Below are 56,827 nucleotides of genomic sequence, written 5' to 3' on the forward strand. Positions count from 1 at the left end.
GCAGGCCACCATCAGCGCGGCGCCCAGCCCGATCCCGGCGCCCAGTTCCCCGCCGGCGCCGGGCCATGTCAGCTCCGCCACGTCGCGTTTCTCGACTTTGCGCACGTAGAAGCGGTAGCAGGCAACGATCGCCGCGGCGGCCAGCAGGAACGGCCACCCGGTGCGCCATGGCTTCGGCACGATCTCGGACAGCGCCAGTACCACGCTCATCGGCACCAGCACCGTCAGGATGCCCAGCACGGTCCGCACGAATCCGTTGGCGAGCAGGCGCTTGCCCAGCGATGGGCGGGGTGGGGCGGAAAACGAGGCGGTACTCATGATTTCTCCTTCTGTTCGTCCAGGGCGCCGGTGGACGTAAGCCGGTTGCGCGCCGCACGGATGCGCGCGCCGAATGGTTGCTGCTCCAGCGCAGCGATCGCCTGCGCCAGCGTGTCGGATAACGGGTAAGGCAAGTCGGCATCCAGGCTGGCCGCGGCGGCGCTCGTGGCGGCCCAGCATTGCTGGAGTCGTGGCAGCAGCGCGCTACCGCGGTGCGACAGCCGCACCAGCTTCTGCCGCGCATCGGCCGGCGAGGGCATGGTGGCCACCAGGTCTTCCTTCAGCATCAGCGCCACGGTCTGCGTGGCGGCAGGCTGCGTGATGCCGGCCGCCGCAGCGATCTGGCCGACGGTGCACGGTGTGCCGGCTGCCAGTGCCCGCATCACCGGCGTGTAGCGCGGACGGTAATCGATGCCCGCTTCCTCGTAGGAAGCGGCCACCGCGCCATCGAGCAGCTCGATCAGGTGTCGCAATTGGGTACCGAGTCCTTGTTTCATGTCCCCATATTTACATAAGTGCTTATATATTTCAATAAAAGAAATGGAACCGTTCGCGGGTGTGGTTAGTCGCCCAGCAATCTATCGAGCGTCTGGCGCGGATTGCGCAGGAAATCGAGCGTGACCTGGTAATGCTCGGTGTCCTCGTAATCGGTGCGGCGCAGGCCCTCGGGCAGGCATGCGTAGATGCGCGCGTCCGGGTAGGCCATCAGGATGGGCGAGTGGGTGGCGATGATGAATTGCGACCCGGCCTTCACGAGGCGATGGATCTGCTGCAGGGCTGCCAGCTGGCGCTGCGGCGACAGCGCCGCTTCCGGCTCGTCCAGCACGTACAGCCCCTGGCCGCCGAAGCGGTGCGTCAGCAGGGCCATGAACGCCTCGCCGTGGGACTGCTCGTGCAGGGAGCGCCCGCCATAGGAGATGAAAGCGTCCGGGCCCAAGCGCTCGAGTTCCGATGCCACGTTGAAGAAACTTTCGGCGCGCAGGAAGTAGCCGTCGCGCGGGCGCCGGTAACCCCGGGTGACGAGAAGGTATTCGTGCAAGGCTGAATGCGAGGCGCGCGTGCCGAAGTTGAAATTGCGACCGCCGCCTTCGGCGTTGTAGCCCAGCGCCACGGCGATGGCCTCCAGCAAGGTCGACTTGCCGCTGCCGTTCTCGCCGACAATGAACGTCACGTTCGGATGGAAGGTCAGCACGTCCAGGTGCTTGACGGCCGGGAGCGAAAACGGATAGTGGTCGAAGTCCGGCACCAGCTCGCGCCGCAGCGCCATGCTGATCGCGAAGGTGGCGGACAATGCCATCGTACTTTGCTGTCTTATTTCAGCAGGCCGGCCAGTTCGACGGCGGTCTTGACCTGCATCTTGTCGAAGATGTGCGCGCGGTGCACCTCGACCGTGCGCATGCTGATGCCCAGTTCGTCCGCCACGACCTTGTTCATCTTGCCGGCCAGGATCAGGTCAAGCACCTCGCGTTCGCGCGACGACAGGGTGGCCAGGCGCGCATGCACCGCCGCATGGGCGCTGGCCTGCTGCGAGCGTTGCAGGCCTTCCTGCACCCTGTCCATCAGCTCGTTGTCGTTGAACGGTTTTTCAAAGAAATCAAACGCGCCGCGCTTCAACGTATCGACCGCCATCGGCACGTCGCCGTGGCCAGTCAGGAAAATCACCGGAAGGCGCTGCGCCAGGCCGCGCGCATGCAACTGGTCGAACACGGCCACGCCATTCATGTCGGGCATCCGCACGTCGAGCAGCACGCAGTCGCCGGCCGGGTCGAACTGGCCCGCTTCCACGTAGGCCAGGAACTTGGCGCCGCAATCATAGGTGCTGGCGGGAATGGCACGCGACGAGGCCAGCCACGACAGCGAGTCACGGACCACTTCTTCATCATCGACGATATGCAACATCTTGTTATTTCTCCGTGGTTACTTGCGACGCCGGCAGCGTGAACGTGAATATGGTACCGCCTTGCGGGTTGTCCCGGTGCGTCAGCGTGCCGCCGTGGAATTCGATCGCCGTGCGGCAGATGTTCAGGCCCATGCCCATGCCCTGCGCCTTCGTGGAAAAGAACGGCGAGAACAGGCGTTCGGCCACGTCCTGCGGGATGCCGTGCCCGTTGTCGATCACATTCACGGCCACCTGGCCCGCCGCGGCATCGTGCGTTGCCTCGATGCGCAGCACGCGGCGCGCCAGGGGCACGGCAGCCATGGCCTCGATGCCGTTGCGCGCCAGGTTCAGCAGCACCTGCTCGATCATGATCCGGTCGGCCCGCACCCGCGGCAGGTCGGCCGGCAGGGCAATCTGCAGGGATGCCTGGTGCGGGCGGGCCTGCATCTCGATCAGCGCGCGGATGCTGTCGATCATCGTCGCAACGTCCTCGTCGTGTCGCGCGGGTTCGCGCTTGCGCACGAACTCATGCACGCTGCGGATGATCTGCCCGGCGCGGCGCGCCTGGGTGCCGGCCTGTTCCAGCGCTGGCTTCAGCGTGGCGGGGTCCACGCCTGGCCGCGCCAGCAGGTTCAGTGCGCCGGTGGTGTAGCTGGAAATCGCGGCCAGTGGCTGGTTCAGCTCATGCGCCAGCATCGAGGCGATTTCGCCCATCGTGGCCAGGCGGCTCGACGCCTGCAGCTTTTCCTGGTGTTCGCGGTTCAGCTCCTCGATGCGCTTGCGGTCGCTGATATCGAGGATGGACCCCATCCAGCCTGTATGGCGGCCGTCGTTGTCCACCAGCGGCGCCTCGAAGATCAGCACGGGAATCCGGGTGCCGTCCGGTCGCTGGAAAATTGTTTCGAATTCCGGTGTCACGGTTCCCTGCAGCACGTTTTGCAGCCGATGCTGGTATTCGGCCATGACTTCCGGCGCCCAGTAGGGCATCGGCGGCGAGCGGCCCACCAGGTCTTCCTCGCTGTAGCCCACCATCTGGCAGAACGCCGGGTTCACGTAGGTGATGCGGCCTTCCAGGTCGCGCGCGCGCAGGCCCGTGACCAGCGAGTTTTCCATGGCGGTACGAAACGCCATCTGCTGGCGGAGCGCCTCTTCCGCTTCCAGCCGCCGCGAGATATGGCCCCACAGTGCCAGCAGGCTCCACAGCAGCGCCAGCGCCAGCACGATCACCGAGCCCACGAGCAGGTTCGGCAGCAGTTTCGGCGCCGTCTTCACGCTGTCCGTCATCAGCGTGACGACGGCGCCGGGCAGGTCGAGCGCGCGCTTGTGCGTGTACACGCCATGGCCCGGCCCGGCGGCCGCGCGGCGGGCGAGAATGCGGTCGTCCCGGTCCAGCAGCGTGACCTGGTTATCCTGCGCGAACCACCATGGCACCATTTCTTCCAGGATCGCGGACAACTGGTACGTGGCCACCAGCGTGCCCAGGTAAGTGGCGCCGCGGTACAGGGGGTAGTGGTAATCCATCATCATCGCGCCCGGGGTGCCGGACGGATAGGCCGGCTGGGGAGCCGGATCGGCGTAGACGCCATTGCGGCTGAGTCGGGCGCGCTCGGCCGCTTCCCGCGATGGCGCCGACAGCATGGCCACCGCTGGCGGCGCCTCGTCGCTCGACGCGGCCACGTCATGTTCGGGCGTTACCCACATCACGCGTTTCAGTTCGAGGCCCGTCTTCAGCTCGCTGGCCATGCGCTCGTGCAGGCGCTTGACCGAGGCGCCGGCCAGGATTTCGTTGGCCACGCTTTTCAAGTCTTCTTCATGGCGGCCGAGCTGGAAGCGGATGGTCTGCTCGACCCACAGCGTGTCGGCGATCAACTGCTCCTGGCGCTCGTTGCTTTCCATCTGGCGCGCCTGCCACGGCAACCAGATTAGAATGGCCAGGAACAGCAGAACTAACACAACAGGGAGCAGCCAGCGCGCGGAGCTGGGAAACGGCAGGCGCGCCGCCATGGAACGAAGGGAGGTCATTGTCCGAGGGTAACCAATCTGCTCCGGCGGGATATTGTGGTTTTCCACAGTTGCCCCTTGCCGGGGCGCTCTACAGAATGGAACAGCAGGAATAATAAATGCAATTTCTAAATATGGGGACACGCATGAAACTCAAGACTATCCTGGTTGCGCTTGCCGCGACTGCCTGCATCACCGCCAACGCCTTCGCCCAGGCGCCGATCGTCATCAAATTCAGTCATGTCGTCGCCACCGACACGCCGAAAGGCCAGGCCGCCGCCCGCTTCAAGCAGCTGGCCGAGCGCGCCACCAACGGCCGGGTGAAGGTGGAGGTCTATCCGAACAGCCAGCTGTACAAGGACAAGGAAGAGCTCGAAGCCCTGCAACTGGGCGCCGTGCAGATGCTGGCGCCGTCGCTGGCCAAGTTCGGCCCGCTGGGCGTGAAGGAATTCGAGGTTTTCGATCTGCCGTACGCGTTTCCCAACAAGCAGGCACTGTACAACGTGACCGAGGGACCGATCGGCAAGAGCCTGCTGAAAAAGCTGGAAACGAAGGGCATCACCGGCCTGGCCTACTGGGATAACGGCTTCAAGATCATGTCGGCCAACAAGCCGCTGTACACGCCCACCGATTTCCGCGGCCTGAAGATGCGTATCCAGTCATCCAAGGTACTCGATGCGCAGATGCGCGCGCTGGGCGCCAATCCGCAGGTGCTGGCGTTCTCCGAGGTTTACCAGGCGCTGCAGACAGGCGTGGTGGACGGCACCGAGAATCCGCCGTCGAACATGTACACGCAGAAAATGCACGAGGTGCAGAAGTACGCCACGCTGTCGAACCATGGCTACCTGGGCTATGCCGTCATCGTCAACAAGAAGTTCTGGGATGGTTTGCCGGCCGATATCCGCACCGCGCTCGAAGGGGCGATGCGCGAGGCCACCACATATGAAAAGGCGATTGCCCAGCGCGACAACGACATGGCACTGGATGCGATGAAGAAATCCGGCCGCACCCAGTTCGTCACCCTCACCGCGCAACAGCAGACCGCGTGGAAGAACGCGTTGCTGCCCGTGCACAAGCAGATGCAAAGCCGCATCGGCGCTGACCTCGTCAACGCGATCGCGAAGGAAAGCGCGAAGTAATGCGCCGTGGGGCGGCGTCCTGCCGCCCCGTTGTTCCTGACGTACCGGCCGCCCGGCCGGCTCCCGAAAGTCACCCATGAAATTCCTGGACCACCTGGAAGAGTGGCTCATTGCGTCCCTGATGGGCGCGGCCACCTTCATCATCTTCGTGGCGGTGGTGCACCGCTACCTCTCCGGCTTGCCGATTCCCTGGCTGCAGGACGAACTCATCCAGATCAACACGAGCTGGGCGCAGGAGCTGTGCATCTACATGTTCGTGTGGATGGCCAAGTTCGGCGCGGCGTACGGCGTGCGCACCGGCATCCACGTCGGTATCGACGTCGTCATCAACCGCCTGTCCGCGCCGTGGCGCAACAAGTTCATCGTGTTCGGCCTGCTGGCCGGTGCGCTGTTTACCGGCATCGTCGGCGCACTGGGCGCGTCGTTCGTGTGGGACATCGGCCACACCGACCAGACGTCGCCCGATCTCGAGGTGCCGATGTGGCTCGTCTACCTGGCGGTGCCGGCCGGTTCCTGGCTGATGTGCTTCCGCTTCCTGCAGGTGATGGTGCATTTCGTGCGCACGGGCGACTTGCCGAAACACGACCATGCCCATGTCGAAGGCCTCGATGACGAACTGGGAGCCAAGGCATGAACGCGCTGATCATCTTCACGCTGTTGCTGGTATTGATGCTGACAGGCATGCCCATCTCGATCTCGCTGGGCCTGACAGTGCTGACGTTCCTCTTCACGATGACGGAAGTACCGATCGAGGCGGTGGCGCTGAAACTGTTCACCGGTATCGAAAAGTTCGAGATCATGGCGATCCCGTTCTTCATCCTGGCCGGCAATTTCCTCACGCATGGCGGTGTGGCGCGGCGCATGATCAACTTCGCCACGTCGATGGTCGGGCACTGGCACGGCGGGCTGGCGCTGGCCGGCGTGCTGGCATGCGCGCTGTTCGCGGCCGTGTCCGGCTCCAGCCCGGCCACCGTGGTGGCGATCGGTTCGATCATCCTGCCGGCGATGGTGAAGCAGGGCTTCCCGAAGCGCTTCGGTGCCGGCGTGATCACCACCTCGGGCGCGCTGGGCATCCTCATCCCGCCATCGATCGTGATGGTGATGTATTCGGTCACGACGAACACATCGGTGGGTGCGCTGTTCATGGCCGGCGTGGTGCCGGGCATCATGCTGGCCTTCCTGCTGGGGCTGACGACGTGGGTGCTGGCCAGGAAGCGCGGCTATCCGCGCATGCGCAAGGCGACGTGGGGCGAGCGGCTGGCGGCGTTTCGCAAGAGTGCATGGGGGCTGCTGCTGATCCTGATCGTCATGGGCGGCATCTACACGGGCCTCTTTACCCCAACCGAAGCGGCGGCGATGGCGGCCGTGTACGCATTCATCATCGCCGTGTTCGTCTACAAGGATCTGAAACTGCGCCAGGTCGGCAAGGTGCTGCTCGACTCGGCGTCGATGTCGGCGATGCTGCTGTACATCATCACGAATGCCGTGCTGTTCTCGTTCCTGATGACGAGCGAAAACATTCCACAGGAAATGGCGGCCTGGCTGACGGCACAGGGATTGGGGCCGGTGGCGTTCCTGCTAGTGGTCAACCTGATCCTGCTGGCGGCGGGCAACTTCATGGAACCGTCGTCGATCGTGCTGATCATGGCGCCAATCCTGTTCCCGGTCGCGGTGGCGCTGGGTATCAATCCGATCCATTTCGGCATCCTGATCGTGGTCAACATGGAAGTGGGAATGTGCCATCCGCCGGTGGGGTTGAACCTGTACGTGGCCTCCGGCATCACGAAGATGGGCATTTCGGAGCTGACCGTGGCCGTCATGCCATGGCTGCTCACCATGCTGGCTTTCCTGATGCTGGTGACATTCGTGCCAGAAATTTCGCTATGGCTGCCACGGCTGGTCTATGGGCAAGTGTGACCTGCCTACCAAACTTCCGGAAACATTGCCATAGTTAATTTATGTTCAAACCAAATATTTTCTTGCCACAAAAAAACAGGAGAAATGCGCGTTTGGATCAGTTATGATCGCTCCTGTTTGGTGCAGCACATAACGATATGCACCAAGGTAGCAAGGAATACGTGAGTTAGTGGGGAGTGGTAATAAAAACAGCATGCCGGAGACGGCGATAAATCGAGGAGACACGCGGTTCACAGTATGTTGTTGGCATCACTGCTGAAGGCGGCCAAAAGCCAGCCGCGGCGGGACCAAACAACCGGAATCGCGCCAAAGCAATACTTAAAACGCACCGGCTGGTGCGTTTTTTTTCGCCCGTGCAATCCAGGTCGCCGGAACGCGGCAGCGTGCCGCAACACAGTGCATGGGCGCTGCCACCAGCACCGCATCTGGTCCTGGTGGCCTGGTTCGTGTAGCATGTTTGCCACAGTAGTCAGGAGTTAATTGTGACGCAAATACAACAAGCTGGCGAGCTGTTCGCTGCGATCGTTTCCACGCCCTTCGGGGCGCTCGGCATCCGCACCGGCGGCGCCATCGTCAGCGAACTGGTTTACCTGCCGGCCAGCTTTGCCGCGAAGGCGCCGACCGATGGCCTGGCCGAGCGCGTCGCACGGCAGGTGGAGCGTTATTGCCTGGACCCCGATTTCACGTTCGACCTGCCGCTGGCGCAGGTGGGCAGTCCGTTCCAGCGCAAGGTGTGGGAAGCGATCCAGGCGATTCCGCGCGGCGAGGTGCGCACGTATGGCGAGATCGCCCGGTTCGTCGGCTCGATGCCGCGCGCGGTGGGCCAGGCATGCGGTGCCAATTATTTTCCCCTGGTGATTCCCTGCCACCGCGTGACGGGCGCGCAGGGCCTGGGCGGCTTTGCCGGCAGCGACGATCGCAACGGCTTTACACTGGACGTCAAGCGCTGGCTGCTGGCACACGAAGGGCATCGCGAGTACGCATGGCAGCAAACGACCCTGCTCTGATCGACGAGTTCTGCGACACGCTGTGGCTGGAAGACGGCCTGTCGAAAAACACGCTGGCGGCCTATCGGCGCGACTTGAAGCTGTTTTCGGCCTGGCTGGCGCAGACGCGCCCGGGCACCGGCTTGCTGGCCGCGCATGCCGGCGACATCGCCGGGTATTTCGCGGCCCGGCACGACGACACCAAGGCCAGCTCGTCCAACCGGCGCCTGTCCGTGTTCAAGCGGTTCTACCAGCAGGCGCTGCGGCGACAGCGCATTGCCGAGGATCCCTGTTTGAAACTGGCATCGGCAAAGCAGCCGGCGCGGTTCGTCCATACCCTGTCGGAAAGTCACGTGGAAGCGCTGCTCGCGGCGCCCGACGTGCGCGAGCCGCTGGGCATCCGCGACCGCACGATGCTGGAACTGATGTACGCGAGCGGGCTGCGCGTCTCGGAACTGGTGGCGCTGAAGGTCACTGAACTTGGTTTGAATGAAGGCGTGGTGCGGGTGACCGGCAAGGGGGCGAAGATGCGCCTGGTGCCGTTCGGCGAGGCGGCGCGGCACTGGATCGAACGTTACCTGCGTGAAGCGCGCGGCGTCATCCTGAACGGCCAGCAGGATGATGCCCTGTTCGTGACCGCCCGTGGCGGGCCGATGACGCGGCAAATGTTCTGGGTGGTCGTCAAGAAATGCGCACGCAAGGCGGACATCACCGCACCGCTGTCGCCTCACACGCTGCGCCATGCGTTTGCCACGCATCTGCTGAACCATGGCGCCGACTTGCGGGTCGTGCAACTGCTGCTGGGCCATGCCGATATCTCGACCACACAGATCTATACCCATGTGGCGCGTGAACGGTTGAAACAGCTGCATGCGTTACATCATCCGCGGGGATGAGAAATCTGCGATGCTGATGTTGTCGCATAATGTGGGTAATGGAGGTAGTCATGGCAAAAACGAATTTTCAGTACGAGAAGCGCCAACGCGAGTTGGAAAAGAAGCGCAAGGCCGACGAAAAAGCCCGGCGCAAGGAAGAAGCAAAGAGCCGCCCGGCCGGCGAGCAGGATCCTGACACAGGTGACGAGGCCGCCGAGGATGACACGACGGCGGCCAGGCAGGAATGACCACGGCGGCCTGGCGCCGCGCTGAACCGGACCCTGCCGCCGCTGCGGCACGCATTTGCCGGCAGCGGATCAGTATTCTTCGTTTCATTTGAGAAACAATCGTGCTGCTCACGCAGCCATTCTTGAGCCAGCGCAAGCGACTGCTGAGCAGGGCGGCAAGAATGGTACGATGACTCCGCACGATCATCTCCCCCATTCCACACCCGAATTCACACAGGTTCCGGTGGCGTATTCCCACCCGAACCCGGCGCCGAATCCCGCATTGGCCGCGCTCGACCTGATCGCGCGCATCGTTGCCGCGCTCGAGCTGACGCCACTGGTGGCGGTGTGCAGCATCGACCGGGCAGGCCGCATCCGCTTCTGCAACCAGGCATGTGCCGACTTGTCCGGCCTTGCGCTGGATGCCGTACTCGGCCAGCCGTTGAAGGCGCTGTTTTCACGCGGTGACCGCGAGGCGGAACACGATGCGCTGGTGGACGAAGCATGGCGCACCGGCCGGCCTTCGCCGATCGGCGACTGGCACGTGCGCACACCCGGCGGCCGTGAGCTGTGGCTGTATTCCACGCTGGTGCCCGTGTACCATGAAGGCGAACTGACGCAGGTGTTCTGCATGGATGTCGACGTCACCTCGCGCAAGGTGGATGCCGATGCGCTGGTCACGGCCGGTGTCAACTTCCGCCAGCTGTTCCAGAAGTCGGACGATGCGATCCTATTGGTGCGCAACGGCCTGATCGAGGAAGCGAATCCTGCCGCCATGCAACTGTTCAAGTGCCCCGGACCGGCCGTGTTCGTGGGCCGCCGGCTGGCTGATTTTTCGCCGGTGCAGCAGCCGGGGGGCGCGCTGTCGGAGGCTGCCGCGCTCCGGCACGAGGAGCGGGCGCACCAGCAAGGCAATTGCCGCTATGACTGGCGCTACCTCGATTGCAGTGGCACCCCGTTCTGGGCCGAAGTGCTGATGACGTCCGTCACGCTGAACCATGAACACCTGTTTTACGTGCTGGTGCGCGACATTTCAGTGCGCAAGAGCGCCGAGCGCACGCTGTACCTGGCGGCCCAGGTGTTCGAGAACAGCCGCGATGCGATCGTGCTGACGGACCACGAGCGCCATATCATCTCGATCAACCGCGCCTACTCGGAAATCACCGGGTACAGCAGCGACGACATGCTGGGCAAGCCGCTGTCGGTCTACCGGTCCGGCATCGAGGATGAAGCGTTTTTCCGGAAGGTATGGCACCAGATCGACACCACCGATCACTGGCAAGGGGAAATCTGGTCGCGCCGCAAGAGTGGCGAGCTGTTTCCCGCCTTGCTGGCGCTGACGGCGATCCGCGATGGCCACGACCAGATCAGCAACTACATGGCGATCGTTTCCGACATCACCGAGCGCAAGCGTTCGGAAGAGCAGACGCGCCACCTGGCCGAGCACGATTTCCTGACCGACTTGCCGAACCGCGTGCTGCTGCTGGACCGCCTGTCGCTGGCCCTGTCCACCGCGCGCCGCAAGGGCAGCATGCTGGCGATCCTGTTCCTGGACCTCGACCGTTTCAAGCAGATCAACGACACGCTGGGCCACCAGGTCGGCGACCAGCTGCTGAAGGAAGTGGCCGCGCGGCTCCTCAAGTGCGTGCGCAAGGTCGATACCGTCAGCCGCCAGGGGGGCGACGAGTTCGTCATCATCCTGGCCGACATTGGCGGCATCGACCATGCGGCGCACGTGGCGGGCACGATCCGGCAGGCGATCTGCCAGCCCTATGCGATCGGCGAGCACGCACTGCACGTGTCCACGTCGATCGGCGTCTCCATCTATCCCAGCGATGGCGACGATATCGACACGCTGGTCAAGAACGCCGATATCGCCATGTACCACGCCAAGCAGGGCGGCCGTAACAACTTCCAGTTCTTCAGCACCGAGATGAACGAGCGCATCGTGGAACGCGCGTCGGTCGAGCAGGGCCTGCGCCGTGCCTTGGCCGAAGGGCAATTCGCGCTGGTATTCGAGCCGGAACTGGACATCGCCACCGGCGCCCTGGTGGCGGCGGAGGCCTTGATCCGGTGGCGCCACCCCGAGCTGGGCCTGTTGCTGCCCGAACGCTTCATCGGCGTGGCGGAAGAGGCGGGCCTGATGGTCCCGATCGGCAACTGGGTGCTGCGCGAAGCATGCCGCCAGGCGCGCCGATGGCATGACGGCGGGCACACGATGGCGGTGGCCGTCAACCTGTCACTGGCGCAGTTCGTGCAGCGCGACCTGGTCGACAACGTGCGCGCCGCGCTCGATGACGCGGGGCTCGAACCGCACTGGCTCGAGCTGGAACTGACCGAAGCGATCATCATGAAAGGCGGTGGCACCACCGCGACCACGCTGGAAAGCTTGCGCGCCCTCGGCGTGCGGCTGTCGCTGGACGACTTCGGCACCGGCTGGTCGCAGCTGGGGCAACTGAAGGATTACCCGATCGACAAGCTGAAGATCGCCCAGGCCTTCATGCTTGGCGGCGCGGATGAAACCGCGATCCGCACCATCATCGCGATGGCGCGCAGCATGCGGATGACGGTGATCGCGGAAGGCGTGGAAACGCCGGGGCAGCTGGCGTTGCTGCGCCGCGAAGGCTGCGACCTGTACCAGGGGCTGCAGGCGGAAGCGGCGATGCGGGATGGCGGGCTGGATGGGGTGCTGCAGTAAGTCTGCAAAACCGGCTCAGAACAGGCGCATGCGCACCAGCACCTGGCCGTGGTCCGATGCCTCGGGCCGTTCCAGCCGCAGGTGGTCATTGAAATAGCTGACGTCGACCACCTCGCCGATCGCGCGCGGCGAGTTCCGGTTGAACTCTTCCGACACGAGCACGTGATCGATCGTCGAATAGTGCCCTTCGTGGATGCTGGTATAGCCCACGTGGCGCAGGTGATCCTGGCGCAGCTGGATCTGGTTGCTGTCGTACAGCCGGCCGCGGCGCTCTTCGGCCTGCACGCCGTGGCCGCCCTGGCCATCCGTGCCGCGACTGCCGCCATCGCCTGCCATGGCGCGCGTGCTGTCATTACCCGCCAGTCCGCGGGTATCTGCCTTTCCCGCCAGGTCGCGGGAATCTACCTTTCCCGCCAGGTCGCGGGAATCTACCTTTCCCGCCAGGTTGCGGGTGCCGCCCGTTCCCAGCACGATCGTCGTGGTGACGGCGTCGGCGGTATCGTTGAAGTCGCCGAGCACCACGCAGGGCCGGCGCCCTTCGCGCATCATCTTCGACAGCAGCACGCGCAGCGCCACCGCCTCGGTGCCGCGCCACACCAGCGAGCGCAGGCTGGCCATGGCGTAATGCAGCGGGTCTTCGCCACTGTCGCCGTTGCGGTAGTCGGGGCGGCGCGATTTCAGGTGCACCACCACCACATCCACGATGCGCTCGCCGGGCAGCACCACCTGCACATGCAACGGCGCGCGGGCGAAACGGTCCGATTCGGGGCTGCCGGAATCGCAGGGCACGTCGGCAGGAAAGCTGGCGTGCACGCTGGGCGGGGCGGCAAACGGCAGGCGCGACACGATGGCCACGTTCGGCGTCAGCCGCTGCGCATTCGGGTCGGGGTCGAAGCCGGCGTGCAGCGCGTCGCGGTACCTGCGCGTGCGCGAGAGCACGTCGCGCAACGCGGCCTGGGAAAAGATTTCCTGGAAACCGATCACATCGGCATCGAGCTGATCGAGCTGTTGTGCGATCCAGTTCGCCTTGGCCTCGTACGCATCGAGAGTGAGGGGCTCGAGGTTGTCGTACAATTTCACGCCGGGCGGGGCGAGGTTGCAGACGTTGAAGGTGGCAAAGCGAATTTCTTCCTGCATAATGAGAAACTCCTTTTCACAACGATCGTAACACGGCATGGCCAAGAAAGAGCATATATCAGAGACCCCGGCGACCGCGCTGCTCAAGCAGCACAAGGTGCCGTTCAGCGAGCATCCGTACGGGTACGAGGAACATGGCGGCACATCCGTCTCGTCGCGCGAACTCGGTGTCGACGAGCACCATGTGGTCAAGACACTGGTGATGCAGGACGAAGCCGCCAAACCATTGATTGTGCTGATGCACGGAGATCGCAAGGTCTCCACGAAAAATTTGGCGCGCAATATCGGCTGCAAATCGGTCGAGCCGTGCAAGCCCGAGGTGGCGCAGCGCCATTCCGGCTACATGGTGGGCGGCACATCGCCATTCGGCACGAAAAAGGCGATGCCGGTGTACGTGGAAGAATCGATCCTTGCGCTGGAAACCATTTATATCAATGGCGGCCGGCGCGGCTTCCTCGTGGGTATCGCACCACGCGTGCTGACCGAGGTGCTGGGGGCCAGGCCGGTCACCTGCGCACTGGCCGACTGATATTCACCATGCGGCATCGGCTTGCGGTATAGTCGCCGCCCGCTGGCACGCCGGCTCCACCAACCACACACAGACAAACCATAGGATTTCTCGGGGAAATGACTACCATCCTGCTGGCAATTGCCGCCTACCTGATCGGCTCGATCTCATTTGCTGTCGTCGTGAGCAAGGTCTACGGCCTGTCCGACCCGCGCACCTATGGTTCCGGTAACCCCGGCGCCACCAACGTGCTGCGCAGTGGAAACAAGGGCGCCGCGATCTGGACGCTGGTCGGCGATGCCTTCAAGGGCTGGCTCGCGGTCTGGCTGACGATCCGTTTTGCCGCCCAGCTCGGCGTCGGTGACGGGGCCATCGCCGTGGTGGCGCTGGCCGTGTTCATCGGCCACCTGTGGCCCGTGTTCTTCCGCTTCGAGGGCGGCAAGGGCGTTGCAACGGCCGCCGGCGTGCTGCTGGCGCTGGATATCTGGCTCGGCCTGGCCACGCTGGCCACGTGGCTGATCGTGGCCTACGCGTTCCGCTATTCGTCGCTGGCGGCGCTCATCGCCTCGGTCTTCGCCCCGTTCTACTATGGCCTGCTGTTTGGCGTGGAGCCGCAGCTGTTCGCCGTGCTGGTGATGTGCGGCCTGCTGGTGTGGCGCCATGCGAAGAACATCGGCAACCTCATGGCCGGCAAGGAAAGCAGGATCGGCAGCAAGAGCAAAGGCGCCGCCGCCGCGGCCAAGAAGAAGTAATCCAGAAGTAACTTGCAAATCCGGCAGCGGCCCTCATCATGCGACGATCGGCCGCCGCCGGCGGCCCCCGCACCAGAAAGGCCGCCATGTCCACCTCCTCCGCCACGCCCCCTGCCGCGACGCCCGCATCGGCTCACGCATCGACCCCACTGCGCATCGATTTCGTCTCCGACGTATCCTGCCCCTGGTGCGCCATCGGGCTGAAATCGCTGGAAACGGCGCTTGCCCGCATTCCCGAAGCCGCCGTCGAGTTCCACGTCCAGCCCTTCGAACTGAACCCGAATATGGCGAAGGAAGGGCAGGACATCACCGAACACATCGCCGAAAAATACGGCAGCACGCCGGAGCAGCAGGAACAGTCGCGCGAGATGATCCGCCAGCGCGGCGCGGCGGTCGGCTTCACGTTCGCGATGGACAAGCGCAGCCGCATCTACAACACGTTCGACGCCCACCGCCTGCTGCACTGGGCCGAGGAAGCGGGCCGCCAGAAGGAACTGAAGCACGCGCTGTTCGACGCCTATTTCACGAACGGCGAAGACCCGAGCTCGCACGACGTGCTGCTGCGCGCCGCCGAGCGGGTGGGACTGGACCGCGAGGCGGCCCGGCAGGTGCTGGAGTCGGACCAGTTCGCCGACGAAGTACGCATGCTGGAGCAGTACTGGCAGCAGGCCGGCGTGCGCTCGGTGCCGGCCATCGTCATCAACCAGCGTCATCTGATTTCCGGCGGCCAGCCGCCCGAGGTGTTCGAGGGCGCGCTGCGGCAGATCCTGGAAGGCAAATAAGCCATCCACCAATGGCCGTTGCAGTGACCACGCACCGGCTTTTGCGCTACACTGCGCGGCACCAAACGGTGGCGGCTTCCCGTGCGCAATGGGGGAAGCGGCTGCACGACAACCGCCGTATCATCGCTAGTCAGCTACCAGGAGAACAGCCATGCCCAAAGCCATCTGGAACGGCGCCGTCATCGCCGAGGCAAGCGCCGACGAGGTGGAAATCGTCGAGCAGAACGTGTATTTCCCGGCCGAGCGCGTGAAGCGCGAATACCTGAAGGACAGCAGCCACACCACGCTGTGCCCATGGAAAGGCGTTGCCAGCTATTACGACGTGGAAGTAAACGGGCAACTGAACCGCAACGCGGCGTGGTTCTACCCGGCCGCCAAGGATGCGGCCAAGGCCATCGAGGGCCGCATCGCATTCTGGCATGGAGTCGAGGTCAGCCGCTGAGTGGACAACGTCACCCACACCTTCGTCGGCCTCGGCATCGGCGAGCTGGTGCAGCGCTCGCTGCCGGCCGAGCCCGATGAGGCGCACCAGCGCACGCGCCACCGGCTGCTGCTGACAGCCTGCGCGGCGGCCAGCAATTTCCCCGACCTGGACCTGGTGCTGACCGACCTGCTGCCGGCGCCGCTGGGCTACCTGCTCCATCATCGCGGTCACACGCATACGCTGCTGTATGCATTGCCGCAGGCGCTGCTGCTGCTTGCCGCGCTGTGGCTGCTGTGGCCGAATGCCCGCAGCCTGCTGAAAGGCAGCGGCCATGCGCGGCGGGGCCTGGGGCTGGCCATCGTGCTCGGCTTCCTGCTGCACATGTCGATGGACTTCCTGAATTCCTACGGCATCCACCCGCTCGCGCCATTCGATCCGCGCTGGTTCTATGGCGACCTGGTGTTCATTGTCGAACCCGTGTTCTGGGTGGCGTTCGGCGTGCCGCTGGCGCTGGCGATTCCACGGCGCCCCCTGCGCTGGCTGGCGCTGGGCGCACTGGCGGCGTTCCTGGCCTTCGTCACGTGGCGCGGCTACCTGGATATCGTCTCGCTGGCCGGCCTGCTGGCGGTCGGCGGTGTCATCGCGGCGCTGCGCATCACGCGCATGCAGAGCCGGCGCGCACTGGCGCTGTCTGCGCTGGTGAGCGTGGCGTTCATCGCCGTGCAGGGCGGTGCCTCGTCGGCGGGGCGCGCCCGGATCGAAGCGGCGCTCCAGGGGATCGACCCGGCGTCGCGCGTGCTGGACGTGGCGATGACGGCGTTCCCGGCGCAGCCGCTGTGCTGGTCGTTCGTCGCCATCGAGGAAAATGCGGGGCAGGGCACTTACCGGCTGCGGCGCGGCTTGCTGAACCTGGCCCCCGGCGTGCTGGCACAATGTCCGGCCGCCTTTGCCGATCCGGCCGCTCCCGCCACCGCGGTGGCCGGCGTGCACCTCGCTTCCGAATGGCAGGGCAGCCTGGCCACGCTGCGCGCGCTGGCAAAGAACGATTGCCATGTAAACGCCTGGCTGCGCTTTGCCCGCATGCCGGCGGTGGATGCCGAGGTCGCCAGCGACCTGCGCTTTTCGGCCACGCCGCGCGGCAATTTCACCACGCTGGACGTGGCCGAGGCTGGCCGTGCGCCATGCGGCAACGTGCCGCGCTGGGGCTACCCGCGCGCCGATCTGCTGGGCCCTGCACTACACTAAGCGACCCATGAACGTTCGCCCAACCAAGGCACCTGCGCCGCCCGAGCAGTCGACCGATCCAAACCAGCATTTCGGCAAGCCCGAAGGCGGCTGGCGCGAAGAGCTGTATGAGATCATCTTCGAGTCGCACACCCGCAAGGGCCAGATCTTCGACCTGGTGCTGATCGGTGCGATCGTGCTGTCGGTGGTCACCGTGGTGCTGACGTCGATCGCGCCGGTAGCGAAGGAATATGGCCACTGGCTCTTCGTTTCCGAATGGGTGTTCACGTTGCTGTTCACGGTCGAATACATCGGCCGCCTGTTGTGCGTGAAGCGGCCGGACCGCTACGCCCGCAGCTTTTTCGGCGTGATCGACCTGATGTCGGTGGTGCCCAGCTATGTCTCGCTGTTCTTCCCCGGCTCGCACGTCTTGCTGGATGTGCGGATCCTGCGGTTGCTGCGCATTTTCCGCATCCTCAAGCTCACGCTGTATATCCAGGAATACAGCATGCTGGGCGACGCGCTGCTGGCCAGCCGGCGCAAGATCCTCATCTTCCTTTCCGTGGTGTTCCTGATCGTCTTCCTTCTTGGCACGGTGATGTACGTGGTGGAAGGGCCGCGGCACGGCTTTACCAGCATTCCCACGGCCGTCTACTGGGCTATCTCGACCGTGACGACGGTCGGCTTCGGCGACCTGGTACCCAAGACCGACATTGGCCGTGCCATCGCCTCGTTCATGATGTTGCTTGGCTGGGGCATCCTGGCCGTGCCGACCGGGATCATCAGTTCGGAGCTTTCGCACCAGCGCGGGGTGCGCGCCACCACGGGACGGGTTTGTACGCGCTGTTTTGCATCCGGCCACGAGGATGCGGCCCACTTCTGCAAGAACTGTGGCGAGGGGCTGCCGCAAGAAACCTGAGGGAAGCACCAGGCGGGACGGTGAAATTGCCCAGCTCGCCCGGCAATTGTCATACAAGCCACGGTCGTTGCAAATTCGTGGCCATGGCACGCCAATTGCTGCTACATTGTCTCGTATAGACAAATCCAATCAGGAGCGCACCATGAACGAATCGGTTTCCACCTCCAAGCCGGCGCCACGCGAACGCGACAACACCAAGGCAATGTTGCGCGCCGACCGCATGCAAGACTTGCACAAGAAACATGTCAAGACCGGTGCCGTGGCGGCCGGCGGCTTGCTGGCGCTGGTTGGCCTGGCCGCCGTGCTTCTGGGCGCCTGAGCGCAGCGCCCGCTTACCGTCAGATGACTTTCAGTTCGTCCAGCGGCCAGCGTGGGCGCACATTGAACGCATAGTCACGGCGGGCCGCATCGGGATTGATCGACAGGCGCATGGCACCGGCAAACGCAATCATCGCGCCGTTATCGGTGCAGAACTCCAGCTCGGGGTAGTACACACGGAAGCGCTTGTGGTTTGGGCCTTTCGCTGCCGCCGCGTTCAACGCGGCGCGCAGCTGGCTGTTCGCGCCCACGCCGCCAGCAATGACGAGTCGCTTCAGGCCCGTCTGCTTTAGTGCCGCGACACATTTCGCCACCAGCACGTCGACGATCGCATCGACGAAGCCGCGCGCGATGTTGGCTTTGTCCTGTTCGCACACATTGGCCACGCCGCTTTTCTTGACGACCGTGAGCACGGCCGTTTTCAAGCCGGAAAAGCTGAAGTTCAAATCCTTCGAGTGCAGCATGGGCCGCGGCAGCTTGTAGGCGGTGGGGTCGCCGAACTCGGCCAGGCGCGAGATCGCCGGCCCGCCCGGGTAGCCCAGGCCCAGCAGCTTGGCCGACTTGTCGAAGGCTTCGCCTGCCGCATCGTCCAGCGTTTCGCCCAGCAATGCATACTGGCCCACGCCATCCACGCGCATCAGCTGCGTGTGACCGCCCGAAACGAGCAGTGCCACGAACGGAAACTCCGGCGGGTCCGATGCCAGCAGGGGCGACAGCAGGTGCCCCTCCAGGTGATGCACGCCCAGCACCGGTTTATCCAGCGCGAGGCCCAGGCTGCACGCGATCGACGAACCGACCAGCAGCGCACCCGCGAGCCCGGGGCCCTGGGTATAGGCGATGGCATCGATATCGGCCGCCGCGATGCCAGCCCCGTCCAGCGTTTGCTGCAACAGGGGGATCGCCCGGCGGATATGGTCGCGCGACGCCAGCTCCGGCACCACACCGCCATATTCCTCGTGCATCGCCACCTGCGAGTGCAAGGCATGCGAGAGCAGGCCACGGCCGGTGTCATACAGGGCCAGGCCGGTTTCGTCACAGGAGGATTCAACGCCGAGAACGATCATGGTAAGAGCTAAAAGTGAGGGCTGAAAATGCGGGGCAATCCGCCATTGTAATGGAAAGCACCGGCCGTTTCAGCCGGGGCGACATGAAGGATGGGCCTGTCCCAGCGCCAGGCACGGGCACATCGAGGATGCGCCGCACTGCCACCGCACGAGGCACGGCCGCACCGAGGCAGTGCGGTCGCGTGCCGGGGTGGGGCGCTTTACCGCCGTGGCGATGGCATCGCTCTTGCTACTACTCTGGCATTGCGGCCAGGAGCCGTGGAAGGAGAAGCAATGCCCGAACACTGGAAAATGGTTTGCAAGGTCAAGGATATTGCGCCGGGCGGCGCGCACCACGTGCCGCGCGGCCTGGCGTGGCAGGAGTTGCCCGGCGTGGCCGTGTTCCGCACGGTCGACGACCGCATCTATGCGCTGCTGGACAGCTGCCCGCACAAGGGCGCCCTGCTGTCGCAAGGCATGGTGATGGGGGAGCATGTGGCGTGCCCGCAGCACCAGTGGAATATCGCGCTGGAAACGGGCTGCGCCGTGTCGCCCGAGCAAGGCTGCACGCGGCGCTACAGTGTGAAGGTGGAGGATGGCAAGATTTACCTGGACCTGCTGGAACTGAACGCGCCGGCCAGCCGTGCCGAGGCGGCGCTGGCCGGTACCTACGGCGTGGCGCCCCTCGCCGGCACGTTCATCTAGCGACGGTCAGGCTTGCGGGCGGCGGCGCAGTTCCGCATCCGCCTGCTTGAGCATCTGCACCGTGGTATCCCAGTCGATGCAGGCATCGGTCACCGAACAGCCATAGACCAGTTCCGACAGGTCGGTTGGAATCTTCTGGTTGCCGGCGCAGATGTTCGACTCGATCATCACGCCCACCAGCGACCGGTTGCCGTGCACGATCTGGTTGGTCACGTCCGTCATCACCAGCGGCTGCAGTTCCGGCTTCTTGTAGCTGTTCGCATGCGAGCAGTCGACCACGATATTGGTGGGCAGCTTGGCCTTGGCCAGTGCCTGCTCGGCAATGGTGACCGATACGGAATCGTAGTTCGGCCGGCCATCGCCGCCGCGCAGCACCACGTGGCCATAGGCGTTGCCGCGCGTGCGCACGACGGAGACGTTGCCCTCGCCATTAATGCCCAGGAACGCGTGCGGGTTGGCGGCGGACAGGATCGCGTTGATCGCGATGCCGATGTCGCCGTCGGTACCGTTCTTGAAGCCGACCGGCGTCGACAGGCCGGACGACATTTCGCGGTGCGTCTGCGATTCGGTGGTGCGAGCGCCGATTGCGGTCCATGCGATCAGGTCGCCCAGGTATTGCGGCGAGATGGGGTCGAGCGCCTCGGTGGCGGTCGGCAAGCCCAGCTCGCACACATCCAGCAGGAACTGGCGTGCCTTTTCCATGCCGATATCCACGCGGAACGAATCGTCCATGAACGGATCGTTGATGTAGCCCTTCCAGCCGGTGGTCGTGCGCGGCTTCTCGAAGTACACGCGCATCACCAGCAGCATCGTCTCCTTCACCTCTTCCTGCAGCGCCTTCAGGCGGCGTGCATAGTCCAGCCCGGCCACCGGATCGTGGATCGAGCACGGCCCCACCACCACGAACAGGCGCTTGTCCTTGCGGTCGAGGATATTGCGCAAGTCTTCGCGGCCTTTGGTGACGGTAGCGAAGGCCTTTTCCGTCAGGGGCAGTTTCGCGTGCAGTTCGGCCGGCGTGGGCATGGACGCGAACGAGGTAACATTGATGTTTTCGAGGTCGAGGGCAATCATGGCTTCATCTCTTCAAGGCTCTGTCTGCTTCAGGTTTTCTTATGGGTAGTCGATTAGTGTAGCCGAAATGCGGTAAGCTGTTTCCATGAGTATCGAAAACACATCTTCTTCCACCTTGCCATCCGCTTTGGCCCCCGCATCGGCACCTTTCATCGCCGCGCCGTTCATCAAGGAAATCGGCCGCGGTGTCAAAGGCGCGCGCAGCATGAGCCGCACCGACGCCTTCATGCTGTATACCGCCATGCTGGACGGCCGTGTGTCCGATCTGGAGCTGGGCGGCATCCTGCTGGCGATGCGCATCAAGGGCGAATCCGTCGATGAGCTGGCCGGCTTCCTCGATGCGGCCGAAGCGTCGTTCACGCCGCTGCGGGCACCCGCCGGCCCGTATGCTCCCGTCCTGATCCCCACCTACAACGGCGCCCGCAAGATGGCGAACCTGACAGCGCTGCTGGCGCTGCTGCTGGCGCGCGAAGGCGTGCCGGTGCTGGTGCACGGCGTGCCGCACGACGTGGGCCGCATTGCCACCGCCGAGGTGCTGGCCGAGCTGGGCATCGCCGCCGCCGCCACGGTGGCGGAGGCGGAGCGTGCACTGGCCGATGGCCACGTCAGCTTCATCACGATCGATGCGCTGGCGCCAAGGCTGGCCCGTCAGCTGGAACTGCGGCGCATCCTCGGCGTGCGCAATTCCACCCACACGATCGTCAAGATCCTGCAACCGTTCGCCGGCCCGGCCCTGCGGCTGGTGTCGTACACCCATCCGGAATACCTGGAAACGCTGGGCGAATACTTCACCACGGCCGCCCCCCATGCCCGCGGCGACGCCTTCCTGATGCGCGGCACCGAAGGCGAGACCGTTGCGAATGCCACCAAGGCCCAGAAGATCGACTGGTTCCACGATGGCGAACGCACCGTGCTGGTCGAGCGGCAGATGATCGCCGAAGTCGAGCCCGTGCTACCGGAAGACAAGAGCGCGGCCGCCACCGCGGCCTGGATCCAGTCCGTGCTGCGCGGCGACACGCCCGTGCCGGACCCGATCGCCCAGCAGGTCGCCCACATCGTCACCGTCGCCCGCGAGTTGCGCACCCGCCACGGCTGAGTTCGTGTCCACCTTGGGGTCAACCCTGAAACCGGACACGAGCTCTACCATCAACTGAAGCTGAGGCCGTGTCCGAAAATGGGGTTGACCCCACGGTGGACACGAGCCGGACAGTAATGATTCGCGTAGAATGCCCGGTTTGATTGCGGGTGGATGTGATGGCGGAACAGTTTGACGTGGTAGTGATCGGCGCGGGCGCGGCCGGAATGATGTGCGCAGCGGCGGCGGGGCAGCGCGGCAAGCGCGTCGTGCTGGTCGACCATGCGGAAAAGCTGGCCGAGAAGATCCGTATTTCCGGTGGCGGTCGTTGCAATTTCACCAATATCAACGCCGGGCCGGCCAATTTTCTTTCCGAAAACCCGCATTTCGCCAAGAGCGCGCTGTCGCGCTACACGCCGCAGGATTTCCTCGCGCTGGTGAAGAAATACCGCATCGCGCACCACGAAAAGCACAGAGGCCAGCTGTTCTGCGATGATTCCGCCGAGCAGATCATCGACATGCTGAAAGCCGAGTGCAATAGCGGCAATGTGCGCTGGCGCATGCCGGCCACCGTGCAAGGCGTGGCGCGGGAAGGCGAGCGCTTCCTCGTCCAGACCAGTGCCGGCCTTATCAACGCGGCATCCGTCGTGATCGCCACCGGCGGCCTGTCGATCCCGAAGATCGGCGCCACCGATTTCGGCTACCGGATCGCCCGGCAGTTCGACCTGGCGATCGTCGAGCCCCGCCCGGCACTCGTGCCGCTGACGTTCGATGCCCAGCAATGGCAACCGTTCGTGCCGCTGGCCGGCGTGTCGCTGGAAGTCGATGTCGAAACCGGCACGCTGAAGGGCCGCAAGGCCACGGGCGCGCGGTTCCGCGAAGACCTGCTGTTCACGCACCGCGGCCTGTCCGGCCCGGCCATCCTGCAGATTTCCAGCTTCTGGCAACCGGGCACGCCGATCACGATCAACCTGCTGCCGGAACTCGATGTGGCCGCCACGCTGATCGAAGGGAAGGGCACCATCAAGAAACACCTGGGTAACGTGCTGGCGCAATGGCTGCCGGCGCGCCTGGCCGATGGCTTGCTGCAGGCGCACGGCTTCAATGCCGATGCGCGCCTGGCCGACTTGCCGGATGCCCAGTTGCGCCGCCTCGGCCAGGCCATCAACGCCTGGACCATCACGCCCAACGGTTCCGAAGGCTACCGCAAGGCCGAGGTCACGCGCGGCGGCGTCGATACGAAAGAGCTGTCGCAGCAAACGATGATGGCCAACAAGGTGCCCGGCCTGTATTTCATCGGCGAATCCGTCGACGTGACGGGGTGGCTGGGAGGCTACAACTTCCAGTGGGCCTGGGCCTCGGGGATGGCCGCCGGTTTATCGGTCTGATATGATGCTGGACCCGGTAACGCTGTAGCGGCGCGGGTTCTGATGAGTTCGGATATTAGCGGGTAGGCACGAAGCCTCTTGTTCATCTGGACAAATGGTGCTAACATCGCTGTCTTCCTAAAAACCCTCTAACGGTTTGAATTTTACATGACCACTATCCGCCTTAAAGAAAACGAGCCGTTCGAAGTTGCCATGCGCCGCTTCAAGCGCACCATTGAAAAAACCGGTCTGCTGACCGAACTGCGCGCACGCGAGTTCTACGAAAAGCCGACCGCTGAGCGCAAGCGCAAGCTGGCCGCTGCCGTGAAGCGTCACTACAAGCGCATCCGCAGCCAGCAACTGCCGAAGAAGCTGTACTAATTCTCGGATTCGCAGACCGGGCCGTCGACGGCGCTTTTCGCCTCCGGTCCGCTCGCGTGTCGCGATCGCCCGCTCCGGCATTGTCCGCAGCGGGTTTTCGTTTTTACCGAACCGATTTTTACCGAATACTAGCCTGAGGACCCCATGAGCCTGAAAGCCCAGATCACCGATGACATGAAAGCCGCAATGCGCGCCAAGGAAGCCGGCAAGCTGGCCACGATCCGCCTGATCCTGGCCGACATCAAGCGCAAGGAAGTCGATGAACAGATCGAGCTGAACGATACCCAGGTGCTGGCCGTCGTTGAAAAGATGATCAAGCAGCGCAAGGATTCGATCACGCAATTCGAGGCGGGCGGCCGTGCCGACCTGGCCGATATTGAAAAAGCCGAATTGGTCGTGCTGGCCGCCTACATGCCCGCCGGCCTGTCGGACGCCGAGATCGCCGCCGAAGTGAAAGCGGCCGTGGCCGAATCCGGCGCCGCGGGCCCGCAGGACATGGGCAAGGTCATGGCCATCCTGAAGCCGAAGCTGGCCGGCCGTGCCGACATGACCGCCGTCTCCGGCCTCGTCAAGAAAGCGTTGACGGGCGCCTGATCCCGTTGGGGGTATTCACGTTTGCGCCCGGGCTGGCTCAATGTCCAGCCCGGCGCGCGACGGTATAGCCTGATCTGCAACAATATGGAAGAACCGCGGTTGCCACAGTGATTCCACAATCCTTCATTTCCGACCTGCTAAACCGCGTCGACATCGTTGACGTGGTCGGGCGCTACGTCCAGCTGAAAAAAGGCGGCGCCAATTTCCAGGGCCTGTGCCCGTTCCACAACGAGAAGTCCCCCAGCTTTACCGTCAGCCCCACCAAGCAGTTCTATCACTGCTTCGGTTGCCAGGCGCATGGCACGGCGATCGGCTTCCTGATCGAGTATTCCGGCATGGGCTTCGTCGATGCCGTGAAGGACCTGGCGCAAAGCGTGGGCATGATTGTGCCCGAGGCGGATGACAAGATCCCGCCCGCCCAGCGTGCCCAGATGCAGGCGCAAAGCCTGGCGCTGTCCGAGGCGATGACGCTGGCCGCCGATTTCTACAAGGCCCAGTTGCGCACGGCGCCGGCCGCCATCGCCTACTTGAAGGGGCGCGGCCTGACGGGCGAAATCGCGGCCCGCTTTGCGCTCGGTTACGCGCCCGAAGGCTGGGACAACCTTCGCGCCGTGTTTCCCCAATACGATGCACCCGTGCTGGCCGAAGCCGGCCTCGTCATCGACAAGGTCGACGACGAAGGCCGCCACATCAAGCGCTACGACCGGTTCCGCGAGCGCGTGATGTTCCCGATCCGCAATACCAAAGGGCAGGTGATCGCCTTTGGTGGGCGCATCATGGAACAGGGTGAGCCAAAGTACTTGAATTCTCCGGAAACGCCTTTATTTTCAAAGGGTTCGGAATTGTATGGCTTGTTCGAGGCGCGCCAGGCGATCCGCGATGCGGGCTATGTGCTGGTAACCGAGGGCTATATGGACGTCGTGGCGCTGGCCCAGATGGGTTTCCCGCAGGCGGTGGCCACGCTGGGTACCGCGTGCACGACGGTTCATGTGCAAAAGCTGTTGCGTCAAACCGACAACGTGGTCTTCAGTTTCGATGGCGACCGTGCTGGCCGCAAGGCGGCGCGGCGCGCGCTGGAAGCCTGCCTGCCGTACGCGGCCGACGAAAAGACGATCAAGTTCCTGTTCCTGCCGTCGGAACACGATCCGGACAGTTATATCCGCGAGTTCGGCGCCGAAGGGTTCGAGCAGCAGGTGCAGGAAGCCATGCCGCTGTCGCAATTCCTGTTGCGCGAGGCGGCAGGCGAGCATGACCTGGGTGAACCGGAAGGCCGTGCCCGCGTGCAGTTCGACGCAAAGCCGATGTTGCAGGCCATGGCGCCCTCGGCATTGCGCCTGCAGATCGTGCGCGGCCTGGCGTCGATGACGCAGAGCACGCCGGGCGAGATCGAAGCGCTGTTCGAGCTGTCGAAGCCGGTGGCCGCAAGCCGCCGCGCACCGCCGAAGAGCAAGCGGCAGGAGCCAGTGGGGCTGGAGCTGAAGATCATTCGCGCCATCGTCACGCACCCGTCCCTCGCGCTGCAACTGGACGAGTCGGCACTGGAAGCATTCCGCCAGTTCGGGCCGGAACAGTGCGAACACCTGGCGCACCTGGTGGTGACAGCGCAGTCGCTGGGCGAAAACGCCACGTTTGCCGGGCTGGCCCAGCAGTTGAAGGAAGAGGGTGAGGAATACGACGCGATCATCGGGGAAATTGCCGCCGCGCCGGAACCTGAAATCGACGCGGAGCGCCTGTGGCTGCGCGCCACGGTACGCCAGTTGAAGCAGGATGTCTTGAAGGCGGAGTTGAACCAGCTGTTTTCCGCCGGTTTGCCCGCAGAGGAATTGAGCGTGCGATATCGGGAACTGACGGCACGGCAGGAAATGTTATCCCGCGAAGAGCAGTCCGAGTTCGCCGCCCGGTAATCGGAAAAACAGCGCGATATAATTTTCAGATCGTTTTCAGATCGCTTTCAGATCGCGTTTGCAAGCCGCGCAAGCGGGCCGGACACGCGGCGCCAAGGTCGCGCGTCTGGCAATCAAAATATGGCGTGCTATAATAAAACGCTAAGTATTTCAATACCTTGGCAAGGTTCTTCAGTTCAGAATTTGTGTTTGTTTTCAGTAAGTTGGGCTCATAACCGGCATGAAATGCCGCATTCGGATCATGAATGCGGCCGTGTGTCGGAGGCCGGGTCCGGACTTGGTTGAGACGGCGCGAGTTTCTTGTCGCCGAGCAGGCAGAACAGTCTGCACCCTCACACCATTCGTGCCCCTAGCCCCCGCGCGCAGTCATACAGTAGAATTTCTGCAAACATAGCCGTTCGTTAACATCGAGCGGTTGCCGGCAGCGTCAGGACTGTCGCCGGGAATGAGCAAGGAAAGTTTTGTAGCAGTGCCGGATGGAGGAGTCCCGCAGTCTGTTCATCGCAGTTCATGCAGGGGATTCCAGGGATTACGGCATCATCCTAACCCGTAAAGCAAGTCGTTGTGACATCGAAAGCGCCTGTGCCAGCAAAGAAACCTGAAACCAACGCGGCTGCAAAGCCCAGCAAAGTGACCGCCAAGGCAGCCAAGACGGCCGACAAGTCCGAGATCAGCACGGAAGCCGGTGCGGATCCGCGCACGGCTGCGGCCCCCCCGGCGGTGAGCCAGACCACGGACGCGGCAACCCTCGCGGCGATCGACACGTCCGGCTATGTGCTCCCGTCCGTGAAGGTGCCGGGCCGGCGTGGCCGCAAGCCGAAGGAATTCCAGCCCGAGAACGAGGAGGTCGCCGCGCTGAACGCCGTCGAGCGCGCCGAACTGAAGGCCGTGGACAAGGCGAAGGCCAAGGACCGCAAGGCCAAGGAAAAGGCGTTGCTCAAGGATGCGTTCTCGTCGGATACGGAAGCCACCGAGGAAGAACTCGAGCGCCGCCGCCAGAAGCTGAAAACACTGATCAAGTTCGGCAAGGAGCGTGGCTTCCTCACGTATGCCGAGATCAACGACCACCTGCCGGACAATATCGTCGACCCGGAAGCGATCGAAGGCATCATCGGCACGTTCAACGACATGGGCATTGCCGTGTACGAACACGCGCCCGATGCGGAAACGCTGCTGCTGTCCGATAACGTTGCCACGGTCACGAGCGACGACGAGGCGGAAGCCGCGGCCGAGGCCGCGCTGTCCACCGTCGACTCCGACTTCGGCCGCACGACCGACCCGGTGCGCATGTACATGCGCGAAATGGGTTCCGTCGAGCTGCTCACGCGCGAAGGCGAGATCGAGATCGCGAAACGCATCGAGGATGGCCTGAAGGACATGATCCAGGCCATCTCCGCCTGCCCGGTCACGATCGCCGAAATCATCGCCACGTCCGACCGCATCCGCCACGACGAGATCAAGATCGACGAGATCGTCGATGGCCTCGTCGATGAAAACGAGGATGCGCCGGCGCCGGCGACACCGCCAGCCGCGGCGTCCGACGAGGATGACGACGAAGAGGAAGAGGAAGAAGAGGAAGCCGAGGAAGAGGAAGAGGGTGGCGCCGCCAGTGCGGCGGCGGGCTACTCGGCCGAACAGCTCGAGAACCTGAAGAACAATGCCCTGGCCAAGTTCGACGAGATCGCCAACCAGTTCGACAAGATGCGCAAGGCCTTCGAGAAGGAAGGCTACAGCTCGAAGTCCTACGTGAGAGCGCAGGACGCGATCTCGAACGAACTGCTGGGCATCCGCTTCACGGCCAAGGTCGTGGAAAAGCTGTGCGACACGCTGCGCGGCCAGGTCGATGAAGTGCGCCATATCGAGAAGCAGATCCTCGACGTGGCCGTGAACAAGTGCGGCATGCCGCGTGCCCACTTCATCAAGGTCTTCCCCGGCAACGAAACGAACCTGGAGTGGGTCGACGGCGAAGTGGCCGCCGGCCATGCGTACAGCGCGATCCTGGGCCGCAACATCCCCACGATCAAGGAACTGCAGCAACGCCTGATCGATCTACAGGCCCGCGTCGTGCTGCCCCTGCCGGACCTGCGCAACATCAACCGCCAGATGGCGGCCGGTGAAATGAAGGCGCGCAAGGCCAAGCGCGAAATGACGGAAGCGAACTTGCGTCTCGTGATCTCGATCGCGAAGAAGTACACGAACCGCGGCCTGCAATTCCTGGATCTGATCCAGGAAGGCAACATCGGCCTGATGAAGGCCGTGGACAAGTTCGAGTACCGCCGCGGCTACAAGTTCTCCACGTATGCCACGTGGTGGATCCGCCAGGCCATCACGCGCTCGATCGCCGACCAGGCTCGCACGATCCGCATCCCCGTGCACATGATCGAAACGATCAACAAGATGAACCGGATCAGCCGCCAGATCCTGCAGGAAACCGGTGCCGAGCCCGATCCGGCCACGCTGGCGATCAAGATGGAAATGCCGGAAGACAAGATCCGCAAGATCATGAAGATCGCCAAGGAACCGATTTCGATGGAAACGCCGATCGGCGACGACGACGATTCCCACCTGGGCGACTTCATCGAGGACAACAACACCCTCGCGCCATCGGATGCGGCCCTGCACGCTTCCATGCGCGGCGTGGTGAAGGATGTGCTCGATTCGCTGACCCCGCGCGAAGCCAAAGTGTTGCGCATGCGCTTCGGTATCGAAATGTCGACCGACCATACACTCGAAGAAGTGGGCAAGCAGTTCGACGTGACCCGCGAGCGCATCCGGCAGATCGAAGCCAAGGCGCTGCGCAAGCTGCGGCACCCGTCTCGGTCCGACAAGCTGAAGAGCTTCCTGGAAGGGAATTGAGCAGTTTAAGTCTTGACGGGAGCCGGTGCAGGCCCTATTCTGCCGTGTTCGTTTCGTAGTGTTTTGCGCAACGAACCCGTGCCAGGGCAGGGTGTATCGGCTCCAGCACATCCGCATCACGCATTCGCATGATGCATACGCACTACCTCAGGGCCTCTAGCTCATGCTTGGTTAGAGCAGCGGACTCATAATCCGTTGGTGCCGTGTTCGACTCACGGGAGGCCTACCAATCAGCTTCAGGGATCAAGCCTTTGCGGGAATGCATTGGGTCTTTGTTCGGATGCCCCACGAAATCCTGCTTGTCGCCTCTGATTCGTCCATCAGGCCAAGCGGCTTTGATAGCCTCGAGCAAAGCATGCGCCCTGCCGCGCCGCGGTTTACCACCGCGTGCCAGCGCCGACAGTCCCGTCGAGAAGAAATCTGGCGCCATGCGGCAAATAGAGTACACTGAATGAGCGGCTGCTATCCCCCGCCGTGTTCCGCGCCACACAGTTCCCGCCGCCCAGGTCATTGAGCATTGTCCACTGGCCATCTCCGCTTGCTGTGTCCTATCGAATTCGCCCAAACCGGGCAGTCTCCCCGAATTGCTGCACCCGCAGCCGGGCAACCTCACGCCAGCAGGAATCCAGCATGCCCACGCAATCCTATCGGGGCCACGTCATCGACGTGGCTTGCCAGTCCCTTGGCGAACGAATCACTTACCTCATCAGCATTACCGTCGGCGCGACCGGCGAGCTGCGCCACCGCGATGACTCGCTGGCCACCTGTTTCAACAGCGACAGCGAAGCCCTGGACAGGGCATTTACGGATGCCCGTTCCTGGATCGAACGCTCCCCATTGCGCTGGCCCTTTCCAGTCCGCGCGGGAACGGCTCAATGACCCGGGACACGACCGGGCAGGCACTCCCTGATCCGGTCGAAGGCGCGCGGAGTAGAACATGACGAAAACCGTGTTTGCCGCGCTGGTGTTTGCCGTGACAGCGGCGTGGTTTCTTTGGCCGCACAATGCCACGGCAGGGAACCCTCGCGTTTCGCCGGCTACGGCCACCGAGGCAGCGCCCGCCGGTCGCTAGCGAACCAGCATCGGTCCACCACTCGCGCCTGCGCTACGAGGCATATTGGCAGCGTCGGCGCCTGCTCGTCGGACATACCGGAAAGAGATATTGGCATCGCAATCCAGACGGTGGCGCCGCAAATAGTCCAGCCTGAACCGGTCGAGCGCATCGGTGGTGACGACAAGGACCTCCTTTTCATCATGTTCCCGGCCTGCTGCGAATGGGCTCCTTGACCATACCAACCTGCTCCCCACTGTGCCTGACAGCTCGCCTCTTGCATCGCGCAAGACGGCGTCTGTTCTCTCATCGATATCCCCCTGCCGCCATCCGGACGAAAACCGCCTGTCAACGGCGGTGCGTGGCGCTGTCATTTGGCAAGTCTGGCGTTAGACTCGCACATATCGATCGCTGCGCGCTTCAGCGCGCTGGCGGATGTTCGAGTGCCGGCCCATCGTCCCGTCCACTGTGAGGTGCAAGCACCACAAGCGGGCGATGGCATTCGCAACCAGCAGGCAATGTCGACACAAATAAGGTATATGATTCCAGGTGGAAATAAAATTACCGGTATGATGCGTTTGAGACGATACTTCAGCTGCCTGACCCTGCTTGCCCTGCTGGCACTGCCCTGGCTGCCCCGGACCGTCTACGCGGCAGCACCCGCGCCGTGGTCCACGCTGGCCCATACGTCGTTCATCCACCACAAGGCGCCATCGCTGGGTGTGGGCACCGCCCTGGCGCAGGACCGGCAGGGATTCATCTGGCTCGGCACGCAGACGGGCCTGATGCGCTGGGATGGCTTTCAGTTCCGACGCTACCAGGCAGCGCCGGGAAAATCCGGCTCGCTGCCGGACAGTTATATTCTCAGCCTGCACGTCGACAGTACCGGGCGCCTGTGGATCGGCACCAATAGCGGCGGCATTGCGCGCTACGATGCCGCGCAGGACAACTTCATCACCGTAGGTGTGGGGAAGGGCGGCCTGAGCCACGTCCAAGTGACCTCGATCGCCGAGGATGGCAAAGGCGGCATGTGGGTTGGCACCGGCGCGGGGCTGGAACGCATCGATGCGGCCGGCGTGGTGCATGACGCGCACAGTGGTGCTCCACAGCTCGACACCATGGCCTTGTCCAAGGGCGGCATCGAATCACTGCTGCGCGATCGCAGTGGAGCGCTGTGGATCGGCACGAAAAAAGGGTTGTGGCGGCGTAACGCGGATGACCAGCCGGCGGTGCCGGTGCACCTGCAGGTCGAAGGCCCCAGCCAGCCGACAGTCAGCAGGCTTTACCAGGACAGCGTTGGCAGGATCTGGATCGGCACGCGTGCCAACGGCGCTTTCATGCACAACGATGCACGCCAGGGCCCGGTCGGGCTGCGCGAGTCGCCGGCACCATCCACATTGCAGAACGAGCGCATTTTCTCCATCGTGGAGAAGACCGCCGGCGTGATGTGGCTGGGAACCGAAGGCGGTGGCATCGTCGAGGTCGACGTCGAGCGCGGGCGTACGCGCCGCATCAGGCACCTTGCGGAAATTGCCGACAGCCTGATCGATGATGACGTCAGTGCGTTGTTGCGCGACCACAGCGGGCAGATATTTGCCGCCACGATGGATGGCCTCAGCCAGCACGATCCGCGCACCAACGGCCTCATCACGATCCGTTCGCTGGGAAGCCCCGCAAAGCTCGACGTGCCGAGCGTGCTGGCCCGGCCGGATGGCAGCGTGTGGTTCGGCGTCATGACGGGAAAGATCGAGATCGTCGACCCGAACCTTGGTGTGATCGGGGAACTGGCGCCGGCGACCGGCACGCGCACCAGGGGGTTGCCGAAAAGCCGCATCCTGGCGATGGCCAACGGGCCCGGCGACACGGTATTCATCGCCACCCAGCACGGTGTGTTTCACGGCACGGCAGACGGTCGCGACATCCGGCGCATCGAAATAGCCGGGCGCCCCGGCGAAAGTCCGGCCTGGAGCCTGGCCTGGCACGACGGCGTGCTGTGGTTGGGCGGGCTGGACGGCGTATGGGGTGTGAAGATAACGCCGGACGGATCGACGCAAGTCATTCGCCATGAGGAACGTGCGCTGGGCGACTCCCGTGTCACGGCGATCCTGGCACTGGCCGATGGCAGCATCTGGACCGGTACCATGGCGGGCCTGGCCCGGCTGGACACCAGGACCAACGTGGTGGAGCGGGTGCCGCTCGATCGCGCCGATCAGCCGAACGCGCCGGGCCACTATGTATCGTCGATCATCCAGGACGCCAAAGGGCGCATCTGGGTTTCCACTTTCTCCTCCGGCATCGCCGTGCTGGAGCGCACGGATGCGCAGGGGCGGCGCTGGTTCCGCCGCTTCGGTACCGCTGATGGTCTTCCCGACAACGGCGTAAACGCCCTGGTGCAGGATGCCGCCGGCCGGATCTGGATCAGCACCGACAACGGCCTCGCGGGGATCGATGCGGAGACGTTCGCCATACGAAAACTCGGCATTGCGGATGGCCTGCAGGTCTCGGCGTACTGGACCGGCGCGGGAACGCGCACACCCGCCGGGGACGTCGTGTTCGGCGGCGTCTCCGGCGTGAGCGTGCTGCGGCCGGCGCACCTGAAGCGGCCCGGCTATCGGGCTGCCATGGCCATCACGCAAGTGTCGCTGGGCGGAAGGACCGTGACTTCGGTGCCGTCGAACGGCGGCGCCGGCATGCCGCTGCAGATCGCGCCGCACGAGCGCGAGCGCGGCATCGCGCTGGAGTTCTCCGCACTCGATTTCGCGCCGCCCGGCTACCGCCACTATGCCTACAGGCTCGATGGCTTCGACCGGGACTGGATCGAAACGGATGCGGTGCCACCCCGCGCAAGCTACACCAACCTGCCACCGGGGAAATACACGCTCGAACTGCGCGGCACGGCCGAAGGCGGTGGGGAGGCCCTGCTGCGCGTTCCTGTCGTCGCGCTGCCCGCCTGGTATCAGCAAGACTGGGTGCGTGTCCTGGGCGGCCTGGGTGTGCTGCTCCTGCTCGTGCTGCTGACGCAGGCCCGTACCTCGCTGCTGCGCCGGAAAAAACGCGAACTGGAAGCCATCATCGCCGGCCGTACGGCCGAGTTGCGGGCCACCCAGGCCCGGCTAGAGGAAATGGCCTATGGCGACACGCTGACGGGCCTGCCGAACCGGCGCCTGTTCAACGATACGCTGCGCCGCATGACCGCGCAGGCGGCACGGGGCGGCCAGCCGTTCGCCCTGCTGCTGGTCGACCTCGATCATTTCAAGTCGGTCAACGACACGCTGGGGCACGATGCCGGCGATGCGCTGCTCGTCACCGCCGCGGAGCGCCTCCGATCGGTCGTGCGGGAAGGCGACCTCGTTGCGCGCCTGGGTGGCGACGAGTTCGCGATCCTGCTGGCGCCGGGTTACGAACCCGGGGTCGTGCGCGATATCTGCGAGCGGATCGTGGCCGCCATGGCCACGCCGGTCATCCATGGCACGCACACCATACAGATCAGCGCAAGCGTTGGCGTGGCAGGCTATGCAAAGGAGCAGAACAGCGCGGAGCAGCTCTACAAATGCGCCGATATCGCGCTCTACCAATCCAAGGAAGCCGGGCGCAATACCTGGTCGTCCTATGCCACCCAGGAGTCCACGCGGTAGAACGATTCGCGTGAACCTGTCCCGTGCGGGTACCTGCCCGATCCCGATTCAGGCGCCCCGGCCCGCTCTCCCGCCCAGGCCGGACAGCAGGCCGGCAAGCTTCACGCTGTCGACCGGCTTGGCGAAATAATGGTCGAACCCGGCCTCCAGGGCGGCCGCGCGGTCCTGTTCCTGTCCGTATCCAGTCACCGCGATCAGGATCGATCGGGCGGTTTCAGGCTGGTGCCGAAGCCTGCGCGCCAGCTCGTGGCCATCCATGTCGGGCAAGCCGATGTCGAGCAGGCACACGTCCGGGCTGTCGGCCCGGGCGCGCTCGATCGCGCTTCGCGGGTGGTATTCGATGGCGACCTGGTGGCCCAGCTCTTCGATGAACATGCCCAGCATTTGCGCCGCGTCGGCATTGTCGTCGACCACCATCACCTTGAGCGTGGTGCCGGGCCCGGACGGCGCCATCCGGTGCTCGTCGTGCGGCGCGGTACCATCCGCATCGCGCCGGGGCAGGCAGACCACGAACCGGCTGCCCCGGCCCATGCCATCGCTGTGCACCGCGATGTGCCCGCCATGCAGCTCCACCAGGCGTTTCACGAGCGCGAGACCGATCCCCAGGCCGCCTTGCGAGCGGTCGGACATGCGGTCCGCCTGCGTGAACAGGTCGAAGATCGTTGCCTGGAGTTCCGGCGCAATGCCGATGCCGTTGTCGGAAACGGCAATCCGGACCTGGCCGCCGTCCACCGCCGTGCCGAGCACGATGTCGCCGCCTTCCGGCGTGTACTTCGCGGCATTGTTGAGGAGGTTGGCGATGACCTGCACGAGCCGTTTGATATCGCCGCTGACGAATGCCGTTTCCCGCGACATCCGGACGGCCAGCCGATGGCGGCGCGACTCGATCAGCGGGCGCACCTGTTCGATGGCATCGGACACGATCCTTGTCGCATCGACCAGCGTCTTGTCGAGCTGGACCAGGCCGCGCGTGACACGCGAGACATCCAGCAAATCGTCGACCAGGCCGGTCATGTGCCTGACCTGGCGCGTGATGATGCCGCTGGTTTTCCGGATCAGCGATCCGTCCGCCCGGCCCAGCGTGAGCAGGTCGGCCGCGGCGGCAATGGGGGCCAGCGGGTTGCGCAGTTCATGGGCCAGCATGGCCAGGAACTCGTCCTTGCGGCGGTCCGCCTGGCGCAGCGCGTCCTCGGCCCGGATGCGGTCGCTGATATCCATCTGCGCCACCACCGAACCGACGATCGTGCCCGAGGCATCCTTGACCGGTGCACCGGTAATCAGCACGGTCCTGCGCACCGGTGGAACGTCGAACGACTCGATGGCAATGATGTCGCGCGGGTTTTCCTCGCCGGCGAGAATGCGGGCGGTGGTCCATTCGCGCGGCTCCAGGCGCCGGCCATGCCGTTCCGAATGATCCGCCCACCAGCCTTTCCATACCGCGAACTCATCGATGCTCGTCGAACCGGGGTGACCGGTACCCCACAACTGCCTGTGCGCGGCGTTGGCCAGCAGGATCGCGCCATTCGTGTCGCTCAACACGATGCCCACGGGAGCGGCCTGCAGCAGCGCGTTCAGCTTCTGCCGCTCGGATTCCGCCTGTTGCGCGGCCTCGATCGCGGCCTGCTCGCTGCGGCGCAACGTTTCGGTCATGCGCTTTTGTCCGGTGATGTCCTGGAAGAGGACTGCTACCCTGGGGCCATCCTCCTCGTCGATACGCGACGCGAACACATCGAACCAGCGGTTCAGTGCCCGGGCCTCGTTCTCGAAGCGCACCGTTTCGCCGGTCGTTGCAACCCGGCCGTAGATCTCGAACCAGTGGGATTCCAGGCCGGGTGCCAGTTCGCGTATCGACTTGCCGACCGCATCGGTCATGCCGGTCTGGGTACGGAAACTCGGGTTGATTTCACAGAAGACGTAGTCATAAGGCCGCCCATCCCCGTCGAACAGCACCTCGATGATGCAGAATCCTTCGTCGATCGACTCGAACAGCGAGCGATAGCGTGTTTCGCTTTTCCTGAGGGCGGCCTCGGCAAGCTTGCGGTCGTCGACATCCGTGGAGGTGCCGAACCACAGGTCGATCTCGCCGGATTGCGGGTTCCGGAACGGCTCGGCGCGCACCAGGAACCAGCGGTATTGCCCCGACGCCGCGCGCAGCCGATGCTCGATGCTGAAGCTGTGCCCGCCGTGCCGCGCACGCGCCCATGCGTCCATGGTGAGCGCGTGATCATCCGGGTGCACGAACTGGCCGGCGACTTCCTCGGGTGTCATACTGTCGAGCGCAACGCCGGTATAAGTCGCCCACTGCTTGTTGAAATACACGCCCCGGCCGGCCGCATCGATGATCCACACGATCTGCGGGATGGAGTCGGCCATGGTACGAAAGCGCAGTTCGCTCGCGCGCAGTTTTTCTTCCGTCCGGCGTTGCGCTTCGGTCCGGGCCGCAACGCGTTGCTCGAGTTCGTCGTTGGCCTCGCGCAGGCGGCGATTCGCGATCTCGATCTCGAGCGCCTGGTCGTCGATGGTCGAGGCCATGCGGGCGCTGCGGTCCCTGGCCCTGGCAAACTCGGTCACATCCTCCACCCGGTGGATGATGTGGCTGACATTGCCCTGCGCATCGAATACGGGGGAGTTAACCGGGCTCCAGTGCCGTTCTTCGAAATACACACCATCCGGACCGGCAATCCGGATGTCGTATTTCTGGATGGCCATCGTATCGGCGCATTTGTTTTGCAGCACGCGCTGCAGCGAGGCCCGCAGGTTCTGCACGCCACTGGCCTCGGGGTCTCCGGGATTATCGGGAAACACGTCGAAGATATGCCGGCCGACGATATCGCCCGCACTCGTGCTGGTCGCCTGCAGATACGCCTGATTGACGGAGACGATCACGAACCCTGCATCGAGCACCAGGTACGGTGATGGGGTGGCGTCGAAGATGGCGCGAAAATCGGGCGCTTGCATTAGGGGCTTGGCTTCGTGAGCTCGTGGCGGGAGACAGTCGTTCGGGAACCGGAAAAAAACCGGCCAGCAGGGCATGGACATGCAGCGCACGTTCCCGTTGCCGTTCAGCGCGGCAGCGGTTCCATGGTTGCATTCTCGCATGGTGTTGTTCTGCCAGGCGGACGCCTGCATGAGCGGGCGGTGCGGTCCCGTGTCTGGTACGATCCTGCCTGAGCAATGCGGCGCGGCGCAGCACCGGTGTTGTCCAGGGTTTTCCCGCAGCCGCTGAACCATCCTCGAACGATGGCTCTATTGAAATCGTATCAACCGATATCCTGTGAAAACCCGATGCGGCACCTGATTTCCTTGCTGTTCGCGGCCACCGCCTCGTTGCAGGCCCAGGCCGGCCCCGCTGAAGACCTGGTCGCCGCGGCCCGCGCCCAGATCGGCGTCACCCTCAGCTACGACCCCGCCTACGAGCGCATCGCCTATCCGAACGGCGACGTGCCGCTCGCGCGCGGCGTCTGCACCGATGTGGTCATCCGCGCCTATCGCGCCATCGGCATCGACCTGCAACAGCGGGTCCACGAGCAGATGCGGGCCGAGAAAAAGCCCACCGACCGCAACATCGACCACCGCCGCGTGCCGAACCAGGCAGCGTTTTTCAGGCGCCATGGAACGTCGCTTCCGCCCACCCGGCAAGCTGCCGACTACCGCCCCGGCGATGTCGTCACGTGGCGGCTGCAAGGTGGCCTGAACCACATTGGCATCGTGGCCGACAAGATGTCACCCGCCGGCATCCCGCTTGTCATCCACAATATCGGCGATGGCACGCAGCTCGACGACATCCTGTTTGCCTATCCGGTAACCGGCCATTTCCGCTATCTGCCGACGGCAAAATAAAAACAAGAGCAGTTGGTCCGTCAAACCGATTCGGCCTGCAACTGCCGGCAAAATGCCGCCGTTGCTTCATCTGCCGGAAAGCACGACTCGATGAACACCTCGTCCAGCGTTACGTCGCGCGGCGTGCCGAAAGTCGTGATGGTGGAGAAGAACGCGAGCCTCGCGCCATGGTGCCTGAAGCACGTGGTGAGCACCGGCGCCGGGGCGGTGCCGAGCTCGCGATGGCGCCAATGCGCCGGCACGTTGGGATAGGCCAGCATGTCTTCGAGCAGGCCGGCCGCCTTGGTGTCGGCCCGCGATGCGGCCACTTCGTTGTGCAGATAACGCAGCAGGCTACCGGCGATCTCTTCCCAGTTCTCCACTGCACCGCGCAGGTCGGCGGGATCGAAGAACTGGTGCAGCATGTTGACGTGCTTGCTGTCGCGACCGTCGAGCAAATGGCGGTTGAGCCGCCTGGCGGCGTGGTTCTCCATCAGGATGTCCCAGTGGCGGTTGCACAGGTAGGCCGGGTAAGGCTCCTGCTGGGCAAGTATGGCGTCGACCGCATAACGCATCTGCGCAAGGCGGGGCGTATCCAGGCCGCTTTCGGGATACTTCGGTGCGAAACCGCCGGCAATGAACAGCGCATTGCGCTCCCGCAGCGGCACCGCCAGCGATTCCGCAAGCCGCACGATCATGTCCCGGCTCGGCTTCGACCTGCCGGTCTCGACATAGCTCAGGTGCCGTGCGGACACATCCGCCTGCAAGGCCAGGTCCAGCTGGCTCAGGCGCCTGACCTGGCGCCATTCCCTCAGCATCGCCCCCACGTCGGCACCGTTCGCATAAGTGATTGATCCGTTTTCCATCCCGCGATCTTAATCAATTGCCCAGCACCGCACCATAACCTGCGAGGTCATGGCGGTGCGCAATGGCGGGTAATTGATCGCTATCGAGCGCGGCGCGATGATTGGCGAACCGGCCAATACCCACCATGAAGGAGCTTCGCACATGAACCAGCAAAACGAATTTGCCCACCACTTCGCCTCACTGCATTGCAAGGGAGCGCCGCTGGTGTTGTACAACGCATGGGACGCCGGCAGTGCCAGGGCGATCGCCGCCGCCGGTGCGCAGGCCATCGGCACCAGCAGCTGGGCCGTGGCTGCGGCACACGGCTACGAGGATGGCGAGGCGATTCCGCTGCCACTGGTGGAGCAGGTCCTTGGCCGGATCGTCCGCTCCGTCGCGTTACCCGTCACGGTCGATATCGAAGGCGGCTACAGCGCTGACCCGCAAGTCTGCGCCGGCAACGTGTCGATACTGCTCGAGCACGGCGTGGTCGGCATCAATTTCGAAGACCGGGTGGTCGATGGTGCCGGCTTGTACGGGATCGATGCGCAGTGCGAACGCATTGCCGCGATTCGCGACCTCGCCTGCGCCCGTGGCATGGATTTGTTCATCAATGCGCGGACGGACCTGTTCTTCGACGAACAAACGTCACCGCAAGACGGGCTGGGCGAAGCCCGGAAGCGCGCAGCCGCCTACGCAAAAGCGGGCGCTTCCGGCTTCTTCGTTCCAGGGCTGGTCGACTTGCCGGTCATTGCCGACCTGGCGGCCACCATCACGCTGCCATTGAATGTGATGGCCACGTCTGGCATGGCAGACAGCCGCGCCCTTGCCGAAGCGGGTGTCGCACGCATCAGCCATGGACCTGCGCCTTACCTGCACGCGATGGAAGCCACGCGCGTGGCCGCACGGGCAGTGCTGGGCCGGGAATGAAAAACGGCCCGGGTGCTTGCACACCCGGGCCGTCCAATACAGCTCAAACCATCAGTGCGCGTGTGCTCCCGAAGCACCGATACCGGTTTCCGAACGCACTTCCTGTGCCTCGAAGCCGGCCTTGTCGATGGCGGCGCGCTTGCTCGAATCGGTGATCGAGAACAGCCAGATGCCCACGAAGCCGGCGGTCATCGAGAACAGGGCAGGGGACGTGTACGGGAAGATGGCTTCGGCGTTGTGGAACACGTCGACCCACACCGATTTCGACAGCACGGTCAGCGTGACGGCGGTGATCAGGCCGAGGAAGCCGCCGACGGTCGCGCCGCGGGTCGTGCACTTGCTCCACAGGACCGACATGAACAGCACCGGGAAGTTGGCCGAGGCGGCGATGGCGAAGGCCAGCGACACCATGAAGGCCACGTTCTGCTTCTCGAACACGATGCCCAGCAGCACGGCGATCACACCCAGCACGATCGTCGTGAACTTCGACACGCGCAGTTCGCTGCCCGGTGCCGGCTTGCCCTTCTTGAGCACGGTGGCGTACAGGTCGTGCGACACGGCCGAGGCGCCGGACAAGGTCAGGCCGGCCACCACGGCCAGGATGGTGGCGAAGGCCACGGCCGAGATGAAGCCGAGGAAGATGTCGCCACCCACGGCGTTCGCCAGGTGCACGGCGGCCATGTTGTTACCGCCCAGCAGTGCGCCGGCGGCATCCTTGAAGGCCGGGTTGGTGCCGACCAGCACGATCGCACCGAAGCCGATGATGAAGACCAGCACATAGAAGTAGCCGATCCACGTGGTGGCCCACAGCACCGACTTGCGCGCTTCCTTGGCGCTCGGCACGGTGAAGAAGCGCATCAGGATGTGCGGCAGGCCGGCGGTGCCGAACATCAGCGCCATGCCGAACGAGATGCCGGAGATCGGATCCTTGATGAAGCCGCCCGGGCCCATGATCGCATCGCCCTTGTCATGCACTTCGACGGCCTTGGCGAACAGCGCCGACGGGCTGAAGTCGTACAGGGCCAGCACGGCGAACGCCATGTAGCTGGTCGCGCCCAGCAGCATCACGGCCTTGATGATCTGCACCCACGTCGTGGCGGTCATGCCGCCGAACAGCACGTACACCATCATCAGCACGCCCACCAGCACCACGGCGATCCAGTAATCCAGGCCGAACAGCAGCTTGATCAGCTGGCCGGCACCGACCATCTGGGCGATCAGGTAGAACAGCACCACGACCAGCGTGCCGGATGCCGCGAACAGGCGCACCGGTTTCTGGGCGAAGCGGTAGGCGGCCACGTCGGCGAAGGTGAAACGGCCCAGGTTGCGCAGGCGCTCGGCCATCAGGAACGTGAGCACCGGCCAGCCGACCAGGAAGCCGATCGCGTAGATCAGGCCATCGAAGCCGCTGATGAACACGGCGGCGGAAATACCGAGGAACGACGCGGCGGACATGAAGTCGCCAGCGATCGCCAGGCCGTTCTGGAAGCCCGTGATGCCGCCACCGGCCGTGTAGAAGTCCGATGCCGAACGGGTGCGCTTGGCGGCCCACTTCGTGATGAACAGCGTCAGCAGCACGAAGGCCGCGAACATGCTGATCGCGGTCCAGTTGGTGGCCTGCTTGGTGGCTTCGCCCAGGTCGGGCGCGGCCAGCGCGGTGCCGGCCACGGCCAGCGATGCCAGCGTGGCGGCCGTGATGGTCAGGCGGCGGGCCATCATGCGCGCACCTCGGCGTGGGTGGCGTTGGCGGCGCCGGCCGGGCCCTGCTGGGCGGCGGCGTTGCGGTGGATGGCTTCGGTCAGCGTGTCGAATTCCCGGTTGGCGCGGCGCACATAGATGGCCGTGACCGCCACGGTGAACAGGATCACGAACAAGCCGAGCGGCACGCCGCGCGACATGACGCCGTCGCCGATCTTGGCCGCCATGAATTCCTTGTCGAAGGCGTTCAGGGCGGTAAAGCCGTAGTAGGCGATCATCACCATCCACGTCAGCATCCAGCCGTAGCGCGAACGTGTCTTCACCAGCTTCTGGTAGTTGGGGTCTTGCTTGACCCGTCGGACCATGTCTTGTTCCATTTTTGTCTCCAATTGTTTTAGTAAGCGCAGCTTATTCAGATAAGGCGGCTGTGGTTGATCCTAAGTACCCTTGCTTACCATATGCTTACGGCCGGGATAACCGTTGGTAACAGGCCTTCGTTACCGGCTTTACGCGAACGCGACCCGGCAAGCAGGGCCTTGCTGGCAGCCTGGCCACCGCATGCCTTAACATCACCGGTTCCAATGCCAACCAAACGGAACCGATACCCATGAAAACCATCATCCGCGGCCAGAAGGCCAAGTTGTCCGACCTCGGCCTTGGCGCCGCATTCCAGGTCACCGTCGACTTGCCGGGCAATGGCCTGTCGGTCGACCTGTCATGCTTCGGCCTCGACGCGGCCGGCAAGCTGGCCGATGACCGCTACATGATCTTCTTTAACCAGCTGGCCAGCCCGGAAGGGGCGATCCGCGTCAACCTGTCCGGCACCCGGGCGCAGTTCCAGCTGAACCTCGATGCGCTGCCGGCCTCCATCGACAAGCTGGTGTTCACCGGTGCCATCGACGGCAACGGCACCATGCGCGGCATCGGCAGCGGCGCCTTGACGTTGGGCGACGCGGCAACGTTCGCGCTGTCCGGCGCCGACTTCCAGGAAGAAAAGGCCGTCATGCTGGGCGAGCTGTATCGCAAGGAGGGCCTGTGGCGCTTCGGCGCCGTGGGGCAGGGCTTCAATGGCGGCCTGTCGGCGCTGCTGGCGCACTTTGGTGGCACCGAAGCCGCGGCCACGGGGGCAACGTCTGCACCTGCGCCGGCACCTGCTCCAGCACCAGCACCGGCACCGGCAGCCCCCAAGGTCTCGCTGTCGAAAGTCACGCTGGAAAAGCGCGGCGACAAGGTATCGCTGGCCAAGGGCGCATCGCGGCGCGGCTTCGGGCGCATCCGCGTCAACCTGAACTGGAACCGCAACCCGTCCGGCGCGCAGCCGCAGCAACAGAAGGGCGGCTTGTTCGGCATGTTCGGCGGCAGCAAAGCATCGAACGGCATCGACCTGGACCTGGGCTGCCTGTATGAACTGGCCGACGGCACACCGGGCGGCGTGCAGGCGCTGGGCGATTCGTGGGGCAGCTTCGACAGCCGCCCGTTCATCAAGCTCGACAGCGACGACCGCACCGGCACGCGCACCGATGGCGAAAACATCTTCATCAACGGCGACCAGTTCGACCAGGTGCGGCGCATCCTCGTCTTCACGTTCATCTACCAGGGCGTGCCGAACTGGGCGGCCACCGATGCCGTCGTCACCATCGAGGTACCGGACAATGCGCCGGTCGAAGTCCGCCTCGACCATGGCGGTGCCGGCGGCATGTGCGCCATCGCGTCCATCGAAAACCACAACGGCCAGCTCCAGGTCACCAAGCTCGTGGACTACATCGTTTCCGACGGCAAGATGAGCAACCACGAGGCAATGGATCGCAAGTATGGCTTCGGCCTGCGCTGGGCGCGCGGGTCGAAGGACTGACGCATCGCGGGCGTCAATCGCCGCACTTTCTCCAGTGTCGACAGGTGGGAGCACACATAAATATGATATGGCATTGCATATAAGATAACCATCGTCTGCCGGTACATTGTGTCTCCGCAACTGCCGGATTCTTAACACTCTTCCTTGCGCTGCGTACCGGCCACCAGGCTGGTTCAACAACAGTACAGACACTGCTACCACGTTGATCGAACTCCATGGCTCCCACAAGGAGCCGTGCGGGGACGCCTGCGCGCAATCGGTGAAGCGCGTTAGCGAAACGGCCCGGAGGGCATCTACTCAATACAACTAAAAGGCGCTACCCAAGCGCTGTATCCCATCTCAACATTGGAGACTACATTGAGCAAAGCACGTCTGTCATGCCTGTCCGCCGCGATCGCCGCCATTTTCATGGCCGCGCTCCCTGCGCACGCCTACCAGCAACAACAACAAGACCAGCAAGACCAGCAGCAACAGAGCAGCACCGTCGCGTATCGCGCTTCCGTGCTGCACTTCACCGGCGATCCCTCCGCCACGCAGCAATCCCACGAGTACTACGAGGATGGCGTGCTGCTGGTGGGCGCCGACGGCAAGGTAAAGGCTGCCGGCCCGGCTGCCACCATCCTCGCGAACAACCCGTACGTGCCGGTCGTCGACCTGCGTGGCCGCCTGATCGTGCCGGGCTTCATCGACAGCCACGTGCACTACCCGCAAACGGAAATGATCGGTTCGTTCGGCGAGCAGTTGCTGGAATGGCTGAACACCTACACGTTCCCGACCGAAAGCCAGTTCGGCAACAAGACGTATGCACTTGGCGTGGCCAAAGTCTTCGTCAACGAACTCGTGAAGAACGGCACCACCACCGCGCTGGTGATGGCCACCGTGCATCCGGAATCGGTCGATGCGCTGTTCGAGGAAGCGGCCAAGCGCAATATGCGCATCATCGCCGGCAAGGTCATGATGGACCGGAACGCGCCCGATAACCTGCTCGACACGCCGGCAACGTCGTATGCCGATTCGAAAACGCTGATCAACCGCTGGCACAAGCGCGGTCGCGCGCTGTATGCGGTCACGCCGCGCTTCGCGCCGACATCGACGCCCGAACAGCTGACGATGGCCGGCAAGCTGCTGCAGGAATACCCGGACGTGTACATGCACACGCACATGTCCGAGAACAAGAGCGAGATCGCCTGGGTGCAGGAACTGTTCCCGGCGTCGAACGGCTACCTGGACGTGTACAACAGCTTCGGCCTGTCGCGCAAACGTTCCGTCTATGCCCATGGCGTGCACCTGCGCGAGGATGAACTGGCGTCGCTGGCGCACACCGGTTCGGCCATCGCGTTCTGCCCGACCTCGAACCTGTTCCTGGGCAGCGGTCTGTTCGACCTGCAGGCCGCTGAAAGGCATGGCGTGAAGGTGGGCATGGGGACCGACGTGGGCGCCGGCACCAGCTTCTCGGCGCTGCGCACGATGGGCGAAGCCTACAAGGTGATCCAGCTGCACAAGGCCTTCGCGGACGACCCGTCCACGAAGAAACCGCTGACGGCCCTGAAGTCGTTCTACCTGTCCACGCTGGGCGCGGCCCGGGCGCTGGATCTCGATGACAAGATCGGCAGCTTCAAGGTCGGCAACGAGGCCGACTTCGTCGTGCTGAATCCGAACGCGACCGAACTGCTGAAGTTCCGCTCGGCGCGTGCCACCACGCTGGAAGAAAAGCTGTTCGTGCTGCAAACGCTGGGTGACGACCGCACGGTGGAACGCACCTACATCATGGGCAAGCGCCAGTAAAAGGGCCCGGCGCGGGGGGCACGGCGCGCAAGCCTCACAAAGGCGTGCGTGCCGCCTCTCCGCGCCGCCGCGCGTGGCCCCCAGCCATAGTGGCCATCCTGCGTGCCCCTGCACCGGCGGTGAAGTCAGTACCATGCTTTCACCAGGTCAATGGAGAGAGTGCGAAGCGCGCCACGCCACATCCATTCCGCGTAAAATTGTATACAAAATATGTTGACAACTTTTTCGCGACTCGGCACCATGGCTTCCCATTAAGAGCTGCCAAAGAGCAGTGCCAAGGCATCCTTGGAGTGGCCGTCCAGGCAGTGCAAATCCGATAAGCTCGGCTTGCCCCGCCGCTGCAGCAGGTGCCTGAACCCGGGCACCGGCATGAAGCAGACGTTTCATCCCCACGGGATCAACCTCGAACTACCAGCAGGCGAGACGATCTGCGTGACGAGAATGCCTGAAGCACCCGGAACTAGTAGTTCACATACAACATCTTGGAGACACAGATGAACAACCTGCTCTATCAAGTGGACGACCGTCCACCGCTGCCTACCACCATCCTGCTGGCCGCCCAGCACATGCTTGCCGCACTGGGCGGCATCATCGCCGTGCCCCTGGTCATCGGCGCCGTCCTGAAACTGCCGGCCGACCAGATCGTCGCGCTCGTCAATGCCGCGCTGCTGGGTTCCGGCATCGTCACCATGATCCAGTGCAAGGGCGTCGGCCCGATCGGCATCCGCCTGCCCTGCGTGATGGGCACCAGCTTTGCCTTCGTCGGCGCCGCCATCACCATCGGCTTCGAGCACGGAGTGCCCGGCATCCTCGGTTCGTCGCTGGCCGGCTCGGCGATCATGATCGTCGGCAGCTTCTTCATGCCGCAGATCCGCAAGCTGTTCCCGCATACCGTCACCGCCGTCGTCGTCACGATGATCGGCCTGTCGCTGGTACCGGTCGCGATCGACTGGGCTGCCGGCGGCAAGGGTTCCCCGAACTATGCCGACCCGATCAACCTGGGCATTGCGCTGTTCGTGCTGGTCACCGTGATCGGCCTGGTGCAGTTCGGCAAGGGCATCATCTCGGCAGCCGCCGTCGTGATCGGCATGGCCATCGGCTATCTCGTCTGCCTCGCATTCGGCCTGGTCGATTTCAGCTCGGTTTCCAAGGCCACCACGTTCGCGCTGCCGCAACCGCTGCAATACGGCATGACCTTCCCGCTCAGCGGCATCCTCGCCATGGGCCTGGCCTACATTGTCACGATCGTGGAAACCACCGGCACCTTCATGGCGCTGGGCACGGCCACCAACACGAAAGTGCGCGGCAAGCACCTGTGCCGCGGCGTGCTGTGCGATGGCGTCGGCTCGGCCTTCGTTTCCGTACTGGGCAGCCCGGCGGTGTCCACCTTCGCGCAGAACGTGGGCGTGATCTCGCTGACCGGCGTGGCCAGCCGCCACGTGGTGGCGCTGACCGGCGCGTTCCTGCTGCTGGCAGGCCTGTTCCCGGTGCTGGGCGCCGTCGTGGTCACCATTCCCCAGCCTGTGCTGGGCGGTGCCGGCCTGATGATGTTCGCCATGATCCTGGCTGCCGGCGTGCAGATGCTGGCCGGCGTGGAGCACAACAAGCGCAACGGCCTGATCATCGCCGTATCGCTGGGCTGCGGCCTGGCCGTCAGCGCCCGTCCGGAACTGCTGGCGAAAATGCCGGCCATCATCAAGGAAATCTTCGGTTCCGGGATCAGCACCGGCGCCATCGTGGCAATGGCCCTGAACCTGATCCTGCCAGGCCGCGAGAACGAAGTGCATGAAGACGAAGAAGAAGAGGCGCCGCAGCCCCTGCTGGTAAAAAACGTCGAGGCGGCGTAAGCTAGCCGCCACCACTCAGCCCGCGCGGCACCAATCGGTACCGCGCGGTATTTTTTTGCGACATTGTTTCCGCAGTGCCTAAGCATTGTTTCCGCAGTGTCATCATCTTTACGGAGAAAATGACATGACAAGAACCCTGCTGATCAAGAACGCCCGCGTCGTGGTGACGATGGACGACGAACGGCGCGAAATCGACAATGGCGCCATCTTCGTGCGCGGCAACGTCATCGAAGCCGTCGGCCCCAGCGCCGACCTGCCGCAGGCGGCGGACGAGGTGATCGACGCCACCGGCCAGGTCGTCATGCCCGGCCTCGTCAATACCCACCACCACATGTACCAGAGCCTGACGCGCGTGATTCCCGCCGCGCAGAACGGCGAGCTGTTCAACTGGCTGACGAACCTGTACCCGATCTGGGCCAATCTCACCGGCGAGATGGTGCACGTGTCCACGCTGACGGCGATGTCGGAACTGATCCTGTCCGGCTGCACCACCAGCAGCGACCACCTGTACATCTACCCGAACGATTGCCGGCTGGAAGACAGCATCGAGGCCGCGCAGAAAATCGGCATGCGCTTCCACGCCGCGCGCGGCGCGATGAGCGTGGGCCAGTCGAAGGGCGGCCTGCCGCCGGACGCGGTGGTGGAAGACGAAGCGGCGATCCTGAAGGATACCCGGAGGCTGATCGAAACCTTCCATGACGCGGACCGCCATGCGATGCAGCGCATCGTGGTGGCGCCGTGTTCGCCGTTCTCCGTGTCCCGCGACCTGATGAAGGAAGCGGCCGGCCTGGCGCGCAGCTATGGCGTGTCGCTGCACACGCACCTGGCGGAAAACGCCAACGACATTGCCTACAGCCGCGAAAAATTCAATATGACGCCCGCGCAATATGCCGAGGATTGCGGCTGGGTCGGCCACGACGTGTGGCATGCGCACTGCGTGCAGCTCGACGACGACGGTATCTATATGTTCGGCCGCACCGGCACGGGCATCGCGCACTGCCCGTGCTCGAACATGCGCCTTGCTTCCGGCATCGCGCCGATCCGCAAGATGATCGATGCCGGGGTGCCGGTCGGCCTGGGCGTCGACGGCTGCGCGTCGAACGATGCCGGCCACATGCTGGGCGAGGCGCGCCAGGCGATGCTGCTGCAGCGCGTGGGCTTCGGCCCGGATGCGATGACGGCGCGCCAGGCACTGGAAATCGCCACGCTGGGTGGCGCGAAGGTGCTGAACCGCGACGACATCGGCGCGCTGAAACCGGGCATGTCGGCCGACATCGTCACGTTCAGGCTCGACCAGATCGGCTTCGCCGGCGCGCTGCACGATCCGGTCGCGGCACTGGTGTTCTGCACGCCGTCGAACGTCACCCACAGCATCATCAACGGCAAGGTGGTGGTGCGCGACGGCCAGCTGCAAACGGTCGACCTGCCGGTGGTGATCGAACGGCACAATGCGCTGGCCAGCCAGCTGGCACTGGCGACGGGTACCCGCAAGGTGGCTTGAGGAGTTACGGGCAAAAGCAGCGTCAGGCGCTAATGCGTCTAGTTAGCGCTCGGCCGGCATGTCGGTTCAGCATGCGAACACCCCAAAGCAAAGGCTGGGGTCAGACCCGGCGGGTCTGACCCCGGATTCTGCACTTTGGGGCATGCCTGAATGCGCCGGCTTACTTCAACAACGCCGAAACCAGGTCCTTCTCATGATTGGTACCGCTATCGAAACGCAGCGCCGCTTCCACGTGGGTCAAGTGCGAAAGCATGACCTGGGCCGCCAGGTCGGCGTCGCCGGAGCGGGCCGCGGCGAGGAAGTCGGCGTGCTCGTTGGCCGAACAGGCCGCGTCCCGGTCGGACTGGTACAGCATCGTGATCAGCGAACTGCGCGCCACGAGTTCGTGCAGCATCTCGCGCACCACCTCGTTGCCCACCACGTCGGCCAGTACCACGTGGAAGTCGCCCAGCAGGCGCGAACGCACCTTGTGGTCGCCTTCGAGCGAGCGGCGCTCCGCTTCGAGGTGCTGTTCCAGGATGTCATAGTCCGCCGCCGTGGCCTTGGCCACGAACTCGCGGGCCAGGGCGCCCTCGATGATGCGCCGCGCGGCAAAGATGTCGCGCGACTCCTTTTCGCTGGGCTGGCTGACGAACGCGCCCTTGTCCGGCACGATCTGGATCAGCTTGTCCTTGGACAGGATCAGGAGGGCGGCACGGATCTTAGTGCGGCTGACATGGTAGAGGCGCGACAGTGCTTCCTCGCGCAACTTGGTGCCAGGGGGGAGCTTGCGCGCCGCGATGGCTGAGGCGATATCGTCGGCAATGTCGTTCGAGCTCGCGCCGCTGCTCTGCTTTTCTTCTGTGGCTGCGATGGACTCTGGCATGGAAATCGGACAATGAATGATTCGCCATGATACATCCATGTGGATATATTGGCTATCGCACAAGCCCGCTGGTCAGGCTCTGCCGGATCTGCTTGGTCGGCGCGCCGGCCGCTCGCGTGCAAAAAACCGCCGAGCCCGACGCCGCTCAGCGCTTCCTACCCAGCAATTCCTTGCGGAACCAGTCTTCCAGCATCTGCTTTTCGTGGCTGTACTGCTCGTTGTCCCAGCGGTTCGTGCCCATCAGGTAATTCGGGTCCGCCAGCTTTGGCTCGCCGCTCTTGATGACCTTGCCATTCTGCTCGATGGTATAGCGGAAATGCATGCGGGGCCAGTCGGCACGGCCTTTCAATACCCGCACGTCCTGCACCGCCACGCGGGGGAACTGGTCACCCGCCAGGTCGATGTCCAGGAATTCCACGTTCAGCTGCTGGCCTTCCGGCAGCTTTTCGGCCAGCCGCTGCAGATGTTCGCGGAAATGGATTTCCATCGATTCCCGGTCGCTGGAGAAACGCGGCACGTCGGTCATCTTGTCGGTGTCCACATAGCTTACTTTCGCGCCGGCGCTGGCCGCGCCCGAGGCGGCAAGCAGCAGCACGGCAATGCCCGTGAGGCGAATCAGCTTCTTCATTGTACGAGTCCTTTCATGTCATAAGCCGAATATACGCCTGTTGGGCGGCCGCCTCGATCGCTGGCAAGTACCGGATGTAACACGATGTGACAGCACGGTACCGGTGCCCGCGCACCAGCCTGACATGCCGGCCGCACCGCTTTGACGCGGTCGGGAGCGGCCACCGGCGAAATGGTCTGCAAACTCGTTGGCACGAAAATCGCATAACGATATGCGGTATGGGTCTTCAGGGATGAGCATGACACTGCAGCAACTACGCGATTTCGTGGCTGTCATCGAACACGGCGGCTTCCGGGCGGCGGCGCGCGCGCTGCTGGTCTCCCAGGCCGCGCTCACGAAGAGCGTGCTGAAGCTCGAGGCCGTGCACGGCGTCGAACTGGTGCTGCGCATGCAGTCCGGCGTGGCGCTGACCGAGCCGGGCCGCCAGCTGCTCAGCTATGCGCGGGCGATCCTGCACGACGTGGATGAAGCGATGGCCATGCTGCACGCAAGGCAGCAGGCCGAACGCCTGACGGTCGTGGTGGGCGCCAGCATCGACCCGGCACTGACGCTGGTGCCGCGCGTGGCCGAGGATTTCCGGCGCCGCAACCGGCAGGCCAACGTGCATATCCAGTATGGCGCGCCCGGCAGCCTGGTCGACATGTTGCGGGAAGGCCGGCTGGACGTCGTCGTGTCCGAACTGCCCGGCGGGCTGAACACAGGCAGCCTGTGCGTTGAACCGATCTACCGGGAAGCGCTGTTCATCGCCAGCCGTGCCGGCGCGCCGGTCGTGCTGGACGGTGCCACGCTGGCCGGGCGGCCTTGGCTGGTGCTGGGCGAAACCAACCATGCACGGCAGCCGCAGGATGCGCTGCGCGACGTGTTCGCGCGCTGGGGCTGGCCGATGCCGGCCACCGTGTATTCGTCCAGTTCGCTGATCGCGGCGATCGACGAAGTGTCCGGCACCGACACGTTGTGCCTGCTGCCCGAGCGCATCTTCAGCCATCCGGTCGCGGCGCGGCGCATCCGCAAGACATCGGTCGACGGGCAACCGGTGGCCGAGCGGGAAGTCGCCATCATCACCAAGGGTTCGCGCCACGCCCATGCCGGCGTGGCCGAATTCGTGTCGATGACGAAGTCGCTGGCGCGCATCCGCGACCTGGCATTCGCCTGAGCGCGCCGGGCCTTCATGGCTGGCGCAGCTTGCGCACGTCGCCGGCGGTCACGGCGGGCGCGTCCGCCTTGTCGAACGACTGGCGCACATAGGTCACGACGGCAGCGATCTGCTCGTCGCTCATCATGCCGGCAAAGGCCGGCATGCCCCGGTAGCCGTTGGCCACGCGGTGGACGATGTACTCCGGGCTTTGCACGAGCGGGTTGCCGGCCAGTCTCGGATAGAAGCCGGCGCCGCGCGCGCCTTCGCCGTTCGCCATGTGGCAGCCCTGGCAGCTGGCCGCATACAGCGCCTTGCCGTCCTTTTGCGCGAAGACATAGCCGCTCGACATCTGCGGCACGTCGGCCGCGCCGGCCAACGCCGGTGCCACAAGGGCAGCGATCGCTATCCATGGTTTCATGCCGCGCCTCCCGCCTGCGTGGTGGCCCTGATCTTCGCGTGCAGGCGCGTGATCGCATCGTGCGCCGACAGCACGGCGCCTTCCTGCCAGCCACCGATGAACGATGCGTGCTCGCCGGCCAGCACGAGCCGGTTGTCGATCGCGCACAGGTTGTCGTAGTGCTGCGCGCGCGCCTGCTCCGTCCACATGCCCATGCAGCCGTTAATCCACGGCACCCGATGCCAGCCGACGGTGACGCCGTTGTCGAATTCCTTTTCATACTGTTCATGGACCTGGCCGCCCTGGCGCACCACCTCGCGGAGCCGGTCTTCGGGGTTCATCGCGGAAAACTCGAACGCGTTCGGGCCGAACATGTAGGCGCCCAGCACGACGGCCGGCCCCTTGGCGTTGAAGTTCGCGGCGGGATAGCAGATCCGGTTGATCGGCTGGTCCGTATACGAGATGCCGCCGTAGATGCCTTCATCCTGCTCCCAGAAGCGGCGCCTGAATTGCAGGCCAGCCTTGAACGCGGCGGCATACGGCACCGCGCCGATCGCGGCCAGCAGCGCCGGCCCGGCCGTGACGTCGACCTGGCTCAGGATCGACAGCGGAATCGTGCACACGCACCAGTCGGCCTTGACCTGGCGGATACCCTGGCCCGGAGCGCGCGCATCGTCCACGGTCACGGTCACGCCGCGCGTATCCTGGTCGATCTTCGTCACTCGGGCATGGAACTGCACGTGCTGCTTCACCTGCCGGTAGAGCGCCAGGGCAATCTGGTCCATGCCGTGCTTCGGCTGGAAAATGCTGGTCTGGAATTCGTAGTTGTGCGCCGTGGCCAGGCTTTCCCACAGGCCCGAACGGATCAGTTCCGCGCGGTCGCCCGGCGTCGAATACTGCGCGCGCGCCATCAGGCCGCCACCGGGTGGCACGTCGAAGCCGCGCCGTTCGCTCGAGCGCAAGCCTTTCGCATACAGCAGGTCCTTGTCCAGGCCGCCGAACGATGCCAGCGATTCCAGCAGCTTTTCCTTTTCCTCGCCGGTGATGTCGCCATCGAGCCGGCCGGCGTTCGTCGCCTTGGCCAGCAGTTCGGCTACGTGGCCGTTGTAGTCGGCCTGTACGGTGCGATAGCGCTGCGGCTTGCCGCCAAACGCGGTGGTGCTGTGCAGGTAAGCGTTGTAGTTGACCTGGATGAACGGCTCCAGTGGCACGTTAAGCCGGCGCGCGTAGTCGAGCATGCCGTGATGGTGGTAGGGCAGGCGCCATGGCCCCGGATTCACGTACTCGCCCTTGGCGAAGCGGCATGTTTGTTCGGCGCCGCCCAGCTCCGTGTAGCGGTCGCCGCCGCGGATCGACCAGCTGCGTCCACCGGCACGGCCGTTGTACTCGAGCACCGTGACGCGGTAGCCGGCATTGCGCAGCTCGTAGGCAGCCGACAGGCCGGCCATGCCGGCACCCAGCACCAGCACATGGGTGCCTCCCATGCCATTGGGCGCGCCATCGAGCCGCAGCGGCCCGTTGAACGTGGATGGCTGCGCAAGGCCCAGCGATGTCATGCCGTGGTACATCGCGGCGCCGCCGAGTGTCTTGCCCAGCATCGCCAGCATGTGCCGCCGGGTCACGGGCCTTCCTGGAATGTGCTGCATCGTGCTCCTTCCGATCGTGAACTCAACGGCTTCATCCTCCGGCACGGGCGCCGCCGCGTCGATCGTTCGGCGGTGTTTGCGATTCCCTTTTGGAATCACCTGCTCCCCTGATGGGGGAGTGTGGAATGGTCGTGGTAGCGCTACAGTGCTGACAGGTCCCATGCTTCAGCGCTGAACCAGCCATGCACCGACATTTTCCTCACCCACCCACAAGGATCTCATCGTGCGTATGCCGCTCTCCCACAAGGCCGTTGCTGTTGCTTCACTGATCCTCGCCACTTCCGCAAACGCGGGCATCACCGCCTATACCAGCCAGGCGGAATACCTGGCCGCCGTCGGCACGACCGGCGTCGACACGTTCGACGATTTGCAGTTGTGGAATTACCCGACCCCCGCGCCGCGCCAGGCCGGGGAATTCGCCTACACCGTCACGGCCGGTGCCGCCGCGCCGGAATACTGGGGCGCCACCGACGATGGCGAAGACTGGTGGATGTCCACCGGCTACTCGCACAACCCGCTCACCTTCGACGGCTTTGGCCCGGACATCGCGGGCGCCGGCGGCTTCTTCTTCGGCTCCTGGTACAACGGCACGTCGATGTCGATCGACGCGATCGAGTTGACCGTGACCGACAGCACGGGCGCCACGCTGACGTGGACAATCGACTCGCCGGACGTGAATTCGTTCGTCGGCTTCGTCTCCGACACGCACCTGACGTCGCTGACCGTGTGGAAAGACAATATCCCCGACTCGTTCGTGACCGTGAACGACCTGCACCTGTCGGTGGCCGCGGTTCCCGAACCAGCCACCTATGGCATGCTGCTGGGCGGCCTGGGTTTGCTGGGCCTGGCGGCCCGCTCCCGGCGCAGCGCGTGATGCTTTTTTTCTAAGGAAGAAAACTATCCCTTAGAATACGGCCTCCCGCAACTTCCCAGGGCCGGCCATGGCGACACAAGGCGAATTCGACTATTTCAAGAACATCGGCGAAGCCGGCATGCAGCACGCCACGCACAAGCCCTGGTCGGACAGCCAGTGCGGCCTGTACCTGATGGAACTGGGCGCGATGATGGGCCTGATGCCCGAAGGCGGCCGCCTGCTGGACATGGGCTGCGGCACCGGCTGGACCAGCGTGCTGTTCGCCAAGCGCGGCTACGACGTCGTGGGCACCGACCTGGTGGCCGAGGCGATCGACGCCGGCCGCCGGTTGAAGCGGGAAAACGGCTTGCAGAACCTGGATTTCGTCGTGGGCGATTACGAGTCGCTGGCTTTCAGGGAAGAGTTCGACGTCGTGGTGTTCTTCGACTGCCTGCACCACGCCGTGGATGAAGTGGGAGCGCTGCGCAGCGCCTACCGGGCGTTGAAGCCGGGCGGCATCTGCATCACTTCCGAACCGGGGCGCGGCCACGAGCGCCGCTCGCGTGCCGTGATGGAGGAATTCGGCGTGACCGAGCGCGACATGCACCCGGCCAAGATCATCCGCGGCGCGAAACAGGTCGGCTTCCGGCGCTTCAGCGTGCATCCGCACGCCTCCTACCTGTATATCTCGCTGTACCGCCAGCAGCAGCGCGGCATGGTCGGCAAGCTGCTGCGCATTCCCGGCATGCGCACGCTCGTGGGCCTGGCCACGGTGCTGTTCTCCAAGCACCAGGCCGGTATTACGGTGCTGCACAAATAGTGCGCGGCGCTGTCCTGCCGGATGCACCCCGCGGCCGGTCCGGTCCCCGCGAACGCATGCCGGCGATGGCGGTGGCGGCGGCCCTGATGTACTGCACCGTCGCCGCGGCGGCCGCGGCGGAACCGCAGTGGCAATCCTTCCGCTGGCACGTGGACAGCTTCCATGGCGCGCCGCCCGAACGCCTCGCCTTGTTCCTTCCTGTAACGATCGATGCGGCGCCATGCCTGGTGCAACTCGATACCGGTGCCAACGGCGAGCTCGTATGGGCCGGCCAGGCGGCACCGGGCGAGCAGTTGTCCGGCAAATTCGTCACCGTCGAGCTGGCGGGCATCCGCAGGCAGGTCTGGGCCGATGCGGCGAATCTGCGGCATGTGACGCCGCAGGTTTGCGCGCTGCGTCCGGTCGCCACCGTCGGCAACGCCTTTTTCGAGCAGGGCACGTTGACGCTCGACCTGGGCAAGGGCCGTTTTGCCTACGCACAGCACGCCCTGCTGGCAACCGACCCGGCGGCGCATCCGCTGTTCTATGCCCGCTGGACACCATCGGGCGGGCATCCATTGGTCGAGCTGCAAGTGCCGGGCTCCAGTCCGGGGTATGCATTGCTCGACACGGGTTCAGTTCGCTTTGGGCTGGCGGCCACGAATGCCGGGGAGTGGGCGGCGCTGACCGGCGGCGCGCCGCTGGCGGCAGGCGGCGCGGTCCGCCAGTTCAGCCTGAACAGCTGGGGGAAACAGGTGCAGTGTTTTGAAACGCCGGTCACGCACCGCATCGCGGTTGCCGGCCTGGCACTGGACCAGGCCCGCGTCTCCTACTGCGTGGACCAGGGTTTCCAGTCGCCCGTCAAGCTGATCGGCGTTCTGGGCTTGCACGCGCTGGGCGACCGGACCATCACGCTTGATTACCTGTCGCGCCGCTGGAAACTTTCCGGCGGCTGACGTTGGCCCGCCGGCTCAGCGCCTGGTCGGCACGAAACGCAGCAGGAACACGGTCACGCCGAGGCCGATGGCCACGAGCAGCGCCACCAGCGCGGGAATATGGGCCACGCGCGTCAGCGAATAGCTCATCGAACCCCACATGAACAGCAGGATCACGATCTTGCCGCGCAGCGGCAGGCCGCGGCCGTCTTCCCAATCGCGCAGGTATTTGCCGAACAGGGGATTGGTGCGCAGCCAGTTGTGGGCGCGCACCGAACTACGCGCGAAGCAGGCCGAGGCCAGCAGCAGGAACGGCGTGGTCGGCAACAGCGGCAGGAAGGCGCCCAGCAAGGCCAGGATCACGGCGATCACGCCAATTACCTTCAGCAGGAATTTCATCGGTCGATTCATCGCGGCATCGTACCATTCACCGGTGGGTCACCCGCCAACTCGGTTGCCAGAGGTTCACCAGCGGTATCGAACGGCGATACCGGTGGCGGCTTGTCGAAAAAGCTATCCAGGCGTATACTTTCCGCCCTGCAATTTTAAATTGCTGATAACAACGACAACCACATCAGGAAATTCATGTTCAAGAAATTCATCGCCACCGCCGCGCTGTCGCTGGCCGCTTCCGCTTCGTTCGCCATGCCGACCGGCATTTACGCCGGTGTGACCGCAGGCACCACGGACGTCAGCGATCTCGATGGCAACAAGGGCAGCTTCGGCGCGTTCGCCGGCTACGGCTTCAACGAAGCCATCGCGGTCGAAGTGGGCTACCGCCAGCATGGCACGTGGGAGCTGTACGGCTCCGATGTCAAGGTCAAGCAGACCGACATCTCCGTGCTGGGCGCGCTGCCGCTGGCCGCCAGCCTCGACCTCTACGGTCGCCTGGGCTATGCCCACGCGAAGGTGGAAGCCGAGTATTACGGCTACCGCGACGACGAAAGCGTCGACAACACGCTGGTCGGCATCGGCCTGGCCTACCGTTTCTCGGCAAACCTGTCCGGCCGCGTCGAAGTGCAGAAGCCGGCCAGCGACACCACCAACGTCAGCCTCGGCCTGGCCTGGCAGTTCTGATTCCATAGGTTCGAAAAAAGCCGGCATCGCGATGCCGGTTTTTTTTCGTCACGACCTGGGTGACGGCATTGCAAAAAAGTACATAGATGTATAATTTCGGCCCAGATTTGCCAAGTATCCGATTGTCACTTTCACAGGAATAGCCTTGTTCACCAAATATCTTGCCGCCGCGGCGCTGTCGCTGGCCGCTTCCATCGCCTGCGCCGGGCCAGCAGGCGTGTATGCCGGCGTCAGCGCCGGTGCTACCCGCTTCGAAGAGCTGGACGGCAACAAGTCCCACTTCGGCGCCTTCGTCGGCTATGGGTTCAATCCGGCCATCGCCCTGGAACTCGGCTACCGCCAGCATGGCGAGTGGAACTATTTCGGGACCGACGTCAAGCTGAAGGAAACGCAGTTTTCGGCCGTCGGTTCGATGGCGCTGAGCCGGA

At 64.3% G+C, this 56,827-nt stretch carries 52 protein-coding genes and 1 tRNA gene (2 of these 53 only partly in view); 36 read left to right on the plus strand and 17 right to left on the minus strand.

Annotated features, from left to right (window positions below):
* From EWM63_RS17355 to EWM63_RS17375, 5 genes are all read right to left on the minus strand, one after another.
* Nucleotides 1–318, minus strand: partial view of a CPBP family intramembrane glutamic endopeptidase gene (locus EWM63_RS17355; protein WP_130187655.1) — the 5' portion only. The gene continues 537 nt to the left of window position 1, outside the view; only the first 318 of its 855 coding nucleotides appear in the window; its start codon is at nt 316–318; the stop codon falls past the left edge of the window.
* On the minus strand, nt 315–815 hold the full coding sequence (locus EWM63_RS17360; protein ID WP_130187656.1) for a MarR family winged helix-turn-helix transcriptional regulator: 501 nt from the start codon (nt 813–815) through the stop codon (nt 315–317). Before EWM63_RS17360 ends, EWM63_RS17355 begins: the two co-directional genes overlap by 4 nt.
* A 65-nt stretch (nt 816–880) precedes the next feature.
* Nucleotides 881–1,615, minus strand: coding sequence for an AAA family ATPase (locus tag EWM63_RS17365; protein ID WP_130187657.1), 735 nt, complete (start codon nt 1,613–1,615; stop codon nt 881–883).
* Nucleotides 1,616–1,629: 14 nt separating this feature from the next.
* Nucleotides 1,630–2,217: a response regulator transcription factor gene (locus EWM63_RS17370; protein WP_130187658.1), complete on the minus strand. Its 588-nt coding sequence runs from the start codon at nt 2,215–2,217 to the stop codon at nt 1,630–1,632.
* A gap of 4 nt (nt 2,218–2,221) precedes the next feature.
* Nucleotides 2,222–4,219 (minus strand): sensor histidine kinase, encoded by a 1,998-nt coding sequence (locus tag EWM63_RS17375; RefSeq protein WP_130187659.1) that lies wholly within the window; start codon nt 4,217–4,219, stop codon nt 2,222–2,224.
* Between the two features lie 125 nt (nt 4,220–4,344).
* Between EWM63_RS17375 and EWM63_RS17380 the strand changes: the two genes are divergently transcribed.
* The 7 genes from EWM63_RS17380 to EWM63_RS17405 all read left to right on the plus strand — a co-directional run bounded on the left by EWM63_RS17380 (nt 4,345) and on the right by EWM63_RS17405 (nt 12,040).
* Complete coding sequence (locus EWM63_RS17380) at nt 4,345–5,337, plus strand: TRAP transporter substrate-binding protein (protein WP_130187660.1); 993 nt, start codon at nt 4,345–4,347, stop codon at nt 5,335–5,337.
* A gap of 76 nt (nt 5,338–5,413) precedes the next feature.
* Nucleotides 5,414–5,971 (plus strand): TRAP transporter small permease, encoded by a 558-nt coding sequence (locus EWM63_RS17385; protein ID WP_130187661.1) that lies wholly within the window; start codon nt 5,414–5,416, stop codon nt 5,969–5,971.
* Entirely contained in the window at nt 5,968–7,254 is a 1,287-nt protein-coding gene (locus EWM63_RS17390) for a TRAP transporter large permease (protein ID WP_130187662.1), read from the plus strand. Before EWM63_RS17385 ends, EWM63_RS17390 begins: the two co-directional genes overlap by 4 nt.
* A 482-nt stretch (nt 7,255–7,736) precedes the next feature.
* A complete protein-coding gene (locus tag EWM63_RS17395; protein WP_229487347.1) occupies nt 7,737–8,261 on the plus strand; it encodes a methylated-DNA--[protein]-cysteine S-methyltransferase in 525 nt (174 codons plus the stop codon).
* A complete protein-coding gene (xerD, locus tag EWM63_RS17400; protein WP_130187663.1) occupies nt 8,237–9,136 on the plus strand; it encodes a site-specific tyrosine recombinase XerD in 900 nt (299 codons plus the stop codon). The genes EWM63_RS17395 and xerD overlap by 25 nt, the downstream gene beginning before the upstream one ends.
* A gap of 50 nt (nt 9,137–9,186) precedes the next feature.
* Nucleotides 9,187–9,363: a hypothetical protein gene (locus tag EWM63_RS31835; RefSeq protein ID WP_165390847.1), complete on the plus strand. Its 177-nt coding sequence runs from the start codon at nt 9,187–9,189 to the stop codon at nt 9,361–9,363.
* A 169-nt stretch (nt 9,364–9,532) separates the two neighbouring features.
* Nucleotides 9,533–12,040 carry a sensor domain-containing protein gene (locus tag EWM63_RS17405; protein WP_130187664.1) on the plus strand — a complete coding sequence of 836 codons (2,508 nt, stop codon included), beginning with the start codon at nt 9,533–9,535 and terminating at the stop codon, nt 12,038–12,040.
* 15 nt (nt 12,041–12,055) lie between these two features.
* Here the strand turns inward: EWM63_RS17405 and EWM63_RS17410 are convergent, their stop codons facing one another.
* Entirely contained in the window at nt 12,056–13,177 is a 1,122-nt protein-coding gene (locus tag EWM63_RS17410; RefSeq protein WP_130187665.1) for an endonuclease/exonuclease/phosphatase family protein, read from the minus strand.
* Nucleotides 13,178–13,214: 37 nt separating this feature from the next.
* Between EWM63_RS17410 and ybaK the strand changes: the two genes are divergently transcribed.
* The 7 genes from ybaK (at nt 13,215) to EWM63_RS31840 (ending at nt 18,105) form a co-directional block, all read left to right on the plus strand.
* Nucleotides 13,215–13,706, plus strand: a complete 492-nt coding sequence (gene ybaK / locus EWM63_RS17415; protein WP_130187666.1) for a Cys-tRNA(Pro) deacylase — start codon at nt 13,215–13,217, stop codon at nt 13,704–13,706.
* Nucleotides 13,707–13,804: 98 nt separating this feature from the next.
* Complete coding sequence (gene plsY, locus EWM63_RS17420; RefSeq protein ID WP_130187667.1) at nt 13,805–14,437, plus strand: glycerol-3-phosphate 1-O-acyltransferase PlsY; 633 nt, start codon at nt 13,805–13,807, stop codon at nt 14,435–14,437.
* 86 nt (nt 14,438–14,523) lie between these two features.
* Entirely contained in the window at nt 14,524–15,219 is a 696-nt protein-coding gene (locus EWM63_RS17425; protein ID WP_130187668.1) for a DsbA family oxidoreductase, read from the plus strand.
* Between the two features lie 151 nt (nt 15,220–15,370).
* Entirely contained in the window at nt 15,371–15,661 is a 291-nt protein-coding gene (locus EWM63_RS17430; RefSeq protein WP_130187669.1) for a DUF427 domain-containing protein, read from the plus strand.
* The gene (locus EWM63_RS17435) at nt 15,662–16,888 is read left to right on the plus strand and encodes a metal-dependent hydrolase (RefSeq protein WP_130187670.1); all 1,227 of its coding nucleotides are present in this window, start codon (nt 15,662–15,664) and stop codon (nt 16,886–16,888) included.
* 7 nt (nt 16,889–16,895) lie between these two features.
* Complete coding sequence (locus EWM63_RS17440) at nt 16,896–17,786, plus strand: ion transporter (RefSeq protein WP_130187671.1); 891 nt, start codon at nt 16,896–16,898, stop codon at nt 17,784–17,786.
* 142 nt (nt 17,787–17,928) lie between these two features.
* The gene (locus EWM63_RS31840) at nt 17,929–18,105 is read left to right on the plus strand and encodes a hypothetical protein (protein WP_165390848.1); all 177 of its coding nucleotides are present in this window, start codon (nt 17,929–17,931) and stop codon (nt 18,103–18,105) included.
* Nucleotides 18,106–18,124: 19 nt separating this feature from the next.
* Here the strand turns inward: EWM63_RS31840 and tsaD are convergent, their stop codons facing one another.
* Nucleotides 18,125–19,168, minus strand: a complete 1,044-nt coding sequence (gene tsaD / locus EWM63_RS17445) for a tRNA (adenosine(37)-N6)-threonylcarbamoyltransferase complex transferase subunit TsaD (protein ID WP_130187672.1) — start codon at nt 19,166–19,168, stop codon at nt 18,125–18,127.
* 273 nt (nt 19,169–19,441) lie between these two features.
* On the opposite strand from tsaD, the gene nirD reads away from it, so the two are divergent.
* Entirely contained in the window at nt 19,442–19,852 is a 411-nt protein-coding gene (gene nirD / locus EWM63_RS17450) for a nitrite reductase small subunit NirD (protein WP_130187673.1), read from the plus strand.
* Between the two features lie 6 nt (nt 19,853–19,858).
* Here the strand turns inward: nirD and EWM63_RS17455 are convergent, their stop codons facing one another.
* Entirely contained in the window at nt 19,859–20,923 is a 1,065-nt protein-coding gene (locus EWM63_RS17455) for a 3-deoxy-7-phosphoheptulonate synthase (protein WP_130187674.1), read from the minus strand.
* A gap of 85 nt (nt 20,924–21,008) precedes the next feature.
* Here EWM63_RS17455 and ybiB point away from each other — a divergent pair, with 85 nt between their 5' ends.
* The 9 genes from ybiB (at nt 21,009) to EWM63_RS17500 (ending at nt 33,786) form a co-directional block, all read left to right on the plus strand.
* A complete protein-coding gene (gene ybiB, locus EWM63_RS17460) occupies nt 21,009–22,019 on the plus strand; it encodes a DNA-binding protein YbiB (RefSeq protein WP_130187675.1) in 1,011 nt (336 codons plus the stop codon).
* A gap of 158 nt (nt 22,020–22,177) precedes the next feature.
* Nucleotides 22,178–23,386, plus strand: coding sequence for a BaiN/RdsA family NAD(P)/FAD-dependent oxidoreductase (locus EWM63_RS17465; RefSeq protein ID WP_130187676.1), 1,209 nt, complete (start codon nt 22,178–22,180; stop codon nt 23,384–23,386).
* A gap of 147 nt (nt 23,387–23,533) precedes the next feature.
* Complete coding sequence (gene rpsU / locus EWM63_RS17470) at nt 23,534–23,746, plus strand: 30S ribosomal protein S21 (RefSeq protein ID WP_005665410.1); 213 nt, start codon at nt 23,534–23,536, stop codon at nt 23,744–23,746.
* Nucleotides 23,747–23,890: 144 nt separating this feature from the next.
* A complete protein-coding gene (locus EWM63_RS17475) occupies nt 23,891–24,340 on the plus strand; it encodes a GatB/YqeY domain-containing protein (RefSeq protein ID WP_130187677.1) in 450 nt (149 codons plus the stop codon).
* A 107-nt stretch (nt 24,341–24,447) separates the two neighbouring features.
* Nucleotides 24,448–26,244 carry a DNA primase gene (dnaG, locus tag EWM63_RS17480; protein ID WP_130187678.1) on the plus strand — a complete coding sequence of 599 codons (1,797 nt, stop codon included), beginning with the start codon at nt 24,448–24,450 and terminating at the stop codon, nt 26,242–26,244.
* Between the two features lie 582 nt (nt 26,245–26,826).
* Nucleotides 26,827–29,100 (plus strand): RNA polymerase sigma factor RpoD, encoded by a 2,274-nt coding sequence (gene rpoD, locus EWM63_RS17485; RefSeq protein WP_130187679.1) that lies wholly within the window; start codon nt 26,827–26,829, stop codon nt 29,098–29,100.
* Between the two features lie 150 nt (nt 29,101–29,250).
* Nucleotides 29,251–29,329 (plus strand) — tRNA-Ile (locus EWM63_RS17490).
* Between the two features lie 401 nt (nt 29,330–29,730).
* The gene (locus EWM63_RS17495; protein ID WP_130187680.1) at nt 29,731–29,979 is read left to right on the plus strand and encodes a hypothetical protein; all 249 of its coding nucleotides are present in this window, start codon (nt 29,731–29,733) and stop codon (nt 29,977–29,979) included.
* A gap of 750 nt (nt 29,980–30,729) precedes the next feature.
* Nucleotides 30,730–33,786 (plus strand): ligand-binding sensor domain-containing diguanylate cyclase, encoded by a 3,057-nt coding sequence (locus EWM63_RS17500; protein ID WP_165390849.1) that lies wholly within the window; start codon nt 30,730–30,732, stop codon nt 33,784–33,786.
* 48 nt (nt 33,787–33,834) lie between these two features.
* On the opposite strand, the gene EWM63_RS17505 is transcribed toward EWM63_RS17500, so the two are convergent.
* The gene (locus EWM63_RS17505; protein ID WP_165390850.1) at nt 33,835–36,744 is read right to left on the minus strand and encodes a PAS domain-containing hybrid sensor histidine kinase/response regulator; all 2,910 of its coding nucleotides are present in this window, start codon (nt 36,742–36,744) and stop codon (nt 33,835–33,837) included.
* A 327-nt stretch (nt 36,745–37,071) separates the two neighbouring features.
* Between EWM63_RS17505 and EWM63_RS17510 the strand changes: the two genes are divergently transcribed.
* Nucleotides 37,072–37,626 (plus strand): DUF1287 domain-containing protein, encoded by a 555-nt coding sequence (locus tag EWM63_RS17510; protein WP_130187683.1) that lies wholly within the window; start codon nt 37,072–37,074, stop codon nt 37,624–37,626.
* Nucleotides 37,627–37,646: 20 nt separating this feature from the next.
* On the opposite strand, the gene EWM63_RS17515 is transcribed toward EWM63_RS17510, so the two are convergent.
* Entirely contained in the window at nt 37,647–38,471 is an 825-nt protein-coding gene (locus tag EWM63_RS17515; protein WP_130187684.1) for a helix-turn-helix domain-containing protein, read from the minus strand.
* 142 nt (nt 38,472–38,613) lie between these two features.
* Between EWM63_RS17515 and EWM63_RS17520 the strand changes: the two genes are divergently transcribed.
* A complete protein-coding gene (locus EWM63_RS17520) occupies nt 38,614–39,381 on the plus strand; it encodes an isocitrate lyase/PEP mutase family protein (RefSeq protein WP_130187685.1) in 768 nt (255 codons plus the stop codon).
* A 51-nt stretch (nt 39,382–39,432) separates the two neighbouring features.
* Here EWM63_RS17520 and EWM63_RS17525 read toward each other — a convergent pair whose 3' ends face one another.
* Both EWM63_RS17525 and EWM63_RS17530 read right to left on the minus strand, forming a co-directional pair.
* Nucleotides 39,433–41,100 (minus strand): cation acetate symporter, encoded by a 1,668-nt coding sequence (locus EWM63_RS17525; RefSeq protein ID WP_130187686.1) that lies wholly within the window; start codon nt 41,098–41,100, stop codon nt 39,433–39,435.
* The gene (locus tag EWM63_RS17530; RefSeq protein ID WP_130187687.1) at nt 41,097–41,456 is read right to left on the minus strand and encodes a DUF485 domain-containing protein; all 360 of its coding nucleotides are present in this window, start codon (nt 41,454–41,456) and stop codon (nt 41,097–41,099) included. Before EWM63_RS17530 ends, EWM63_RS17525 begins: the two co-directional genes overlap by 4 nt.
* A 230-nt stretch (nt 41,457–41,686) precedes the next feature.
* On the opposite strand from EWM63_RS17530, the gene EWM63_RS17535 reads away from it, so the two are divergent.
* The 4 genes from EWM63_RS17535 to EWM63_RS17550 all read left to right on the plus strand — a co-directional run bounded on the left by EWM63_RS17535 (nt 41,687) and on the right by EWM63_RS17550 (nt 48,064).
* Nucleotides 41,687–42,931, plus strand: coding sequence for a TerD family protein (locus tag EWM63_RS17535; protein WP_130187688.1), 1,245 nt, complete (start codon nt 41,687–41,689; stop codon nt 42,929–42,931).
* Nucleotides 42,932–43,288: 357 nt separating this feature from the next.
* Nucleotides 43,289–44,716, plus strand: a complete 1,428-nt coding sequence (gene guaD, locus EWM63_RS17540; RefSeq protein WP_229487348.1) for a guanine deaminase — start codon at nt 43,289–43,291, stop codon at nt 44,714–44,716.
* A gap of 494 nt (nt 44,717–45,210) precedes the next feature.
* Nucleotides 45,211–46,563, plus strand: coding sequence for a uracil-xanthine permease family protein (locus EWM63_RS17545; RefSeq protein WP_130187689.1), 1,353 nt, complete (start codon nt 45,211–45,213; stop codon nt 46,561–46,563).
* 124 nt (nt 46,564–46,687) lie between these two features.
* The gene (locus EWM63_RS17550) at nt 46,688–48,064 is read left to right on the plus strand and encodes an 8-oxoguanine deaminase (protein ID WP_130187690.1); all 1,377 of its coding nucleotides are present in this window, start codon (nt 46,688–46,690) and stop codon (nt 48,062–48,064) included.
* A gap of 160 nt (nt 48,065–48,224) precedes the next feature.
* Here the strand turns inward: EWM63_RS17550 and EWM63_RS17555 are convergent, their stop codons facing one another.
* Together EWM63_RS17555 and EWM63_RS17560 are read right to left on the minus strand one after the other, a co-directional pair.
* The gene (locus EWM63_RS17555) at nt 48,225–48,929 is read right to left on the minus strand and encodes a GntR family transcriptional regulator (protein WP_130187691.1); all 705 of its coding nucleotides are present in this window, start codon (nt 48,927–48,929) and stop codon (nt 48,225–48,227) included.
* A gap of 145 nt (nt 48,930–49,074) precedes the next feature.
* The gene (locus EWM63_RS17560) at nt 49,075–49,557 is read right to left on the minus strand and encodes a DUF3016 domain-containing protein (RefSeq protein ID WP_130187692.1); all 483 of its coding nucleotides are present in this window, start codon (nt 49,555–49,557) and stop codon (nt 49,075–49,077) included.
* Nucleotides 49,558–49,795: 238 nt separating this feature from the next.
* Between EWM63_RS17560 and EWM63_RS17565 the strand changes: the two genes are divergently transcribed.
* Nucleotides 49,796–50,710: a LysR family transcriptional regulator gene (locus EWM63_RS17565; RefSeq protein ID WP_165390851.1), complete on the plus strand. Its 915-nt coding sequence runs from the start codon at nt 49,796–49,798 to the stop codon at nt 50,708–50,710.
* A gap of 13 nt (nt 50,711–50,723) precedes the next feature.
* Here EWM63_RS17565 and EWM63_RS17570 read toward each other — a convergent pair whose 3' ends face one another.
* Entirely contained in the window at nt 50,724–51,110 is a 387-nt protein-coding gene (locus tag EWM63_RS17570) for a c-type cytochrome (protein ID WP_130187694.1), read from the minus strand.
* A complete protein-coding gene (locus EWM63_RS17575; protein WP_130187695.1) occupies nt 51,107–52,735 on the minus strand; it encodes an NAD(P)/FAD-dependent oxidoreductase in 1,629 nt (542 codons plus the stop codon). The genes EWM63_RS17570 and EWM63_RS17575 overlap by 4 nt, the downstream gene beginning before the upstream one ends.
* 229 nt (nt 52,736–52,964) lie before the next feature.
* On the opposite strand from EWM63_RS17575, the gene EWM63_RS32410 reads away from it, so the two are divergent.
* The 3 genes from EWM63_RS32410 to EWM63_RS17590 all read left to right on the plus strand — a co-directional run bounded on the left by EWM63_RS32410 (nt 52,965) and on the right by EWM63_RS17590 (nt 55,343).
* On the plus strand, nt 52,965–53,609 hold the full coding sequence (locus tag EWM63_RS32410) for a PEP-CTERM sorting domain-containing protein (protein ID WP_229487961.1): 645 nt from the start codon (nt 52,965–52,967) through the stop codon (nt 53,607–53,609).
* Between the two features lie 67 nt (nt 53,610–53,676).
* Complete coding sequence (locus tag EWM63_RS17585) at nt 53,677–54,408, plus strand: class I SAM-dependent methyltransferase (RefSeq protein WP_130187696.1); 732 nt, start codon at nt 53,677–53,679, stop codon at nt 54,406–54,408.
* Nucleotides 54,409–54,464: 56 nt separating this feature from the next.
* Nucleotides 54,465–55,343: a hypothetical protein gene (locus EWM63_RS17590; RefSeq protein WP_130187697.1), complete on the plus strand. Its 879-nt coding sequence runs from the start codon at nt 54,465–54,467 to the stop codon at nt 55,341–55,343.
* A 15-nt stretch (nt 55,344–55,358) separates the two neighbouring features.
* On the opposite strand, the gene EWM63_RS17595 is transcribed toward EWM63_RS17590, so the two are convergent.
* Nucleotides 55,359–55,721, minus strand: coding sequence for a YbaN family protein (locus EWM63_RS17595; RefSeq protein WP_130187698.1), 363 nt, complete (start codon nt 55,719–55,721; stop codon nt 55,359–55,361).
* Between the two features lie 186 nt (nt 55,722–55,907).
* Here EWM63_RS17595 and EWM63_RS17600 point away from each other — a divergent pair, with 186 nt between their 5' ends.
* Both EWM63_RS17600 and EWM63_RS17605 read left to right on the plus strand, forming a co-directional pair.
* Nucleotides 55,908–56,399, plus strand: a complete 492-nt coding sequence (locus tag EWM63_RS17600; RefSeq protein WP_130187699.1) for a porin family protein — start codon at nt 55,908–55,910, stop codon at nt 56,397–56,399.
* 145 nt (nt 56,400–56,544) lie between these two features.
* On the plus strand, nt 56,545–56,827 hold the 5' portion of the coding sequence (locus EWM63_RS17605) for an outer membrane beta-barrel protein (protein ID WP_165390853.1). 209 nt of this gene lie beyond the right edge of the window; the window shows 283 of its 492 coding nt (coding positions 1–283); the start codon lies at nt 56,545–56,547; its stop codon lies off the right edge, out of view.

The sequence above is a fragment of the Pseudoduganella lutea genome, from assembly GCF_004209755.1.
Classification (GTDB): Bacteria; Pseudomonadota; Gammaproteobacteria; order Burkholderiales; family Burkholderiaceae_D; genus Rugamonas; species Rugamonas lutea.

What these genes read in the sequence shown, in the direction of transcription:
- EWM63_RS17600 (WP_130187699.1), top strand. Translation starts at nt 55,908, where the DNA reads ATGTTCAAGAAATTCATCGCCACCGCCGCGCTGTCGCTGGCCGCTTCC.
- EWM63_RS17525 (WP_130187686.1), bottom strand. Translation starts at nt 41,100, where the DNA reads ATGATGGCCCGCCGCCTGACCATCACGGCCGCCACGCTGGCATCGCTG.
- EWM63_RS17410 (WP_130187665.1), bottom strand. Translation starts at nt 13,177, where the DNA reads ATGCAGGAAGAAATTCGCTTTGCCACCTTCAACGTCTGCAACCTCGCC.
- EWM63_RS17405 (WP_130187664.1), top strand. Translation starts at nt 9,533, where the DNA reads ATGACTCCGCACGATCATCTCCCCCATTCCACACCCGAATTCACACAG.
- EWM63_RS17575 (WP_130187695.1), bottom strand. Translation starts at nt 52,735, where the DNA reads ATGCAGCACATTCCAGGAAGGCCCGTGACCCGGCGGCACATGCTGGCG.
- EWM63_RS17590 (WP_130187697.1), top strand. Translation starts at nt 54,465, where the DNA reads ATGCCGGCGATGGCGGTGGCGGCGGCCCTGATGTACTGCACCGTCGCC.
- EWM63_RS32410 (WP_229487961.1), top strand. Translation starts at nt 52,965, where the DNA reads ATGCCGCTCTCCCACAAGGCCGTTGCTGTTGCTTCACTGATCCTCGCC.
- EWM63_RS17555 (WP_130187691.1), bottom strand. Translation starts at nt 48,929, where the DNA reads ATGCCAGAGTCCATCGCAGCCACAGAAGAAAAGCAGAGCAGCGGCGCG.
- ybaK (WP_130187666.1), top strand. Translation starts at nt 13,215, where the DNA reads ATGGCCAAGAAAGAGCATATATCAGAGACCCCGGCGACCGCGCTGCTC.
- EWM63_RS17550 (WP_130187690.1), top strand. Translation starts at nt 46,688, where the DNA reads ATGACAAGAACCCTGCTGATCAAGAACGCCCGCGTCGTGGTGACGATG.
- plsY (WP_130187667.1), top strand. Translation starts at nt 13,805, where the DNA reads ATGACTACCATCCTGCTGGCAATTGCCGCCTACCTGATCGGCTCGATC.
- EWM63_RS31840 (WP_165390848.1), top strand. Translation starts at nt 17,929, where the DNA reads ATGAACGAATCGGTTTCCACCTCCAAGCCGGCGCCACGCGAACGCGAC.
- EWM63_RS17475 (WP_130187677.1), top strand. Translation starts at nt 23,891, where the DNA reads ATGAGCCTGAAAGCCCAGATCACCGATGACATGAAAGCCGCAATGCGC.
- EWM63_RS17360 (WP_130187656.1), bottom strand. Translation starts at nt 815, where the DNA reads ATGAAACAAGGACTCGGTACCCAATTGCGACACCTGATCGAGCTGCTC.
- EWM63_RS17565 (WP_165390851.1), top strand. Translation starts at nt 49,796, where the DNA reads ATGACACTGCAGCAACTACGCGATTTCGTGGCTGTCATCGAACACGGC.
- ybiB (WP_130187675.1), top strand. Translation starts at nt 21,009, where the DNA reads ATGAGTATCGAAAACACATCTTCTTCCACCTTGCCATCCGCTTTGGCC.
- EWM63_RS17515 (WP_130187684.1), bottom strand. Translation starts at nt 38,471, where the DNA reads ATGGAAAACGGATCAATCACTTATGCGAACGGTGCCGACGTGGGGGCG.
- nirD (WP_130187673.1), top strand. Translation starts at nt 19,442, where the DNA reads ATGCCCGAACACTGGAAAATGGTTTGCAAGGTCAAGGATATTGCGCCG.
- rpsU (WP_005665410.1), top strand. Translation starts at nt 23,534, where the DNA reads ATGACCACTATCCGCCTTAAAGAAAACGAGCCGTTCGAAGTTGCCATG.
- tsaD (WP_130187672.1), bottom strand. Translation starts at nt 19,168, where the DNA reads ATGATCGTTCTCGGCGTTGAATCCTCCTGTGACGAAACCGGCCTGGCC.
- EWM63_RS17570 (WP_130187694.1), bottom strand. Translation starts at nt 51,110, where the DNA reads ATGAAACCATGGATAGCGATCGCTGCCCTTGTGGCACCGGCGTTGGCC.
- EWM63_RS17495 (WP_130187680.1), top strand. Translation starts at nt 29,731, where the DNA reads ATGCCCACGCAATCCTATCGGGGCCACGTCATCGACGTGGCTTGCCAG.
- EWM63_RS17585 (WP_130187696.1), top strand. Translation starts at nt 53,677, where the DNA reads ATGGCGACACAAGGCGAATTCGACTATTTCAAGAACATCGGCGAAGCC.
- EWM63_RS17375 (WP_130187659.1), bottom strand. Translation starts at nt 4,219, where the DNA reads ATGACCTCCCTTCGTTCCATGGCGGCGCGCCTGCCGTTTCCCAGCTCC.
- EWM63_RS17535 (WP_130187688.1), top strand. Translation starts at nt 41,687, where the DNA reads ATGAAAACCATCATCCGCGGCCAGAAGGCCAAGTTGTCCGACCTCGGC.
- EWM63_RS17465 (WP_130187676.1), top strand. Translation starts at nt 22,178, where the DNA reads ATGGCGGAACAGTTTGACGTGGTAGTGATCGGCGCGGGCGCGGCCGGA.
- EWM63_RS17365 (WP_130187657.1), bottom strand. Translation starts at nt 1,615, where the DNA reads ATGGCATTGTCCGCCACCTTCGCGATCAGCATGGCGCTGCGGCGCGAG.
- EWM63_RS17530 (WP_130187687.1), bottom strand. Translation starts at nt 41,456, where the DNA reads ATGGAACAAGACATGGTCCGACGGGTCAAGCAAGACCCCAACTACCAG.
- xerD (WP_130187663.1), top strand. Translation starts at nt 8,237, where the DNA reads ATGGCAGCAAACGACCCTGCTCTGATCGACGAGTTCTGCGACACGCTG.
- EWM63_RS17380 (WP_130187660.1), top strand. Translation starts at nt 4,345, where the DNA reads ATGAAACTCAAGACTATCCTGGTTGCGCTTGCCGCGACTGCCTGCATC.
- EWM63_RS17505 (WP_165390850.1), bottom strand. Translation starts at nt 36,744, where the DNA reads ATGCAAGCGCCCGATTTTCGCGCCATCTTCGACGCCACCCCATCACCG.
- EWM63_RS17560 (WP_130187692.1), bottom strand. Translation starts at nt 49,557, where the DNA reads ATGAAGAAGCTGATTCGCCTCACGGGCATTGCCGTGCTGCTGCTTGCC.
- EWM63_RS17440 (WP_130187671.1), top strand. Translation starts at nt 16,896, where the DNA reads ATGAACGTTCGCCCAACCAAGGCACCTGCGCCGCCCGAGCAGTCGACC.
- EWM63_RS17430 (WP_130187669.1), top strand. Translation starts at nt 15,371, where the DNA reads ATGCCCAAAGCCATCTGGAACGGCGCCGTCATCGCCGAGGCAAGCGCC.
- EWM63_RS17385 (WP_130187661.1), top strand. Translation starts at nt 5,414, where the DNA reads ATGAAATTCCTGGACCACCTGGAAGAGTGGCTCATTGCGTCCCTGATG.
- EWM63_RS17425 (WP_130187668.1), top strand. Translation starts at nt 14,524, where the DNA reads ATGTCCACCTCCTCCGCCACGCCCCCTGCCGCGACGCCCGCATCGGCT.
- EWM63_RS31835 (WP_165390847.1), top strand. Translation starts at nt 9,187, where the DNA reads ATGGCAAAAACGAATTTTCAGTACGAGAAGCGCCAACGCGAGTTGGAA.
- EWM63_RS17390 (WP_130187662.1), top strand. Translation starts at nt 5,968, where the DNA reads ATGAACGCGCTGATCATCTTCACGCTGTTGCTGGTATTGATGCTGACA.
- EWM63_RS17520 (WP_130187685.1), top strand. Translation starts at nt 38,614, where the DNA reads ATGAACCAGCAAAACGAATTTGCCCACCACTTCGCCTCACTGCATTGC.
- EWM63_RS17510 (WP_130187683.1), top strand. Translation starts at nt 37,072, where the DNA reads ATGCGGCACCTGATTTCCTTGCTGTTCGCGGCCACCGCCTCGTTGCAG.
- EWM63_RS17455 (WP_130187674.1), bottom strand. Translation starts at nt 20,923, where the DNA reads ATGATTGCCCTCGACCTCGAAAACATCAATGTTACCTCGTTCGCGTCC.
- EWM63_RS17370 (WP_130187658.1), bottom strand. Translation starts at nt 2,217, where the DNA reads ATGTTGCATATCGTCGATGATGAAGAAGTGGTCCGTGACTCGCTGTCG.
- EWM63_RS17595 (WP_130187698.1), bottom strand. Translation starts at nt 55,721, where the DNA reads ATGAAATTCCTGCTGAAGGTAATTGGCGTGATCGCCGTGATCCTGGCC.
- EWM63_RS17545 (WP_130187689.1), top strand. Translation starts at nt 45,211, where the DNA reads ATGAACAACCTGCTCTATCAAGTGGACGACCGTCCACCGCTGCCTACC.